This is a genomic window from Clostridium sp. AM33-3 (assembly GCF_003480315.1).
Lineage (GTDB): Bacteria > Bacillota > Clostridia > Lachnospirales > Lachnospiraceae > Brotaphodocola.
Genome location: NZ_QUIV01000006.1, coordinates 71639 through 129309 on the forward strand (window position 1 = coordinate 71639; position 57671 = coordinate 129309).

Annotated in this window: 63 protein-coding genes (1 of these 63 cut by a window edge); 7 read left to right on the plus strand and 56 right to left on the minus strand. The window is 47.2% G+C overall.

Features of this window, described 5'->3' with window-relative positions:
- The 5 genes from DW819_RS15905 to DW819_RS05110 form a co-directional block, all read right to left on the minus strand.
- Positions 1 to 210, minus strand: a 210-nt coding sequence (locus DW819_RS15905) for an aldolase/citrate lyase family protein (RefSeq protein ID WP_243025599.1), incomplete at its 3' end; no start/stop codon positions are given.
- On the minus strand, positions 207 to 509 hold the full coding sequence (gene citD / locus DW819_RS05095; RefSeq protein WP_118732371.1) for a citrate lyase acyl carrier protein: 303 nt from the start codon (positions 507 to 509) through the stop codon (positions 207 to 209). The genes DW819_RS15905 and citD, both read right to left, overlap by 4 nt.
- Before the next feature lie 13 nt (positions 510 to 522).
- Positions 523 to 1938, minus strand: a complete 1416-nt coding sequence (locus tag DW819_RS05100; protein WP_118732372.1) for an MmgE/PrpD family protein — start codon at positions 1936 to 1938, stop codon at positions 523 to 525.
- Positions 1939 to 1953: 15 nt separating this feature from the next.
- Complete coding sequence (locus DW819_RS05105) at positions 1954 to 4221, minus strand: hydratase (protein ID WP_118732373.1); 2268 nt, start codon at positions 4219 to 4221, stop codon at positions 1954 to 1956.
- 47 nt (positions 4222 to 4268) lie between these two features.
- The gene (locus tag DW819_RS05110; protein WP_118732374.1) at positions 4269 to 5393 is read right to left on the minus strand and encodes a PrpF domain-containing protein; all 1125 of its coding nucleotides are present in this window, start codon (positions 5391 to 5393) and stop codon (positions 4269 to 4271) included.
- A gap of 238 nt (positions 5394 to 5631) precedes the next feature.
- Here DW819_RS05110 and DW819_RS05115 point away from each other — a divergent pair, with 238 nt between their 5' ends.
- On the plus strand, positions 5632 to 6297 hold the full coding sequence (locus DW819_RS05115) for a hypothetical protein (RefSeq protein ID WP_182432569.1): 666 nt from the start codon (positions 5632 to 5634) through the stop codon (positions 6295 to 6297).
- Positions 6298 to 6420: 123 nt separating this feature from the next.
- Here the strand turns inward: DW819_RS05115 and DW819_RS05120 are convergent, their stop codons facing one another.
- The 4 genes from DW819_RS05120 to DW819_RS05135 form a co-directional block, all read right to left on the minus strand.
- On the minus strand, positions 6421 to 8343 hold the full coding sequence (locus DW819_RS05120; protein WP_118732424.1) for a fructose-specific PTS transporter subunit EIIC: 1923 nt from the start codon (positions 8341 to 8343) through the stop codon (positions 6421 to 6423).
- A 3-nt stretch (positions 8344 to 8346) separates the two neighbouring features.
- Positions 8347 to 9267, minus strand: coding sequence for a 1-phosphofructokinase (gene pfkB, locus DW819_RS05125; RefSeq protein WP_118732376.1), 921 nt, complete (start codon positions 9265 to 9267; stop codon positions 8347 to 8349).
- A 186-nt stretch (positions 9268 to 9453) separates the two neighbouring features.
- The gene (locus tag DW819_RS05130) at positions 9454 to 10326 is read right to left on the minus strand and encodes a MurR/RpiR family transcriptional regulator (RefSeq protein ID WP_118532289.1); all 873 of its coding nucleotides are present in this window, start codon (positions 10324 to 10326) and stop codon (positions 9454 to 9456) included.
- Between the two features lie 149 nt (positions 10327 to 10475).
- Complete coding sequence (locus DW819_RS05135; RefSeq protein ID WP_118732377.1) at positions 10476 to 11648, minus strand: isocitrate/isopropylmalate family dehydrogenase; 1173 nt, start codon at positions 11646 to 11648, stop codon at positions 10476 to 10478.
- A 215-nt stretch (positions 11649 to 11863) separates the two neighbouring features.
- On the opposite strand from DW819_RS05135, the gene DW819_RS05140 reads away from it, so the two are divergent.
- The gene (locus DW819_RS05140) at positions 11864 to 12784 is read left to right on the plus strand and encodes a LysR family transcriptional regulator (protein ID WP_182432570.1); all 921 of its coding nucleotides are present in this window, start codon (positions 11864 to 11866) and stop codon (positions 12782 to 12784) included.
- A gap of 87 nt (positions 12785 to 12871) precedes the next feature.
- Here DW819_RS05140 and DW819_RS05145 read toward each other — a convergent pair whose 3' ends face one another.
- The 35 genes from DW819_RS05145 to DW819_RS05305 all read right to left on the minus strand — a co-directional run bounded on the left by DW819_RS05145 (position 12872) and on the right by DW819_RS05305 (position 42407).
- The gene (locus tag DW819_RS05145) at positions 12872 to 13117 is read right to left on the minus strand and encodes a LysR family transcriptional regulator (RefSeq protein ID WP_118719619.1); all 246 of its coding nucleotides are present in this window, start codon (positions 13115 to 13117) and stop codon (positions 12872 to 12874) included.
- A 50-nt stretch (positions 13118 to 13167) separates the two neighbouring features.
- Positions 13168 to 14658, minus strand: coding sequence for a C69 family dipeptidase (locus tag DW819_RS05150; protein ID WP_118732379.1), 1491 nt, complete (start codon positions 14656 to 14658; stop codon positions 13168 to 13170).
- A gap of 117 nt (positions 14659 to 14775) precedes the next feature.
- The gene (locus DW819_RS05155; protein WP_118732380.1) at positions 14776 to 15690 is read right to left on the minus strand and encodes an alpha/beta hydrolase; all 915 of its coding nucleotides are present in this window, start codon (positions 15688 to 15690) and stop codon (positions 14776 to 14778) included.
- A 48-nt stretch (positions 15691 to 15738) separates the two neighbouring features.
- Positions 15739 to 17058 carry a 2-hydroxycarboxylate transporter family protein gene (locus tag DW819_RS05160; RefSeq protein ID WP_118732381.1) on the minus strand — a complete coding sequence of 440 codons (1320 nt, stop codon included), beginning with the start codon at positions 17056 to 17058 and terminating at the stop codon, positions 15739 to 15741.
- A gap of 82 nt (positions 17059 to 17140) precedes the next feature.
- Positions 17141 to 19096, minus strand: a complete 1956-nt coding sequence (locus DW819_RS05165) for an aconitate hydratase (protein ID WP_118732382.1) — start codon at positions 19094 to 19096, stop codon at positions 17141 to 17143.
- Between the two features lie 112 nt (positions 19097 to 19208).
- Positions 19209 to 20147, minus strand: coding sequence for a LysR family transcriptional regulator (locus tag DW819_RS05170; protein WP_118732383.1), 939 nt, complete (start codon positions 20145 to 20147; stop codon positions 19209 to 19211).
- A 187-nt stretch (positions 20148 to 20334) separates the two neighbouring features.
- On the minus strand, positions 20335 to 22617 hold the full coding sequence (locus DW819_RS05175; RefSeq protein WP_118732384.1) for a hydratase: 2283 nt from the start codon (positions 22615 to 22617) through the stop codon (positions 20335 to 20337).
- Between the two features lie 251 nt (positions 22618 to 22868).
- Positions 22869 to 23825: a patatin family protein gene (locus DW819_RS05180; RefSeq protein WP_279220940.1), complete on the minus strand. Its 957-nt coding sequence runs from the start codon at positions 23823 to 23825 to the stop codon at positions 22869 to 22871.
- A complete protein-coding gene (locus tag DW819_RS05185; protein ID WP_118732385.1) occupies positions 23822 to 24541 on the minus strand; it encodes a YkgJ family cysteine cluster protein in 720 nt (239 codons plus the stop codon). Before DW819_RS05185 ends, DW819_RS05180 begins: the two co-directional genes overlap by 4 nt.
- A 124-nt stretch (positions 24542 to 24665) precedes the next feature.
- The gene (locus DW819_RS05190; RefSeq protein WP_118732386.1) at positions 24666 to 25526 is read right to left on the minus strand and encodes a PfkB family carbohydrate kinase; all 861 of its coding nucleotides are present in this window, start codon (positions 25524 to 25526) and stop codon (positions 24666 to 24668) included.
- The gene (locus tag DW819_RS05195; RefSeq protein WP_118732387.1) at positions 25527 to 25994 is read right to left on the minus strand and encodes a low molecular weight protein-tyrosine-phosphatase; all 468 of its coding nucleotides are present in this window, start codon (positions 25992 to 25994) and stop codon (positions 25527 to 25529) included.
- Between the two features lie 206 nt (positions 25995 to 26200).
- A complete protein-coding gene (locus tag DW819_RS05200) occupies positions 26201 to 27004 on the minus strand; it encodes a site-specific integrase (RefSeq protein ID WP_347560165.1) in 804 nt (267 codons plus the stop codon).
- Positions 26997 to 27425 (minus strand): integrase DNA-binding domain-containing protein, encoded by a 429-nt coding sequence (locus tag DW819_RS16115; protein ID WP_347560166.1) that lies wholly within the window; start codon positions 27423 to 27425, stop codon positions 26997 to 26999. The genes DW819_RS05200 and DW819_RS16115 overlap by 8 nt, the downstream gene beginning before the upstream one ends.
- A 78-nt stretch (positions 27426 to 27503) precedes the next feature.
- Positions 27504 to 27719: an excisionase gene (locus tag DW819_RS05205; RefSeq protein ID WP_118732388.1), complete on the minus strand. Its 216-nt coding sequence runs from the start codon at positions 27717 to 27719 to the stop codon at positions 27504 to 27506.
- A gap of 61 nt (positions 27720 to 27780) precedes the next feature.
- Positions 27781 to 28197, minus strand: a complete 417-nt coding sequence (locus DW819_RS05210) for a hypothetical protein (RefSeq protein ID WP_118732389.1) — start codon at positions 28195 to 28197, stop codon at positions 27781 to 27783.
- A 310-nt stretch (positions 28198 to 28507) separates the two neighbouring features.
- Positions 28508 to 28669 (minus strand): hypothetical protein, encoded by a 162-nt coding sequence (locus tag DW819_RS15590; RefSeq protein WP_182432571.1) that lies wholly within the window; start codon positions 28667 to 28669, stop codon positions 28508 to 28510.
- Positions 28670 to 28687: 18 nt separating this feature from the next.
- Entirely contained in the window at positions 28688 to 29095 is a 408-nt protein-coding gene (locus DW819_RS05215; RefSeq protein ID WP_118732390.1) for a HEPN domain-containing protein, read from the minus strand.
- Positions 29088 to 29423: a nucleotidyltransferase domain-containing protein gene (locus DW819_RS05220; protein ID WP_118732391.1), complete on the minus strand. Its 336-nt coding sequence runs from the start codon at positions 29421 to 29423 to the stop codon at positions 29088 to 29090. The genes DW819_RS05215 and DW819_RS05220 overlap by 8 nt, the downstream gene beginning before the upstream one ends.
- Before the next feature lie 80 nt (positions 29424 to 29503).
- Positions 29504 to 29755 carry a helix-turn-helix transcriptional regulator gene (locus DW819_RS05225; protein WP_118732392.1) on the minus strand — a complete coding sequence of 84 codons (252 nt, stop codon included), beginning with the start codon at positions 29753 to 29755 and terminating at the stop codon, positions 29504 to 29506.
- Between the two features lie 654 nt (positions 29756 to 30409).
- A complete protein-coding gene (locus tag DW819_RS05235) occupies positions 30410 to 30592 on the minus strand; it encodes a hypothetical protein (RefSeq protein ID WP_347560167.1) in 183 nt (60 codons plus the stop codon).
- A 527-nt stretch (positions 30593 to 31119) separates the two neighbouring features.
- Positions 31120 to 33177: a DNA methyltransferase gene (locus DW819_RS05240; RefSeq protein WP_118732394.1), complete on the minus strand. Its 2058-nt coding sequence runs from the start codon at positions 33175 to 33177 to the stop codon at positions 31120 to 31122.
- Positions 33153 to 34070 (minus strand): hypothetical protein, encoded by a 918-nt coding sequence (locus DW819_RS05245; protein WP_118732395.1) that lies wholly within the window; start codon positions 34068 to 34070, stop codon positions 33153 to 33155. Before DW819_RS05245 ends, DW819_RS05240 begins: the two co-directional genes overlap by 25 nt.
- 17 nt (positions 34071 to 34087) lie before the next feature.
- Positions 34088 to 34276 (minus strand): ribbon-helix-helix protein, CopG family, encoded by a 189-nt coding sequence (locus tag DW819_RS05250; protein ID WP_118732396.1) that lies wholly within the window; start codon positions 34274 to 34276, stop codon positions 34088 to 34090.
- A gap of 65 nt (positions 34277 to 34341) precedes the next feature.
- A complete protein-coding gene (locus tag DW819_RS05255; protein WP_118732397.1) occupies positions 34342 to 34644 on the minus strand; it encodes a molecular chaperone in 303 nt (100 codons plus the stop codon).
- 107 nt (positions 34645 to 34751) lie between these two features.
- On the minus strand, positions 34752 to 35051 hold the full coding sequence (locus tag DW819_RS05260; protein ID WP_118732398.1) for a hypothetical protein: 300 nt from the start codon (positions 35049 to 35051) through the stop codon (positions 34752 to 34754).
- A 13-nt stretch (positions 35052 to 35064) separates the two neighbouring features.
- On the minus strand, positions 35065 to 36255 hold the full coding sequence (locus tag DW819_RS05265; protein ID WP_347560170.1) for a DUF4368 domain-containing protein: 1191 nt from the start codon (positions 36253 to 36255) through the stop codon (positions 35065 to 35067).
- Complete coding sequence (locus DW819_RS05270) at positions 36144 to 36467, minus strand: PcfB family protein (RefSeq protein ID WP_347560168.1); 324 nt, start codon at positions 36465 to 36467, stop codon at positions 36144 to 36146. The genes DW819_RS05265 and DW819_RS05270 overlap by 112 nt, the downstream gene beginning before the upstream one ends.
- A gap of 53 nt (positions 36468 to 36520) precedes the next feature.
- On the minus strand, positions 36521 to 37429 hold the full coding sequence (locus tag DW819_RS05275; protein WP_243025601.1) for a DUF6017 domain-containing protein: 909 nt from the start codon (positions 37427 to 37429) through the stop codon (positions 36521 to 36523).
- A 47-nt stretch (positions 37430 to 37476) separates the two neighbouring features.
- The gene (locus DW819_RS05280) at positions 37477 to 38253 is read right to left on the minus strand and encodes an AAA family ATPase (protein ID WP_117440218.1); all 777 of its coding nucleotides are present in this window, start codon (positions 38251 to 38253) and stop codon (positions 37477 to 37479) included.
- A 15-nt stretch (positions 38254 to 38268) separates the two neighbouring features.
- Positions 38269 to 38433, minus strand: a complete 165-nt coding sequence (locus tag DW819_RS15600; protein ID WP_004612805.1) for a hypothetical protein — start codon at positions 38431 to 38433, stop codon at positions 38269 to 38271.
- Positions 38420 to 38887, minus strand: a complete 468-nt coding sequence (locus tag DW819_RS05285; RefSeq protein WP_096241087.1) for a DUF6075 family protein — start codon at positions 38885 to 38887, stop codon at positions 38420 to 38422. Before DW819_RS05285 ends, DW819_RS15600 begins: the two co-directional genes overlap by 14 nt.
- Before the next feature lie 285 nt (positions 38888 to 39172).
- Positions 39173 to 40849, minus strand: coding sequence for a recombinase family protein (locus tag DW819_RS05290; RefSeq protein ID WP_118732399.1), 1677 nt, complete (start codon positions 40847 to 40849; stop codon positions 39173 to 39175).
- Between the two features lie 55 nt (positions 40850 to 40904).
- Complete coding sequence (locus DW819_RS15605; protein WP_002576183.1) at positions 40905 to 41066, minus strand: hypothetical protein; 162 nt, start codon at positions 41064 to 41066, stop codon at positions 40905 to 40907.
- A gap of 79 nt (positions 41067 to 41145) precedes the next feature.
- Positions 41146 to 41496 (minus strand): type II toxin-antitoxin system PemK/MazF family toxin, encoded by a 351-nt coding sequence (locus DW819_RS05295; protein ID WP_002576184.1) that lies wholly within the window; start codon positions 41494 to 41496, stop codon positions 41146 to 41148.
- Between the two features lie 485 nt (positions 41497 to 41981).
- Positions 41982 to 42407 carry a sigma factor-like helix-turn-helix DNA-binding protein gene (locus DW819_RS05305; RefSeq protein ID WP_025491709.1) on the minus strand — a complete coding sequence of 142 codons (426 nt, stop codon included), beginning with the start codon at positions 42405 to 42407 and terminating at the stop codon, positions 41982 to 41984.
- A gap of 490 nt (positions 42408 to 42897) precedes the next feature.
- On the opposite strand from DW819_RS05305, the gene DW819_RS05310 reads away from it, so the two are divergent.
- Entirely contained in the window at positions 42898 to 43266 is a 369-nt protein-coding gene (locus DW819_RS05310) for a helix-turn-helix transcriptional regulator (RefSeq protein ID WP_002576186.1), read from the plus strand.
- An 87-nt stretch (positions 43267 to 43353) separates the two neighbouring features.
- Here the strand turns inward: DW819_RS05310 and DW819_RS05315 are convergent, their stop codons facing one another.
- The 8 genes from DW819_RS05315 to DW819_RS05350 all read right to left on the minus strand — a co-directional run bounded on the left by DW819_RS05315 (position 43354) and on the right by DW819_RS05350 (position 51872).
- The gene (locus DW819_RS05315; protein ID WP_347560169.1) at positions 43354 to 44316 is read right to left on the minus strand and encodes an AraC family transcriptional regulator; all 963 of its coding nucleotides are present in this window, start codon (positions 44314 to 44316) and stop codon (positions 43354 to 43356) included.
- A gap of 212 nt (positions 44317 to 44528) precedes the next feature.
- Positions 44529 to 44672: a FeoB-associated Cys-rich membrane protein gene (locus DW819_RS05320; RefSeq protein ID WP_118732400.1), complete on the minus strand. Its 144-nt coding sequence runs from the start codon at positions 44670 to 44672 to the stop codon at positions 44529 to 44531.
- 140 nt (positions 44673 to 44812) lie between these two features.
- Entirely contained in the window at positions 44813 to 46852 is a 2040-nt protein-coding gene (gene feoB, locus DW819_RS05325) for a ferrous iron transport protein B (RefSeq protein ID WP_118732401.1), read from the minus strand.
- Between the two features lie 6 nt (positions 46853 to 46858).
- Positions 46859 to 47074: a FeoA domain-containing protein gene (locus tag DW819_RS05330; protein ID WP_002576189.1), complete on the minus strand. Its 216-nt coding sequence runs from the start codon at positions 47072 to 47074 to the stop codon at positions 46859 to 46861.
- A 13-nt stretch (positions 47075 to 47087) separates the two neighbouring features.
- A complete protein-coding gene (locus tag DW819_RS05335) occupies positions 47088 to 48461 on the minus strand; it encodes an MATE family efflux transporter (protein WP_025580749.1) in 1374 nt (457 codons plus the stop codon).
- Positions 48462 to 48668: 207 nt separating this feature from the next.
- On the minus strand, positions 48669 to 48932 hold the full coding sequence (locus DW819_RS05340; protein WP_044912385.1) for a metal-sensing transcriptional repressor: 264 nt from the start codon (positions 48930 to 48932) through the stop codon (positions 48669 to 48671).
- A gap of 10 nt (positions 48933 to 48942) precedes the next feature.
- The gene (locus tag DW819_RS05345; protein ID WP_243025603.1) at positions 48943 to 51522 is read right to left on the minus strand and encodes a heavy metal translocating P-type ATPase; all 2580 of its coding nucleotides are present in this window, start codon (positions 51520 to 51522) and stop codon (positions 48943 to 48945) included.
- Between the two features lie 59 nt (positions 51523 to 51581).
- Complete coding sequence (locus DW819_RS05350; RefSeq protein ID WP_117472533.1) at positions 51582 to 51872, minus strand: hypothetical protein; 291 nt, start codon at positions 51870 to 51872, stop codon at positions 51582 to 51584.
- Between the two features lie 41 nt (positions 51873 to 51913).
- Here DW819_RS05350 and DW819_RS05355 point away from each other — a divergent pair, with 41 nt between their 5' ends.
- Complete coding sequence (locus DW819_RS05355) at positions 51914 to 52132, plus strand: cation transporter (protein WP_118732402.1); 219 nt, start codon at positions 51914 to 51916, stop codon at positions 52130 to 52132.
- Positions 52133 to 52233: 101 nt separating this feature from the next.
- A complete protein-coding gene (locus DW819_RS05360; protein WP_118732403.1) occupies positions 52234 to 54114 on the plus strand; it encodes a heavy metal translocating P-type ATPase in 1881 nt (626 codons plus the stop codon).
- 47 nt (positions 54115 to 54161) lie between these two features.
- Here DW819_RS05360 and DW819_RS05365 read toward each other — a convergent pair whose 3' ends face one another.
- Positions 54162 to 54527 carry a metalloregulator ArsR/SmtB family transcription factor gene (locus DW819_RS05365; RefSeq protein ID WP_002576194.1) on the minus strand — a complete coding sequence of 122 codons (366 nt, stop codon included), beginning with the start codon at positions 54525 to 54527 and terminating at the stop codon, positions 54162 to 54164.
- Positions 54528 to 54610: 83 nt separating this feature from the next.
- On the opposite strand from DW819_RS05365, the gene DW819_RS05370 reads away from it, so the two are divergent.
- Positions 54611 to 54928: a metalloregulator ArsR/SmtB family transcription factor gene (locus tag DW819_RS05370; protein WP_002576195.1), complete on the plus strand. Its 318-nt coding sequence runs from the start codon at positions 54611 to 54613 to the stop codon at positions 54926 to 54928.
- A gap of 46 nt (positions 54929 to 54974) precedes the next feature.
- Here DW819_RS05370 and DW819_RS05375 read toward each other — a convergent pair whose 3' ends face one another.
- A complete protein-coding gene (locus tag DW819_RS05375) occupies positions 54975 to 55493 on the minus strand; it encodes a nitroreductase family protein (RefSeq protein ID WP_002576196.1) in 519 nt (172 codons plus the stop codon).
- A gap of 150 nt (positions 55494 to 55643) precedes the next feature.
- Between DW819_RS05375 and DW819_RS05380 the strand changes: the two genes are divergently transcribed.
- Positions 55644 to 56000: a helix-turn-helix domain-containing protein gene (locus DW819_RS05380; RefSeq protein ID WP_009003386.1), complete on the plus strand. Its 357-nt coding sequence runs from the start codon at positions 55644 to 55646 to the stop codon at positions 55998 to 56000.
- A 53-nt stretch (positions 56001 to 56053) separates the two neighbouring features.
- Here the strand turns inward: DW819_RS05380 and DW819_RS05385 are convergent, their stop codons facing one another.
- Positions 56054 to 56605, minus strand: a complete 552-nt coding sequence (locus tag DW819_RS05385) for a coproporphyrinogen III oxidase (RefSeq protein ID WP_243025605.1) — start codon at positions 56603 to 56605, stop codon at positions 56054 to 56056.
- A gap of 284 nt (positions 56606 to 56889) precedes the next feature.
- Positions 56890 to 57671: the end of an ABC transporter permease gene (locus DW819_RS05390; protein ID WP_118732405.1), read on the minus strand. 1780 nt of this gene lie beyond the right edge of the window; the window shows 782 of its 2562 coding nt (coding positions 1781–2562); the start codon falls outside the window, past its right edge; the stop codon is at positions 56890 to 56892.

Consider the following 57671-nt stretch of genomic DNA (forward strand, 5'->3'; position numbering starts at 1 on the left):
TACACGCTCAACTCCGCGGTAATCGATCTCCTGCAGTGCATGATATAAGGAATATCTTGCTGCATCTTTCTGGTTCTCTGCTACTGCGTCCTCCAGATCCAACATGATGGAATCCGGCTTGTAGATGTACGGATCTTTGATCAAGCCCGGCTTCTGGCAGTTTAAAAACATCATGGAACGTCTCAGTCTTTTCTTATTTGGATGGCTCATGATTGAATTGCACCTCCCCATGGAAGATTTTCCGTAATATCGTTGGAGCGGTATACGGCACACTCAACGCGTGCCTTTAAGGTGCAGTCCAATGCTCCTTTGTCTATCACTGTTACCTTTGCATCGGTTACTTCCAGACGGTTTAAGGTTTCCAGAACCGTTGCCTTGATCTGCTTTCCAAACTGATGAATCACACTGCTCTCGATGGAAAGCTCTACCGTGCCATTTCCAGGCTCTACAGTAACCTGGGCATCACTGGACTCCAGGGTTCCTGCCATGGCAGCTTTCTTCACTAACATGCTTTTTTCCTCCTTATATCACCGGAAGCCTTTCGCTCCCCGCAAGATTTAAAATTTTCTCTATGGTCTCCTGCTCACGTCCCGGACATACCACCGACAGAAATTCTTCTGCCTTGTTTCTGGCCTGCGCTCTGCTTAACGGACGTGCCACACTTCCTGACGGATCCTCCACCTCTGTCTCATAGCAGGTGCCGTCCTGCATGGTCAGTTTCATAAAACAGCCCCAATGTTTCGGGTACTGTTCCGTAAAACGGTCTGACGGCTGCACGATAACTTTTGCCAGCAGATCCTGAACGGCTTTCTTCTCCACGACTTCCGGTTCAAATTGTCCCATTGCCACGGTTCCGTAAAGAAATGCTGCTGCCACGGAATATGGCGTGGAAAATTTTGCATCCAGAATCGTCTTTGGATGCAAACAGCCATCGCTGACCGCACACTGTTTATAGCCCACCAGATAAGTATCGATCTCGACTTTCTGAACCTGTTCTGCCAGAATCTCAGCTTCGCCTTCCGTACGGATTGTAAGACCCATGCGCGCTTCCATCTGCCTGCGGATGTCGAGAACCGCATCGATCGCGCAGTGGGCACTCCTGCAGCATGGATAAGGCTTCATATCCATATTTAAGATCTCATAAACTTCCCCCAGTCCCTGGCTGAGTTTCGAAGCATCCCCGCCGTCCGACATGGCATATAAGAGTCCGCCATCCTTCGCGTCAAAAATATGCTCCGGTCCGCTCATGCCTGCCTTTGCCAGAAAGGCGGCTTCGATTCCGTCTGCCGCAGCTCTCGCCGGATGCAGGATCTTGCAGTTACTTCCATCTCCCAGGAAGGCCCAGACACCACTCGACTGGGTTCCCGCCATGCCAAGCGCTGACACGATCTGGTCCACGCTCAGATCCAGAAGCTTCGCGCAGGCAGCAGCGCAGCCAAACACGCCGCAGGTTGCCGTGGCATGCCAGCCCCGGTTCCGATGCGCAGACACACCAAATGCCATGCCTACCCGGTTCACAGTCTCATAGCCGCAGATCACTGCCAGAAGGAACTCTTTCCCACTTTTTTCTAGATACTCCGCACAGGACCAGGCGGCCGGGATCAGGCTTGCGCTGCCGTGGGTCTTAGATGCCGTATGGACATCGTCCAGCTCCAGAGTGTGCGCCAGCATGGCATTTAACATCGCGGCGGTTGCCAGCGGATATTTCCGGCTATCGCCCCAGACAGAAACAAAATTGCCACCAGGCATTTCCACCGGACAGCCGCTTACCGCGCCCAGTGCCTGTTTCGCTGCTGCCACCAGCGGATCTTTCGCCGCCCCGGCTGCCACACTGACCAGATCAAGCACGCGGAGCGCGGCAGTTTCCCGCACGCGCTCCGGCAACTGGTCCCATGTGATGTCATGAATAAATTGTGCTAATTTCCGCAGATCCGACATACACACGCCCCATTTCTATTCTGCTTTGTAAGAGTTGATCAGGCTGCCTGCCAGAAGTACTTTCTTCTCTGCCTCTGTTACACCGTTTAACTCCAGCTCCATGGTACGGGTGCTTCCGTCTTTTCCGATGATGGTTGCCTCAAACCTGGTTACACCATCTTCTACCGCCTTGCGGATGCCCGGCAGGTATACATACTCGCCAACCTCCAGATTGATGTTGTCATCCGGGTAGGTGAACGGCAGCATGCCCCAGTTTACACAGTTACTGCGGTAACGCTTGGTTGCATACTCGATGCAGATGTTTGCCAGACCACCCAATACCTTCTGGCAGCTTGCTGCGTACTCACGCGCAGAGCCATCGCCCGGACGCTTTGCATACAGAACAGAACCGATTCCAGTGGTCTTCATGAGTTCTTCCGTTGGTGCGTTGACGCCAACTGCCTTTAAAACTTCGTAAACTTCCGCAGTCTTTGCTGCATCGCCTGCCACACGGGCTTTCTCATAGACCTGAACGGCTTTTGCCTTGCCGACGTACTCCGGGTCTTTCCGGATCAGGGTGAACTCAGAGATCTTGTACGGATTGGAACGGTAGGATGCCGTCTCACCGGACGGGATCAGCTCATCGGTGGTGGTTACTTCATCGCGGATCACACTTGCCACCTGAAGGAGCAGGTTGTCAGTCAGGGCAGACATCTGCGGCCAGTCTTTGATGGACGGACCATAAACGATCTCGGTTTCCGGCTGTGCCTTGCCATAACCGTTATAAACGATGTTATCGTAAATGTTGCTGTTAAACTCGTAAGCCGGAACTGTGAACTCAACCGGGCAGCTCTCAGCAGAGGTTAAGTAGCCGCCGTTGAATGCGGTTGCCGCGATGGACTTGGAATCCATCAGCGCTACCGATGCGATCTGGCCGTTTGCCGGGCTTGAGCCTTCGCGGTTCGGGAAGTTTCTGGTGCTGTGACGGATACAGAAATCGTTGTTGCCAGGAGCATCGGAAGCACCGAAGCACGGTCCGCAGAATGCGGTCTTCACGCGTGCACCATAGTTCATTAAGTCATTCAGCACACCGATCTTGTTTAACTCATACATGATCGGCTGGGATGCCGGGTAGATGTTTAACGGGAAAGTTCCAAGGCCGTGATTTAACTTCTTCGCGATCTGATCTACTGCATAAATGTTCTCAAAGGAGCCTGCAGCACAGCCTGCGATGGCAGCCTGGTCTACCTTAATCTTGCCGTTATGGATCTTGGAGCGCAGATCTAAGTGGATGTCCTTGTTATTCTCAAAGACGCGCTCTGCCTCTTTCTCTACCATACCAAGGTATTTCTCCGGATCTGCGATCACATCTGCTAACGGGTAGGCATTACTCGGATGGAACGGCAGTGCGATCATCGGAACGATGGTATCCAGATTGATTTCTACGATGCCGTCATACAGAGCTGCGTCACCCTGCTGCATACGCTTAAAGTCATTCGGACGCTTGTGGATCTCGAAGTACTCTTTGACCTTGTCATCGGTTGCCCATACAGAGGAAAGGCAGGCAGACTCGGTAGTCATGGTATCAATGCCGTTACGGAAATCCATGGACAGACTGCCAACGCCAGGTCCGATGAATTCCAGGACCTTATTCTTTACAAAATTGTTCTTAAATACCTTACCAATGATGCTCAATGCCACATCCATCGGTCCTACCCACGGCTTCGGCGCTCCGGTCATAAACACACCAATAACCTCCGGGTAGTCGATCTCATAATATTTTCCGAGCATTGCCTTTGCCAGCTCCGGGCCGCCCTCACCGATGGATACGGAACCCTGGGTACCGTAACGGGTATGGGAATCGGATACGATAGACATATCACCGGATTTGACGATCATCTCGCGCATGTACTGGTGAATGACTGCCTCATGCGGCGGAACGAAGATGCCACCGGACTTCTTGCAGGCAGACTCTGCGTATTTATGTACATCGGTATTGATGGTTCCGCCTACCGCGCACAGGCAGTTATGGCAGTTGGTGAAGACACACGGCATCGGGAATTCTTTGAGTCCGCTTGCGTATGCCGTCTGTAAGATACCAACGTAAGTGTTATCGTAAACACCCATGGAATCAAATTTGATTTCCAGATGCTCCATGTTATCAGAGTGATTGTGCTTTTCCAGAACCTGATAGGTCAGGGTCTGTTTCTTGCCCTCTTCGGCAGAAAGCTTTGCAGCCTCCTCCGCGGTTGCGATATGATCGTTATTTACGATATACTGTTTTCCTTCATGTAAGGTTACCATGTGAATATTCTCCTTTCATTTTCCAAACGAATGCAGACTAGCATCAATCAGTCTCTGACATAAACCCAGCCGTCCATAATCCGTCTTGCGGTACGGGTCACACCGCCCTTGATGACACGCTCGCCGTCCATCTTGACGTCAACTTCCGTCACGCCGCTGGAATGACCGATCTTAATGATATCCTGATCCGATGCCGGTTTCGCGATCTCGTTAACAATGGTTCCCGGGATTCTTGCTGCTGCCCCGGTTCCGACTGCAACGGTCATCGGATAAGCTTTGTGCAGGGATCCTACAGAAATGGCCCGGCAGCAGATATCCATGGACTCTGCTTTTACTTCGTTTTTGTCCATGTCGGTGTAATCCTGCGGCTCGGAAATGATGGAAACCTTTGGTGCGGAGGTGGACTTGGTTCTTGCGTCCTCCCAGTTCTCTACAAAGCCACATTTCTGTGCAGCGATGCAGCGGATTCGCTCAATGTGCTCCATCACATCTTTATTCTGGTTTAATTCCACCAGCTCGGTTCCCTTGATTCCCAGATCTTTTGCCCGGATAAATACCATCGGGTTAGAGCAGTCCAGTACGGTCACTTCAATCTCGCCATATCCCGGAACATCGAAGATATCACGCTTGTTTCCGGTCGGGAACAGCTTTCCGGTCTTGGAACCAGCCGGGTCTTCAAAGTACATATCGATGCGGGATCCGGTTCCCGGAACCCCCTTGATGACCTCATCGCCGTGTACCATGGCATGTCCGTCTTCTACCCGCACATGCTCCTCGATGATCTTGTTGGTGTTGGTGTTTAATACTCTTACTACGGTAATCGGCTCCACGGCCTTAACCAGTCCTTCATCAATGGCAAACGGTCCGACTGCAGAAGAGATATTGCCGCAGTTTGCGCTTCCATCTACACGCGGAATCACGATATCAACCTGTTTGAAGGTGTAGTTGACATCCACATCCTCCCGGTCAGACGGAGAAATGATGGCAATCTTACTGGTTGAGGAAACCGTTCCTCCCATACCATCGATCTGCTTGACATCCGGTGTTCCCATCACCTTCAGAAAGATTTCGTCCCAGAGGTTTTTATCCTCCGGAAGATCCTTTTCATGGAAGAATACTGCCTTGCTTGTGCCGCCGCGCATATACACGCAGGGATATTTTTTCATATACATAACCGACAACTCCTTTCAGATTTCCTACCTGTTTTTTGTTATCTTTACTATACGTTATCCATATCATAAAGTAAAATGGTCTATTTTTATCGTTATCAATAACCATTTGGAATGTTTCTATAATATCCAATTCTAATTTGGGAAATGATTTCTATCGGTGAAAAAACTTGACCCTGGAACAATTCCAGGGTTTATAATAGAAACAAAAAAGATGTTACATAAATGGAGGATTTCAGAAATGAGAAAGAATCATAAGATAAAAGCAGCACTCTTTGCAGGACTTGCAGGAACCATGCTGTTTGGAAGCTACATGACCGCCTATGCAGCCGGAGTGACCAAAGCTAACGGAAAGCTTTACTACTACCAGGCAGACGGTTCTCTGGGTACTGGTCTGATTCATGATACTGCTTCCGACAAATACTACTATGCCCTCTCCGACGGCAGCCTGGTTACCGGCTGGCTTCACCTGGATCAGGATTACTACTATATGAATGATGACGGTGCACTCTGGACCGGCTGGAGAACCATAAGCGGTTCCCGCTACTATTTCTATCCGGAATCCGGAAAATGTGCGTTAAACGTTGCCATGGAAATCGGCGGCAGCTGGTACTTATTCGGAACCGACGGCAAGATGCAAACCGGTTTCCAGAATGTCAACGGAAACACCTACTACTTTGATCCGTCTACCGGTGTCATGTACGCAGGAACCACCCGCACCATCAACGGTATTTCCTACACCTTCAATGCAAACGGAACCTGTACCACCCATGTGGATACCGCAAACTCCTTCACCATTGGCGATGAGGCAAATAATCAGAACAAAAAACCAAACAGCCAGACCACGCAGGAAACCAGAACCGAAGGCGGTTCCCGTGTTGTAACTGCCGGTTCCAGCAGATATTAGTTTCCGATAGCAAAAAAGAGCCTGACCATTTCTCCCCTGGGCCAGGCTCTTCTCTTTCTTTTGTTCTGTTTTTTTATCTGCAAATACTCCCTATATTTCCAGACCAGGAGGCTTCCTGCTCTCCTATGACGCCGCGTCCTTCTTTAAAAATCCCAGGATCACACAACCCACTGCGGAACCGACAGCCACAGCCGCCAGATACATAAGCGGATTGCCGATTGTCGGCAGGACAAACATGCCGCCGTGCGGTGCCCTGAGCGTACATCCGAATGCCATGGACAGACCTCCTGCCACTGCTGCTCCGATCGCACAGGACGGAATCACACGAAGCGGATCCTGAGCTGCGAACGGAATGGCACCCTCTGTAATGAAGGAAAGTCCCATCACGTAGTTTACAATGCCGGACTGGCGTTCTTTCTCGGTAAATTTTTTCTTAAAAAAGGTGGTACACAGGGCAATGGCGATCGGAGGAACCATACCGCCTGCCATAACAGAGGCCATCACCTCAAAGTTGCCCTCTGCCAGCTGTGCCGTTCCAAATACATAGGCTGCCTTGTTGAACGGACCACCCATATCGATGGACATCATGCCGCCGAGCAGCATTCCGAGCAGAATACGGCTGGTACCACCCATTCCGTTTAAGAAGGCAGTAAGCGCATCATTGATCATGCCCATATATGGGTTGATAAAGGTGGTCACCACTGCTGCCAGGAAAATACCGATAACCGGATACAGAAGGACCGGCTTAATGCCCTCTAAGGATTTCGGCAGCTTCGAGAACAGCTTTCTTAAACCGAGCACCAGATAACCGCCTGCAAAGCCTGCAAACAATGCTCCTAAAAATCCGGCGTTCACATCGCCGCCTGCCGGGTTTGCGAATGTGCATCCCATCTTCGCGATCAGGCCAGCCACCAGGCCGACTGCAAGGCCAGGACGGTCTGCGATGCTCATGGCAATGAAACCGGCAAGGATCGGAAGCATCATACCGAAGGCCTGCTCACCGATGGTCTTTAAGTATGCTGCAAGCGGTGTATTCTTACCAAAGTTGGAAGGATCAATCGAATAATCATCAAGCAGGAAGGCCAGCGCGATCAGGATTCCGCCGCCGATCACGAACGGAAGCATATGAGATACGCCATTCATCAGGTGCTTATAAATCGTACGTCCGATGCTGTCCTTTCCCTCATCAGAAGTGCTGCTTTCGCTGCCATCCTCCTGATGGTGGTAAACCGGAACACTTCCGCTTACCGCGCGTTTGATCAGCTCCTCTGCCTTATGAATGCCATCTGCGACCGGGACCTGGATCACAGATTTTCCGTTGAAACGCGCCATGCCGACATTCTTGTCCGCGGCCACGATGATAGCCTCAGCAGAGTCGATCTCGGCCTTTGTCAGCACGTTCTGGGCACCACCGGATCCGTCAGTCTCCACCTTAATGGAAACTCCAAGCTTCTTTGCCATATTTTCCAGGCTCTCTGCAGCCATATAGGTGTGGGCAATGCCGGTCGGACAGGCGGTAACTGCCAGAACACGATAACCTGCAGCTTTCTTTTTTTCTTCGTTTTCTTTCTTTTCCTCTGCACCAAATTTTGCGGTCTCCGCATCATCAATCACCTTTAAAAAGGCCTCCTTGGATTCCGCCTTTAACAGTCCTTCCATGAAGTCCGGATTCATCAGCAGTGTGGAAAGTCTGGAAAGTGCTTCCAAATGCACATCCGCGCCCTCCGCCGGTGCCGCGATCATAAACAGGATATTTGCCAAAGAACCGTCAAACGCCTCATAATCAACACCTGCCGGCACCACCATAGCTGCCAGTCCAGGCTCCTTTACTGCCTCCACCTTGGCATGCGGAATTGCAATGCCGCCGCCAATGCCGGTACTGCCAAGTGCTTCTCTTGCAAGGATTCCTTCCTTATATCCGGCCTTGTCCTTCAGCCGTCCTCCGGCCGCCATGAGATCTACCAGCTTGTCAATTGCTTCTTCTTTTGTGGATACAGATACATTCAGTCCAATACTTTCCTGCTTCAGCAATTCTGTAATTCGCATCATTTACTCCCTCTGTTTTTTATTCAGCTGCGTGAACAGTTCCATGATTTTTTCCCGGCTGCCGATTCCATGCGAAAAGGCAGTCGCTCCTCCGCTTGCCGTGCCAAGCTTTAAGGCATAACCATAATCTCCTGTTTTCAGGTATCCTGCCAGAAAACCGGCTACCATGGAATCCCCTGCTCCTACGGAATTTACTACAGTTCCGTGGCAGACACCCTCTCTGTAAACAGCTCCGTCTTCTGTCAGGAGCACTGCCCCGTCCCCGGCCATTGACACCAGAACATTGCGGGCGCCTGATGCCTGCAGCTCTTTTGCACCTGCCAGGACATCTTCATTTGTGGAGAGTGTTCTGCCAAGCATTGCCTCAAGCTCATGGTTATTCGGCTTGATCAGAAACGGATGAAGCGGAAGCACCTCCATCAGAAGCGCTTTCTCCGCATCCACCACGATCTGAATACCGCGGCCCTGGAGACGTTCCATGATCTCCTTATAAATACTGCTGCGGATACTGGACGGGATGCTTCCGGAAAGCACCAGAATATCTCCGGCTTTCAGCTCGTTCAGCTGTTCGAACAAAAGCTCCACATTTGTTCCGGTGATGTCCGGCCCCATGCCGTTGATCTCGGTCTCCTCATCTGATTTCATCTTCACGTTGATGCGTGACAGACCATCCTTTACGCGGATAAAGTCAGAATGAAAACCGGCTTTCTGACATCGCCTCACAATCTCCTCTCCGGTAAATCCGGCTACAAACCCAAGAGCTGTACTCTCATAGCCCAGGTTTGCAAGCAGCGCTGAAACATTAATGCCCTTTCCTCCGCAGACCATGGTTTCTTCCTTTGTCCGGTTGATCTGGCCCGGTGTAAAATGATCCACAGCGATCACATAGTCCAGAGCCGGATTAAAGGTTACTGTGTAAATCATATGTCATCTCTCCTTAGTTTTAAGAAAATATATTTCTTATCGTTGAATCAATCATAATATGATTTTTTATTTTCGTCAATAGTGTTTTTCGTGAAACTTATTTTCGTGCCGATTTTCAGCATTTAACACAAAAAGATGGTCTCCATATACAGGAATACCATCTTTCTTTTGTGTAATATATCTATGCTATTCTTTCCGTTTTTCCATCTGTTTATCCGCAGAAATTGCTTTTTCATGCCGGCGCACATGACCGGCTGCCGTCGGCATGCCTGCCATCAGGAGAAGATACAAAATTTCCATGACTGCCGTAGCCGCAACACGGGAAAACCAGAACTCCTCGGTAAAGAGCTTTTCCCGGGTGGCCGTGATGATGCGGTAGTCTGCCATCTGTGCCAGCGGAGACTCCGGGTTGTTGGTGATCAGAATGACCGCAGCACCATTTTCTTTCGCGCCTTGCGCAAGAATCTGCAGACGGTTGGAGGTACCAGAGTTGGAAATGATAAGCACCACATCCTCCGGCCCCAGATTAAACGCATAAGCCGTCTGTGCTTCCCAGATTGTTTCTGCTACTGCCGTAATTCCAAGCTGACTGAATTTGAACGCTCCGTCCAGCGCCACCGGGAGCGTGTTACCCACCGCTGCCAGCTGTACAAGCCGTGCATGCTCCAGCTTTTGTAAAATTGCTTCCAGATTGTCTGTGTCCATCATCCGGACTGTTTCGGTCAGTTCCGCCACCTTATTCGCCAGAATGTTCTTTAACGACTGGTCCAGATCATGACGGTCAATCTCATTGGTGACCTCCTGTTCCCGGTGTGCCTCCTCCAGAAGTTCCCGGGTCAGTGCCAGTTTCAGATCCTGGAATCCCTTAAACCCACAGCGGCGGCAGAACCGGGACACCGTAGCGTCGCTGGTCTGGCTGGCCCTGGCCAGCTCTCCCACCGTCATTCCGGCTGCCTCTGCCTTATGCTCGATCAGAAAATCCGCAATCTTCTTCTCTGCCTCAAAAAAGCTGTCATAAGCCGAACAGATCACAGAGGTTGCATTTCGTGCTTCATTCATTCCATCCACTTCCAATTTCATGTAAATTTGTTTCTTATCTAATACTATAGCACAGGCCGTAGAAAAAAGGAACGAAAAATAACGCAGAAAGCCTGCCGAAAAAAATCGGCAGGCTTTCTTAAGAAGGGATATGAACACGAAGACTCGAATTATTTGATCTTATCGATGGTCTCTAACAGGTAATCGGTAAACTCTGCTGCGCTTGCGCCGTCCACGTCAGTGGTAACGACTTTCTTGCGCTCGGTGATGGTGCAGATATCCAGAGCCTTCTCCAGGATTTCCTTGCGGTCAGCGTAGCCGATGTGAGCCATCAGCATGCCTGCAGCGCGGATCAGGGAACACGGATCTGCGTAATCGCCTCTGCCATGGTTGATCAGGAACGGAGCGGTTCCATGGATTGCCTCAAACATCGCATACTTGTTGCCCAGGTTGGAGGAGGAAGCGGTTCCCAGACCTCCCTGATGCTCTGCAGCTACATCGGTTACGATATCGCCATACAGGTTCGGCAGAACTACAACCTCAATTCCCTTGTTGAACTCCGGATCCAGCATCTTTGCACACATTGCATCAACCAGACGCTCCTGGATCTCGATTTCCGGATATTCCTCACCAACCTTGCGGACAGCCTTGATAAAGTTGCCGTCAGCCAGCTTTACAATGTTCGCCTTGGTTACGATGGTCACGTTCTTCTTGCCGTTCTTTCTTGCAAATTCGAAGGCAGCTCTTGCGATACGCTCACTTCCCTGTTTGGTCTGTACCTTAAAGTCAACCGCCAGGTCATCATTGACCTGAATGCCCTTGTTGCCCCAGATGTACTCACCCTCAATGTTCTCACGGAAGAAGGTCCAGTCAATGTTCTTGTCCGGGATCTTGATCGGACGGACTGCTGCGAACAGCTCCAGGCCACGGCGCAGCAGGCTGTTTGCGGATACCAGGTTCGGCCACGGCTCGCCGGCACGCGGGGTAACCATAGGTCCTTTGATGATGACGTTGCATTTTTTGATCTCTTCGAATACATCATTCGGAAGGCTCTGCAGCTTTGCGGCACGGTTCTCAATGGTCATGCCCTCAATCTCGCGGATCTCAATACGACCGCTTGCGATTTCCGGTGCCAGCAGATCATTTAATACGCGAAGTGCCTGCTTCATGATGATCGGGCCAATGCCATCGCCCGGGAGCACGCCAATCACGATCTTCTTGAGCTTATCAAAGTCAGTCACCTCGTTATCTGCTTTCATACGCTCGATGCGCTCAAACTCGGACTGGATCAGCTCCCCGAATTTTTCCTGTGCAGCTTTTACGTTCTCTACATTCTTCTCCATGATTTTCCCTCCATGAATGCTCGTTGTTTGTTATGGTTTTATCTTAACATGGAGTTATTCATAGGTAAAATACATAAATCAGCATATCTCATATAGGAATTTTGCATGATGTGTGGTAAACTAAACTATAGAAATATACAAACTATAGCATGACCATACACTGCTGTCGCACCATATGCCAGCCATATCATCCCAGAATATCCGGAGGTTTCTCCATGACACAAAACGAACTGCTCTATATGCTTACCATTGCAGAACACGGAACTATCACAAGGGCTGCACAGGAGCTCTTTATCTCCCAGCCATCTCTCAGCGAATCTTTAAACAAAGTCGAGCAGGAATTTGACACCCGGATCTTTTCGCGTACCCAGGAATGCCTGGTTCCTACTGCATTCGGAGAGCATTATTTGAAAACTGCAAGAAATATCCTGGACCGATACAGGAAGCTGGAAACCGATCTGGACGAATACCGCCAGCTGCGTAAGGGAAGCCTGACTTTTGGCATTCCCTTCAATCTTGGCGCCTATCTTCTGCCTAGGATCCTTCCTGCTTTCCAGCAGATTTATCCGGACATTACCGTACAGTTTAAAGAAAACAACTCCACGGAACTGGACAAACTGATGCTGTCCGGAAAACTCGATTTTTCTGTCATGCACTACGAAACACCCAATGAAGCCATCCACTATGATCTGTTAGCCGAAGATGACTTCTATCTGGTCATGCCGCTTACGCTTGCCCATAAATACCAATTTCCAGACTACCGCACTTTAAGCATCTACAATCTGAAAGCGTTGGAACAAGAACCTTTCCTCATGGTAGCAAGCAGACAAAAGCTGCGGCAGGTGGCAGACTCGATTCTGTCCCAACTCTCCATCAAACCCAATATCCGCTATACCACAAAAAATATGGAAACAGCCAAACGCCTGGCTGCTGCCGGTATGGGGATCACCTTTCTCCCGCATTCTTATTTGAATCTTTTTTCCGGTGTTGAAAACCTCGCCTGCTATCCACTGGATCCGTCATTAAACGCATCCTGGAAGCTGGTCATCGGCTACCCGGACGGACGCTCGCTTTCCCGGTGTGCAAAAGAATTTATCCGTTTTCTAAAAGAAAAAATCCAGCCAGACGAAGTGTAATACTTCGCCGGTTGGATTTTTTTTACAGATATCGGCTTTTCAATCATTTGATGAACTGTTGCCACCATCTATTTTTGCTATATCATCCTATTTTTCTTTTAACTCATCATACATGGAAAGAATCTCTCCCGCCGCCTGAAGGTAGAGTTCTCCCTCCTGCGTCGGCCGCAGGCCCTCTGGAGTCCGCTTAAAAAGGATAATATCCATATCTTCCTCCACACGGTGCACCGCACGACTTAAGGAAGAAGGATTCTTCCGAAGCAGAACCGCTGCTTTTTGGATACTTCCTGCCTCCGCGATGCATTTCATATAGCGAAGTTCTTTCTCATTCATAGACTTTTCCCCAATTCGATCCTGCACTCCAAACAAGATTTCTTTGCACACTAGTTATCCGATCTGGAAAAAGCATTCTTCATCTGACTGCTCAATTCAAACAGAACCTTATCTAGGGTGTCTGCCGTCTTTTTCTTTAACATCTGTGCGATCTCCCGGTTTGCATCTTCCCGCAGGATCCGGCGTTCTTGTGCATCCTCAGTCTGCTCCATCAGCGCATCGTACTTATGCAGAATTGCATACGCATCCGACTGAACCGCCAGCTGGTAACGCTCCACATGGACAATGGATGTTCCGTAGGAGGCATCAGTCATGGCAGCAATGAGACGGCTGTTCCAGTAGAAATTATCGGTAGAAACCTCTTTTGTGGTATTGGAAAGATACTCCGGAGTTCCGGAAACACGTGCATAAAACGGCACCAGTACATTGAATGCGTTTGAGGCAAAGGCCAGCCACTGGATTACAGCCGCATCCTCCGGCTGATCTGGGCGCATCTGGATCACAGCCACAAAGTCATTTCGATTAATGCCAACCGCACGGTATTTGCCACGCTCCGAAAGATCTCCGCTATGGACATACGGATCATACCGTGTGCCCTGATAATGGGTGGAAAGCACGTATTTAACATCCTCCACGGTCAGCTTTTTCTCCGGCACCAGGCTCCACGGGATATCATCGGATTCCGGTCCGTACTTTGCATCTGCTCCATCCCAGGAGAAGGTATGCGGATTTAAGCAACGCTCGATATACCAGGCACGGGGCGTATTGTATACATGATCTGAATCGGTGTGGCTTCCGAATGCATCCCGCGGGCAGAACACACTCTCCTCATCCAGGCGCAGATCCAGATGATTCTTCTCGATAAACTCTCTTAAATCTGCAGAGCAAAGGTGCTCTCTCTGTTCGCCAAACGCATCCTCCAGATTAAATTCATCCATACCAAACTGATTCGGCATCACCACATACCGATCATCCGGAACTTTCTTTGCGATCCAGTGATGCCCTCCGATCGTCTCCAGCCACCAGATCTCATCCTGATCCTGGAATGCAATGCCATTCTTCTCATAGGTTCCGTAGGTCTCCAGAAGGCTTCCCAGGCGAAGCACACCTTCCCTTGCACTGTTGATGTAAGGAAGCACCAGATATACAATATCTTCCTCACCGATGCCGCCCGGCACTTCCTCTTTCCCGTCCTCCGCAGGCTGGTATTCCACCAGAGGATCTGCGCCAAGTACCCGGGGATTGGAGGTAATTGTCTCGGTGGCCGTCATAGCCACGTTCTTCTCATTCACGCCGCTGGCCGCCCAGATCCCCTTTCCGGCTACCGCATTCGGCACTGCCGTAAACTGGTACGGATGCTCCGGAAGTTCCACTTCCACATGGGACAGCACAGAACGGTATGTCCGCTTCTGCTCCTCTGGGTGGATCACCACAAATTTCTTCGGGGTGAAATGACCGGAACCGGAATCATCGTTTCGGGCGATCATGGTGGATCCGTCATAAGATGCATGTTTTCCTACAAGAATCGTTGTACAAGCCATGTTTGTATCCTCCTGATGTCAATTTTTCTATGTAACAATCTTACCGCAGGATACAGAAAAAAACAATGAAAAGACCCGGATAAATCATTTCTGACTTACCAGGGTCCATCGTTAAATTTAATTTTCTGATTTCATTGCAGCAAGCGCATGTAAAATCATGGATTCCGCCTGCTCATATTCCCCTTTTCTCTGCACCGTAAATCCGTGATTGCTGTGGAAAAATCTTCTTGCATAAACCGGAACTCCTTCCTTTAAAAGGCGTCCCGCAAATACCTCTGTTTCATCACAGAACACATCATTGTCACAATAGATTAAAACTGTAGGAGGCATTTTCTGAATCTGCGCATCCGTTGCAAATGCAGGGCTGCAGTATACCTCATGGGCATCTTCTGGATTCACATACATCTTATTATAAAAATCAGACTTCCATGCCGGAATGCGTGGGTTACTGTCCCCATTACGCTTTTCGATTGCAGGAGTTGCCATATCCAGACCAGGATAATCCAGAATCTGTAAAGACGGAACGAATGCTCCTTTGTCAATCGCCATCAAAACACTAGCAAGCGTCAGGTTTCCACCGGCACTGTGTCCTCCCATAGCAATCCAATTCCGGTCAATATGCAGTTCTTCTGCATGTTCCGCAAAATACTGAAGCACCTCATAACATGCATAAACCTGACCAGGATAACGCATCGCTGGAGACGGAATATAATCAATGTCTGCTATGATACATCCGCTTCTGCTTCCAAAGTTTCTGCAGAACACGATATCCTGATCTCTCCGTCCTTTGATAAACCCACCGCCGTGGACATTAATAAACAGCGCACTTTTCTTTGTTTCCGGCTGATCCTGATACATATGTACCAGAGTCTTTCCGACCGAAGTTTCAATTTCCATATTCCATTCTTTTCTTACATGAAACTGGTTCAATGCTTCCTGACCGAGCGTTTTCCCCGCACCAGAATTGATGATTTCTTCCGCCAGCTTCTGTTCTTCCGGCGATACGTTTAATTCTTTCCAAATCCGACTCATTGTTACCCTCCACCTTTCTGCAACTCCAATACCTGATTTTCTTCTGTTTTACAGGAAGAATGAGAAGAAAAATGATGCAATGATCAGCACGATTCCACCGCCTACACGGCTAGAAAGCTGTGCGTAGCTGATCAGATCCAGTCTGTGTGCTGCACCGAGTACTGCGATATCGCCTGATCCACCGCGGTTTGCCATGCAAAGACCGGCTGTAACTGCTGCATCAATCGGATAAAATCCAACCAGTTTGCCAACCAGGGCACTGCCAAGGATGGCTCCTAATACGATTACAAATGCAATCAGCAGATTGGCCGGACTGCAGGCAGATGCCAGCTCTGCCAGGTCAAAATCCACACCCATGCTAACCATGCACATCAGACCAACAACCGATACCATAAAGCCCTGCATATTTTTGGCAGCTACACGAATATTCGCCGGTACAATGCCAAGTGCTGCTAAAATTACTACAAAAATAATGCTGTACGCAAATGTATGGATCTGTGCACCAAGAACGGTCGGAAGAAGCACCTTACTGAATAAACGGCCAACCGCATAAATCGTACCACATAAAAGCAATGCCCCTGTATAATCGTTCAGTGTAACCTTAATTTTTACATCTTCCTTAATCAGTTTACTGTCTACCGGCATAATGTTCGTTCCATCTCCGGTTAAGGACGGTTTCATCTGTCCCAGACGGTTTAACAATGCTCCCGCGATAATACAGAATAAGTTTGCAATTGTTAAAATAATGATAGCAAAAGAATAATAGTTTGCCGCTGGCTCACCACTGATCTGCTCATAAATCTGGGAGAGCGGAACCGCACCCGCGCCATTGCCTCCGCCCATGATTGGGAGAACATACTTAATCACCATATCGATTGGTTTTACGCCAAACACAAGACCAATCGCACTGCCCAGCACTGCTGCACCAGCCAGACCACCTAAAATTGTTGGAATGTATCCACCGAAGCTGCGGAGCAGGACCTTTCTGTCAAGAGAAAGGATTGAACCCATGATCAGGGAAATAATAAACACGCTTAAAATATTTACATCCCCTTGAACCATATTACCGATCAGTTCTACATAACCATCCGGAATCAGATTCAGCTGTTTCAATACAGCCGTGCCAAAGAATACCATCAGCAGTCCACCGCCGATATACGTATTCCAGATTGGAAGAATCTTACCAAATTTATTCAGGATAATGGCCAGAGCCGTTGTTACGGCAATAAAGGCCATCGCATCATACCCAAGTGTATCCGTAAATGCTACCGCAAGAACAACTGCTGTACAGATCAGATACAGCCACCACGGAAGACCGCCCAATTCTTTTAATTCCTCTGCCAAGCTTTTTTTCTTTTCCTCGCCCATGTTTCTTCTCCTTTGATTTTTATTCTGTCCGTTTCCAATGCACGTGCATCGACCCGGTCATTTTCTGTTAACGACAGAAGTTTTATTCTCTTCCCAACTGCTTCTTCAGATATCGCAGCTGTCCGCCGCAGGAAATCACCTCCAGCTCACTGTCAGAAAGTTCCAGACGCGCCTTGAATGTCACACCCTTTGTATTGTCGCGCACTTCCACCTCTTTCGTCTGCATCTGCTCTAACAGTCCGTTGATTTCCAGTTCGTCCCCCTGCTCGATCTTGTCGTAATCTGCCGGATCCTCAAAGATCATCGGGATAATGCCGTGATTGATCAGATTGCCCTTGTGGATACGCGCAATGCTCTTTGCGATCACGGCGCGCACGCCCAGGTACATCGGGTTGATGGCTGCGTGTTCGCGGGAAGATCCCTGACCATAGTTCTCGCCGCCGATGATGATGCTCTGTCCCATCTCTTTTGCCCTTGCCGCAAACTCCGGATCGTAGCGGTGATAACAGTACTGGCTCATAAGCGGAATATTAGAGCGCATGCTGGAGAACTCGGCGCTGGCCGGGATAATATCATCGGTTGTGATGTTGTCCACCGTCTTTAAGCTGACCGGAACGCACAGATGCTCGGCCGGCTGCTCCGGAACCGGAAGGAATTTGATGTTCGGTCCTTTTACCACTTCAACTTTCTTTGCCTCTTCCTCCGGAAGCGGTTTGATGATCATGGAATCATCGACCGGATAGACTTCCGGCTCATGAATCTCTGCCAGTTTTGCGACATCTTCGCCCAGAATATCTTCTGCGGTTGCAAAGGTTCCAAGAATGGCAGTTGCTGCCGCACTCTCCGGACTTACCAGATAAATCTCCGCAGTCGGGTTACCGGCGCGTCCCTTGAAGTTCCGGTTGGAGGTTCGCACAGCCACGCCCTTGGTAGCCGGTGACTGGCCGATTGCACAGCACGGGCCGCAGGCGGTCTCCAGAATCCGCACACCGGCATCGATCAGCATCTCCAGATATCCGTCACGCAGCAGCTGCTTATAAACCTGTTTGGAAGAAACCGCGCAGGTGCAGCTCACATCCTCATTGACATGTCTGCCCTGTAATACCAGCGCAACTTTCGCGATATCGGAATAACTTGCATTCGTACAGCTTCCGATGAATACCTGCTGTACTTTTTTCTTCTCCGCATCCTTTAACGGCATCACATTATCTGGCTGATGCGGGCAAGCGATCAGCGGTTCCAGCTCATCCAGGTTGAGCTCCATCTCGCCATCGTATTCGGCATCTGCATCCGGAATCATCTCCACATACTGGTCTTCCCGGCCCTGTGCCCTCATAAATTTGCGCACCTGCTCATCTGCCGGGAAAATGGAAGTGGTCGCGCCCATCTCCGCGCCCATGTTCGTGATGGTCGCACGCTCTGCAACCTCCAAACCTGCAGCACCCTCTCCTACATACTCAAATACTTTTCCAAGGCCGCCCTTGATGCCAACCCGGCGAAGCATCTCCAAGATAATCTCCTTGGCGTTGCAGCCCGGTTTTAAGTGGCCTTTTAAATTAACCTTGATGATCTGCGGCATTTTCAGACGCATCGGAACACCGGTCATTGCCGTTGCCACGTCCATACCACCCACGCCGATGCACAGCATGCCGATGGAACCACCGTGCGGTGTGTGGCTGTCACCACCCATGCTCAGCTTGCCCGGAACACCAAATCTCGCTACATGTACCGCATGGCAGATTCCGTTGCCCGGTCTGGAAACATGCACACCATAACGCTTTGCCACAGACTGCAGATAAATGTGGTCATCCGGCGTCTTGTTATCCAGATATAACAGGTTGTGGTCCAGATAGCTCACGCTGGTCTCCACCTGCGTCCGGTCCAGACCAATGGCCTCAAACGCCAGATACGTCATCACCGCATTGATGTCATGTGTCAAAGTCTGATCCACCTTTACATAGATCTCATCGCCCGGATTCATGGCAGACGGCTTTGCCAGATGACTCTCCAGGATTTTTCTTGTCAGATTCTTTCCCATGAAAAAAGTACCCTCCTTAAATGACTCTGGTTACTGTTCATACAACCGCAAACAGTAACTGATTCTCAACTTCTGAGTTCATTATAAGTGGGTACTGATTATAAGTAAAATTTCATTTTGCAAATGAAGTCCATAACTTTTTCTTATGAGCCTGCATGGTTTCTTTCGCAATATCCAAAAGTGCCTGTTCCACTTCTCCGATATAGCAGCCTTCCCGGTACAATGCCATGACCGGCCACTGAACCGGCGTAACGGAAAGATGATAAACATCCGCCTCCATGCCACCTTCCATCAGTTCCAGCGTAATCTCCGGAATGATTGCCACGCCAAGCCCCTGGGCTGCCAGACGGTAGGACAACATATTGCTGTGCGATTCAAAGAAAATGTTTGGCTTCACTTCCGCATTGGCATACAAAACATCTACGCTCGAACGCAGTGCATGTCCTTTTTTCAAGGTAATAAGCGGCAGTTTTGCTGCTTCTTTCCAGTTAATGATCTTTTTTCCCCGGTCCAGAAAACAGGATTCGTTCAAATATTCTTTTGCGGCAACCAGCACCAGCTCTTCCTGCGAAACTTCTACCTGAACAATATCTTTTAACGGGGTCCAATACGGCAAAAACACAAAATCCACATTGCCCGCTTTCAAGTCCGCAATCAGCTGGTTTCCAGGACCCGTAGAAACTTCTACATCAATGCCTGGATAGCGGTCCTTTAACGGTTTTAAAAGAAGCGGCAGCATGTACACGATCCGCTCACTCGGAAACCCGATCCGCAGACGCCCTGTCATATGATGGGTGATGTCCCTAAGTTCCCGGTTCATCTCTTCCATCTGCCCCAGGATTGCTTTGGCACGTTTTACATACTGTTCTCCCGCGTAAGTCAGTTTCAGCGGATTTGCAGACCGGTCAAACAGCTTCACGCCAAGGTCTTCCTCTACTTTACTGACATAATTGCTGAGCGCCGGCTGACTGATGAAAAGCTCCGCAGCGGCTTTTGTAAAACTTCCAGACTCCGCCACCTGGCGGACATAGGTAAATTGTTTTAATTCCATCGTTTCCTCCAACTACAAAACGGAGCTGCCTGTCCAGACAGCCCCATTTTGTTCTTACACTTACATAAGGAGTTTTATAGTAGCAGATAAGCCGTAAAACGGTGGGAATCTTATCTGTTTCTATCGTTTCATTCTTTCAGTCTATTGTTTCTTCCGCCATCTGTATCAGATGAGGAATCCTTGCTGATTATTTGTTTCTGTTAAAGTTGATGAGACAGCCTGCCCTTACGATCTTGCGCTCGTTCTCTGTCATCGGCTGGATGTAAAGATGAATTTCCTCTGCCTTGCCATCTTTGATGACATAAGCCGGAATGTCTGCCAGATCACCTTCTAATGCAGTGCGCACATTCGGAACATAGATGTAATCGTCTACCTCGAACATGGTCGGCTCACCCTTTAAGTGGAACGGAAGCATACCCCAGTTCATGCAGTTGGAACGATAACGCTTGGTTGCGTATTCCTGGGTGATGTTTGCAAGAGCGCCCAGGACTCTCTGGCAGGATGCTGCCTGCTCACGCGCAGAACCGTCACCCGGCTTATTTGCGTAGATAGTGGAACCAATCTCAACGTCCTCAGCTTTGACAGCTTCCTGGCCCGGAATGGTGTTAACCACCTTGATCACCTCTGCGATCTCAGCGTTTACCTTGCCTGCAAGACGTTCGTTCTCCATAGCCTGAACTGCCTTCGCACGGCCAACATACTCCGGATCACGTCTGGACAGGGTAAACTCAGCCAGTCCTAACGGATTAGAGCGGAAGGAAGAAGTCTCACCGGACGGAATCAGCTCATCGGTGGTGGTTACTTCGTCCAGGATCTTGGAGGAAACCTTTAAAAGGATATTCTCAGAAAGTGCCTCCATCTCTGGCCAGTCTTTGATGTTCGGACCAAAGCGCAGCTCAGAATCTTCCTCTGCCTTGTTGTAACCGTTGTATACTCTTGCCTTGTAAGCGCGATCCTCGTAATTGTACTCCGGAATATCGCCCCAGCAGTCCATAGTCTCTGCTGAAGTCAGCTTACCGCCATTTGCTGCGGTTGCAGCGATGGAGCGTGCATCCATAAGAGCCACTGCGGACATCTGTCCGTTACCCGGCTTGGAACCTTCGCGATTCGGAAAGTTTCTGGTGGTATGACGGATGGAAAGTGCATTGTTTGCCGGAGTATCGCCAGCGCCGAAGCACGGTCCGCAGAAGGCTGAACGGATGATCGCACCTGCATCCATCAAGTCTGCTAACAGACCCTTGCGGTCCAGATCGGTGTAAACCGGCTGGGAAGACGGATATACGGACAGGTAGAACTCGCCATCTCCGATATTTTTGCCCTTTAATGCATGGGCAGCCTCTACCACGTTGGTGTAGTTGCCGCCTGCACAGCCTGCGATGATACCCTGCTGTACCTGAAGTTTACCATCTTTGGTAATTTTGTCAAGTAAAGTAAAGTGTGCTCTTCCCTCTGCAATCTGGTCAGCTGCCTTCTCGGTCTCGCGCAGAATGTCTTCAAGATTCTCATACAGGTAATCAATCTCAAAAGCATTAGACGGATGGAACGGCAGTGCAATCATCGGCTTGATGGTGCTTAAGTCGATCTCTACGCAGCCATCGTAGTAAGCAACTGCTTCCGGATTCAGCTCCTTAAACTCATCCCCGCGGTGATGTTTCTCCAGGAATGCCTTGGTATCATCATCGGTTCTCCAGATAGAGGACAGGCAGGTGGTCTCGGTGGTCATAACATCCACACCGTTACGGTAGTCAGTTGTCATAGAAGAAACGCCAGGTCCTACGAACTCCATTACTTTGTTCTTTACATAGCCATTTTTGTAAACAGCGCCGCAGATGGCGAGTGCGATATCGTGCGGTCCTACGAACGGCTGTGGTTTCCCGGTTAAGTAGATTGCGATCACGCCCGGATAAGCAACATCGTAAGTCTGCTTCAACAGCTGCTTGGACAGCTCACCGCCGCCCTCACCGATGGCCATGGTACCCAGTGCACCGTAACGGGTATGGGAGTCAGAGCCCAGGATCATCTTGCCGCCGCCTGCAAAGCACTCGCGCATGTACTGATGACATACTGCTACGTGCGGCGGAACGAAAAGGCCGCCATACTTCTTTGCCGCAGAAAGGCCAAAATAGTGATCGTCGTCATTGATGGTTCCGCCAACTGCACATAAAGAGTTATGGCAGCAGGTTAAAACGTAAGGAAGCGGGAACTTTTCCATTCCTGATGCCCGGGCGGTCTGGATAATACCAACAAAGGTAATATCGTGAGAAACCATTGCATCAAATTTAATCTGAAGCTTATCCATGGTATCGGACTGATTGTGCGCTTTCATGATGCCATAAGCAATGGTACCTTTCTTAGCCTCCTCTTTTGCAACCGCTTTTCCGGTCATCTGCTCAACCTTTGCAGCCTCTGCCTCCGGAACCAGGGTCTCACCGTTTACGAGATAAACTCCGCCATCGTGTAACTTAACCATACGAACTCTCCTCCTGTGACTGTGTGGTTTATTGTGTCAAAGCCTTTTGATTCCGAATCCATTCTGATTCGTTTCCGGCTTTATTTCCTTTGATGGCTTAATTATGCATCTTTTTTCAGTATTTGTAAAATACTATATATAATATAAAAGTCATAGGTATTTCCTATAGTCTTGATTGGCCTGATTGCAGGTTTTCTGTTATCTGAATGCCTGGCCTGTACTTCTGGTCTGTCAATCCAGTTTCGATCTGCCTAATGATTCTCCAGCCAGCGCTTTAGGTCACGCATCTTCATAAGCGCATCCCGCCTTCCGATGTCATACACCTGCTGCAGTTTCTCCGGGCTACGCTCCAGCCGCCCGATCTTAAGCGGCTCATCCGGACGCAGCACAAAAATCTCACCCATTTTCTCCAGCTCTTCAATCTGCCGCAAACTCTCATTATAGCGCTCATGCCTGTGAGACAGCGCCTCCACAAAGGCCGGATACTTCCGATAGCGGATTTTCGCCATAGCCAGCTGCTCCGGTTCCTTCTGGTATCCCTTCGGCCGGGTCAGGATCACCACATTCTTTGTGAATCCCATCTCCCTGAACTTCATGAGAGGAATGCTGTCCGTGCAGCCGCCATCCAACAGCTTCATCCCTTCTGTCTTCACCAGTCTGGAAACGTATGGAAGGGAGGCCGATGCCCGGATCACATCAATCTGATTTTTCATATCTGTAATGCGGATATACTCCGGCTTTCCAGTCTCCACATTGCTGCAGACTGCATAAAACTCCGTTTTAGAACGGTTGAAGGCATCGTAATCGTAAAGATCAAGCTTCTCCGGCAGATCATGATAGCAGAACTGCACCTCCGCAATATCTCCGGTCCGGACCAGATTCCGCATACTGATAAACCGGTTATCTCGGATATATTTCTTATAATAACGAATGTTCCGGCCTCTTTGCCCAGACACAAAACTGGAACCATGGATAGCTCCGGCCGAAACTCCGATCACTCCATCAAAGGAAAGTCCCTGATCCAGAAAGACATCCAGAATACCGTCGGTATACATCCCACGCATTCCGCCGCCTTCTAATATCAGGCCGGTTTTTACGGTGTTTTCAGTATTGTCTGCACCATTGATGCTGCTTGTGCCGTTGATGCTGCCTGTGTCATTCATGCTGCCTGTGCCGTTGATGCTGCCTGTGTCATTGATGTTGCTCATAGATTCTCACTCCATTCTTTTGCCGCGGCTATGCGGGCCTCGTACTGGCTGTAGAAGTCCCGGCTGGTGTCATAGGGAAGCAGATAAAACCGCTGTAAAATATACATGCTGACGGATTTTGCGAGATCAGGAGCTGGCGTCTCGTTTGCACCATCCGCGCTTGCTTTTGCCGCAGTTTCTCCATCCAGCTCTGCTCCGATACGAATCCGCAGCTGTTTCAGGAATGCATGCCAGTCCGCAATATAGGCATCATACCGCTCCATATCCGGTGTGTCCATCCACTTGCGGATCTTCACCTTGCTGCGATTTGGTTTTTCGCATTCATGAATCTGCAGAATGTACCGGAATCCATCTTCCTCATAATACCGCCCCAAAGGAAACAGCCTGCAGATCCCTGGACGATACGGATGAATACTGCATCGCCCTGCGTCATTCAAAAAGGTACACTGTTCCGAATCACCCGCCAGTTTCAGATTTGGCAGGATGATCCCGTCCACCACATTCAGTTCCAGATGCCCCGCTAAAAGCTGCTGCAGCGAAACACCTAAACCACCCGTCAGCCGCCAGACATCGTAGGGATCCAGCACAATCGTGTTTCCCATTCCTCGGCAACAGGACGAACAGCCCGCACAGTCATTGCAGCCCAGCTTCGCCATATCATTCAACCCATATAATCTGCCGTCTGAAATCTCCTCCAGACTTACATTTCTAAGCACTCCAAGTTTCCTCCCGATTTTGTTTTTCTGCTGCCAATGCTTTCCATTGACTCATTTCATAATTTCCGGTCTGCCGCGCCACAGTTTCACAAAGCAGATTCCGCTCCTGCTATATCCTGTGCCGCTAATTGTTCTCATCCAGTAATTCCCAATAACGCTCAACCAGAATTCCTTTGTATTCATCCAAATGGCTCTGATTATCCCGTATCAGCACAGTCAGGACACGCACCGCTTCCCGCACCGCTTCCTCCAGACTCTCACCGTCTAATAGTTTTCCAGTCATGACTGTAGAAAAAATATCCCCGCTTCCGGCAACCCGGACAGGAAGAAAGGTAAACGGCACACGGAAATACTGTCCGCTTTTGTGGTCATACCCGCAAACCAGATGTTCATCCATTTCAGAATCATGCGCGCTGGTAATGACCACCGATTTCCCGGATAACTTGTGCAGCCCGTCAACCAGTTCCCGCAGTTCTGCCGCTGAGGCCCGTTCCCTGCCCGGGCAGATTCCCGTCAGAAAGCCAGCCTCGGTCATATTCGGAACCATCACATCCGAGTAGCTGACCAGCTTTCTCATGGCCGCAACCCGCTCCATGCCGATTCCGTTATAAAGCTTTCCGCCATCTGCCATGATCGGATCTACCATGACCAGACAGCCATTGTCCACGCTCTGTGTCTCACTCCTCCTCGGCTTCCTGCTGCGAATATAATCTCCGATCAGTTCCACCTGCTCCTCCGAAAGTACAAATCCAGTACAGATGCAGTCCGGCTCAAAGCCAAGCTCATCCCACACTTTTATGGTATCCCGCATGTAGTCCGTCATGTCCTGAATCCGGAACTTTCCGAAATCCAGCGTATTGGAAACCACCGCAGTGGGAACCTGATAAGGAAAATGTCCCATACGCGAAAACAGCGGCACCATGGCGGCCAGAGCTACCTTACCATAACCTGGAAGGTCGTTAAAAAGAACAATCCGTTTTCCCATTTAAATATTTTCCTCTCTGCGGATCTTTTCAAGAAGCCCGCTGCATCCAGCCATAACATCAGCAAACGTTGCATCAAAATCCCCCGTATACCAAGGATCTGCCACATCACGCCCACTGCCTGCAAATGTCAACAGTTTAAAAATCTTCTGTTCTTTATCCGCCCCGCCTGCAATCCTGGTCATGTTCCGGATATTTGCCGTATCCATACCGATGAGATAATCATAATACCGGTAATCCTCCGCCATCATCTGGCGCGCATGATGCGGGATCAGCGGAATATGCTCCCGACGCAGCTTATCCACAGTGCCGTAATGCGGCGGATTACCGATTTCCTCACGGCTGGTTGCCGCGGAATTGATTTCAAATTGGGATGCCAGGCCAGCCTGAGTGGCCAGGTAGGTGAACACACTCTCGGCCATTGTGGAACGGCAGATATTGCCATGACAGACAAACAAAACTCTAATCATATACTCTAAACTCCTTGAAAATGTTTGATTTTCCTTGTATTTATGCGATTCTTCATGGATATGACCGCTTGCACTGACATAACTGAATCTGTCTTATCTCGGTATATTTCGGCATATCTCAGTGTAATTTTTCCTTCAATCGGTGTAAATTCAGGTGTAAAACAGGTTCATTTTTTCAATTTACACCTTTGCCATAAATCCTTTATTTAAGCCTCTTTCTGCTCCTTTTTTGCATTTATAGACACAATTTTATTGACTTCTTTCTGAGCATCTTCCAATTTCAAATGGGTGTAAGTATTAAGAGTTACACCAATATCGGAATGTCCCATAAGATATTGCAGTGTTTTAGGATTCATGCCAGATTTAGCCATGTTGGAACAATAAGTATGTCTGCAAACGTGCAGAGTGATTTTGGGAATCTGCACCTTATAGGTTCTGTTGTACTTATCAACTGCGTGCTGAAAATACTTTTCCCAGTGCATCGCTACCATAGGTTTTCTGTCTTTATCAAAAAACAGGAATCCAGAATAGCCATCAATAACAGGTTCAATTTTCGGTGGATTTCTTTTTTCCAAAATCCGCTTAAAGCAATCATATACATCATCTGATAACGGAAGCACTCTTGTTCCTGCATTTGTTTTGGTTTCCTCAATATAAACCTTAGTTCCTGTTTTCTGGAGCTGATGATTAATGCTGACTGTGTGATTTTTCAGATCAATATCTCTAACCGTAAGTCCCGTAAATTCTGAAATTCTCATTCCTGTCTTAAACAGAATATACATCCCATCATAATATCTATTATAGTGTGGATCTAATTTAATGAAATTCAGGAACGTTCTTTCTTCCTTCCTTGAGATGGCTTCACGAGTTACGGCATCATTCACCACGACTGTTGCAAGCTGAAATTCAAACGGATTCTTTCTGAGAATGTCATCATCCACAGCCATTTGGAATGCAGGTCTTAAAACACCACGAATAGAATGAATTGCTGAATAGCTTTTCTTAATCAATCTGCTGTAATTTGATCAGCCATTCTTTTGCATCAGATAATCTTACCTTATCAATACGCTTATTGCCGAAAGGCTCTCTTTTAAGTAAATTGATAACTGTAGTATATCCGTTCTTGGTTGTCAAACGAACTCCTGTTTTCTGATTCGTGTATTTGATAACTAATTGAAGTACCGTTAAACCTCCGCCCTCTGGGATAATCATATCTTCCAAATCTCTTTTGATCTGCTTTATCTTTTCCCGTAAAGGCTCAAAATCCCTCTTTCCTGCCGGAAGTGCATCTGTGGCAACCAACCGCCAACTATATTCGTATTTTTCTTTCCCATTTGCATCAACATACTTGTATCTATATCTGCCATCTTGTAATTGGCTCTCTCCATCTCGAAGAATACGATTTTTGCTATCTCTTCGTTTTTCGCTCATGTAACTCTCCTTCCTACGGAGAGCCTTAATTTATGGCACACTAACACGCTTTAGTTTACCACAAGTAAGGCTCAAAATCTATATAACATTCATGTTCTCATCAATGTACTGTTCAAACAAAACACGCTTAATTTGTATCCGATTACCATTCATCAGCACAAATTTTTCGTCTACGTGCGTTTCCGCAAAATCTTTCAATTTCTTATATCCAATACCGAAATATTTAGACGCTTCGGTCAAAGTTAAAGTATATTTACCCCACCATGGGAGTTCCTGTTTATTTGTTTCTGTCAAATTGCTTCCTCCCCATAAATCAAATAAGAGCCACCACGCCGAAGCGTGGCAGCTCAATCAGTTAATTGTTGCTATTCAGTTCTTTATAGTGTACAAAGCTCCATGTAATACATACGCTATCATATGCAACATTTTCAAATTCAAATCCAGTATATAATTGTTCATAATATCCTATTGCGTTTGGTTTACGGCCATATACTTCTTCATAAATTATCCCCGTTTCCACAATATCATAAATTTTTTGTTTTTTTAGTGCCGCATTATACAAATCCATATTCATACGGCATGTTTTCATTGTAAGTTCTCCATCTTTTGTATAATGCACTTCACCCTGAAAAATTATACTCTTTGAATGATCTTCGGATAAAAAGATTTCAAACTTTTTACCTGACATATCGTTCAAATAAAAGTTATTTATATCCTTCCCCGCTTCTACGAGGGTAATTTTCATTTCACCTAAACCAACTAAATTATTCATAGACCTTTTACTCCTTATGCTGTTTATGCTCCATTAGCATCATGTTGTTTAACCTCCTTGTTTATCGTTCTATATTTAATATGCCGAAACTATGTTCGATTTCTCCACGGTTTATGAAATATTTTTATTTCTGGCAACTTCTAAAATAAAAATGATACTTTTTGATACTCTTGGGTGGCAACTGGCAGCAGGACATACAAGAAATTATCTGAAAACATCTTACTGCAGAACGGCTATTGTGCTAAAAAGGCAAACAAAAAGCACCAACAGATTTTACTCTGCTGATGCTCTTTCTTCCTTATATAGTATTCTATTTTAATCTGCGCTCAAACGCCATTGCTGCATCTACCGTCTTTCCGGCTTTTGCATCATCACAACCACTTCGCAATTTAGAATGAATTTCCTCTGTAGTCATTAGATCGGCATTAATAGCATCCGGCACATTCTTCTGAAATTCTTCCAGGTTGTCCATCAAATCACCTCTATTGTCCTATTCTAACGGCACATCTTTTTCTTTCAGATACTTTGTGATTTCCTCAATAGTGGCCTGAGCGGTATTATACTGTTCTTCTGCTTGTGTTTTAGATGCGATATAGAAATCATCATAGTCACTCTTCTCACGCAACTGTTTCAGCATTCCCAATCGTCTACCCAGTTCACGAGGAAAGATTTCTTGTGCTACATACTCCTTGTTGAAATATCCCATAACATCCTTATGCCGTTTGAAATCTACGGTTCCCAGTGCCAGAACCGCCTTAATTGCATAAAACGCTGCATAATAGGAACGATTGATAGAATCCTTAAACAATCCCTCTGTAAAGCAATGCTGCGCAACTCTTAGGCTGTCTTTGGCTTCCTGTAGACGATAACGGCTCAAATCAATCTGTCTGTTATCCATTAACCACAATGCCCTCCCTTTTCACGTTGTCATAGAACGGCAATGCGCCAAGCCAATAATTGAACTGGCCCTCGTTTTTAATCACCACGCTGATATCTACACCGTAATCCATCTGAAAATCAAAGGCTAATCCGTAAATATCTGATTCCACCTGTTCAATTTCTGTATCCGTGAGGGTGGTCAACACCATAATATCTATGTCAGAACTGGCATTATAATCCCCTCTGGCATAGGAACCGTATAAGATAACCTGTTTTAAACTGCTGCCGAGAATCCTTTTTACTCCTCTGGCAAATTCCATAATAATATCATGTGTTGCGGTTGGCATAATTTCACCTCGATTCTGATATAGTGCGCACAGAAATACTACTTTGGTATTTTTCTGCGTGAGACAATGAAACACAACTTTTATTCTTCCGGCAGCTGATTTTCCTCAATGACAAACTTCTCACCATCTGTAATTTTTGCTGTTTTATCTATAAATGCCAATTCCATATTAAATAAGCTTGCAATACGGCTTAATTCATCTGGGGAGAATGTGTTCCTCTGCATCTTATTACTGAAATTCTGCTTACTGATTCCTAAATGCTCTGCTATTTCAAGCTGTGTCATTTTTCTATCTTTGGAAATGACCTTGATTGTATCTTTTAACGCCAGCATCGTTTCCTCACTTTCCCTATATTGTCAAGAATATATTATCGAAACTATATCACTTGACAATCATAGTATACCAACATTTCCCCGCTGATTCAATCAGCACCGATAGAAAAAATCTACCGATGCCGTCATATCACGCTTTCTGTAATTTCCGCAAGGCCATACTAGCAATCTTCCAGGAGAACCGATTCGAAAACTTTTTGCTCATCTGATACATAAAAATATCTGACACACGCTGCATGAAGCTATCTGGCAAAATATTACCCTTTAGCTGATTGCACGCTTTACAAGCAATCTGTAAATTACTCACATCATTCACGCCGCCCATACCCTTGGAATAATATGATCTATCGTTGCGTCATGATATGTAATCTTTCTACCACATAACTGACAACGGCAATTTGCTTGATGGTATAAAGCTTCTCCATATTTCTTCTTTAAACTGCTAGTCTTTGTATTCCTACTCTTATTATCCGTACTCTTACGCAACATAACTGGTTTCGGTGGACGGTAATCAAATTTCTTTTTTCCTTCACGAATAAGTTTCAACTCTTCCGGCGGCATACGTTTCCAACATACTCTCTCTGTTTCCGTGTTATATACAAAGAACCCCTCTGTTTTTCCAGGTGCTTGATTCATTATTAAAATGAATTTTATTCAGCACTGTTTCATGAAATGGTTCACAGCACCGGATCCCTGATAGCAGTCCCAGTAGACGTTTTGCTTCGCACGCTCCTGATCGATGTGATCACTGTTGGCGATATCGAAGCGGCGGTCATTGTGCTTCGGATTGTAAGTCCCATGCTTGCCGGACCTGCCATTATGCCTTGTCATCTTCATAGGCAATTTCTCCTTTCTTGAAATTCATGTGTGGCCACTGCCTCTTAAAACCCCGGAAAACGGATCTAATGTCGGCAGGTAATAATCCAGTATTAAGTGTCGGTTCCCAACATTTAACTGGGCGGGGCCTTGCCCTCGACCTGCGCCGGATGTTTCACCCCGGCACCACGATAAGAGACTGCCGCCTCTTAACTCTGCCAAAGGGAACCGCGTTCCCCTTGACCCCTTGCCCCGGCAGTTCTGAATCTCGCCGTATGCCCGGCGGCTCGTTTCAGTCCTTCCGGCTTTTTGCGGAACCGTTCACTGGACGGTCCCACAAAAAAAGCCGCTGAGTGTTTCGCTACCATCCGCAAATGAGCGGTAGGAGCGAAGCTCAACGGCTTCCTCATCTGACTCAGCCAGGGCGACGGCCTTGGCTTTCGTCATATCCGGTTTTCACCAGGATCGCCGCGCGAACAATCCTGCTCAATGGGCAAACCAAAAGCGACCAACTTTCTCGGTTGATCGCCTTTGTTTCGCTTAACGGCCTACTCTTCCAAAGTGTTTACAATCTGTTCAATAATCTCCTTTGTGATTTCTTGTGCACCTGCTTCAGATAACTGCTTTAGTGCAATCCCATATTTGAATATCATCATGTCGCCCCGAGAGAAATGAAGATTGCTACTCCGAATACGAGATAGCCCTTCTTGATAGTACTCTTGTGAACCCACTGGCAGTTTTAATTGTTCATATGTGGCACTCTTTCTACAGACGAAAACAAGATCATAGTTGATTGGCTCTTTTGCCGCCATGATAGCAACGGATACTGCCATTTCAGCCTTTATAGGAACAACCTGAGTAATCGTAAATCCAGCATCTTTTATTGCATTACAGACTGCCACCCATCCTTCTGTGCGTGAATGATGATAAGTAAAAATCAACAATCCATCGGATTTCAAAACTCTATGACTCTCTTTAAATACACTGGTCAACTTGTCTGAAAACTTATCTGGATCATTGTCCTGTACTTCTCCTTTAACTCTGGTCGTGTCCATGTTCTGTGGATCAATCTCGGGAACGAGTCTCTTCAACCAAACATAAAAGAAATCGGCTAATTCAGAATAGTTTACATTATCAAAAAACGGAGGATCGGTGACCACAAGATCCACACTCTTGTCAGGAATGGCTGTATGTGCAGAGTCTTTACAAAGAATAGCCGCCTTACCTTCCGACAATTCGTGCTCATCGGTGACCACAAGTGCTTGATCTCTACACCCATTCAAATATACCTTTTCGGACTTTTTTACCCCTGTAGCTCTTAGCTCAAATGGATTCTCCTTATAATCTATCATTCTGAGAATCCTTGTTTCAAAAAGGGTCGAAAAAGATCCGGAAGAGGCTTTACACCCCCAAGGGTTCGCCTCTAAAGGCATGAGCTCATTTTTTAAAATGTGATTATAAAACAATGGACGGACCGCCCCGGTCCCTTCTCCCTTAAATGAGCAAAACATATTGTTAAACTCGAGAGTTCCGCTCATAAGTACAGCAAATAGACGTCTCAATTTTGGATCTTCTATCTTGCTAATAGCATCGGATAGCATTCCAAAAGCTAAAAGTTGTCTTGAGTTGAACATATCCTTCCATTGTCTGTATTGATAGTTGAGGATCTGATTTGTGTTAATGCCAGCATAGATATATTCGGTAGGAATGAGTCTTTCGAATTCAGATAGAGCATCCGAAGCCTCTTCGTATAACCGCAGATCATATTCATCTATGCTAAGGTAATGCTTACGTCCGGAATGATCTAAGACCATCTTGGCATACATTTTTTCTTTCGGAAGCACGCCTTTTCGACGCATATAATCGACAATGCGCTCCCTCTTACCGCAAACAGGGCATACATAATCGATCCCTCGAATGTTTCCTCGTTGGGGATCATAGTGTTCACGACATTTCTCACAAACGGCATCCGTATCGTTATACAAGACCTTGTTGATATGTCCACAATGGGGGCAAACAGACTGAGCTTCTGGCTTTTTTGCAGCATAAGCATTCTTGGAGAAGATGCTACTCTTAATCAAAGGTATCTCATTACCACAATCATCACAAGTAACTGTCTTGACCCAAAAGTAATATAGAACGTCTACAGTTTTTCCTTCGTAGGTCGCTTTGTAGAATCTTTTGATTTTATCGGAACAGCAACTTTCTAATTGTCTAAAAGTTTCTTCGACATCCGCGCGATTATAAGTGTCTGAAGCAGCTCGCACAAGGGTAGCCGCAACAGGGTTTATGTCAGAACCAATTGCAGTGGCCCCCAGTTTGATTGCTTCATGAATAGTAGTTCCGCTACCCATGAACGGATCAAATACAACTTTCCCTTTGTACGAAGTGTTCCCATAAAACCTTTCAAAGAAGTTAGATGTTGGATTCTCAACTCCGCCGATAATCAATCCTCTAAAAACACTACCGAGTCTTCGAGCCCACCACTTATGAATATAGGAAGCCGGTCTATTTACTTCTTTTCGCCAAGATTCCTGTTCGGCAATTATGCTTAACTCGTCAAATGGAAAATCTGCCTCGATCAGTCGTTGGTCTTTTTTTGGCATAACGCATTTAACTCCTTGTAATACTTAAGCAGTCTGAACTTTCCTCTACCTTGAGTTTCGCTGACCCTGTTTCTGGGTGTCGGGAAAGGTTCCTGCACATCAATAACAACATGGCCATCAGGCAAATCACGGTCATCCAAGTATGTGAAAAACACATGATCTGCACCTTGGATATCTTTACGGATAAAGCGCCAAGAAAGCCTTATTCCTCCAAATTTCTCTCCGAGGTCAACACCACTTATCAAGCTAATCTTGTGGTCCAATAAATCTGATCCCAGGGGATTGGAGAAGATAAGCATCGGTCTGTTTCTATTTGCCCCATCTCCATACGTCCCTATATTGATGCCTTTTTCTCTTGAACCTGTGATCTGCATATAGAGATCAAAGTCATCATTTAAGATACTTCCGTCGCACAAGGTCATGGCGCTCACAAAATACTGACCGCTATTATCCTGCTCTAAACATGCAAACAGGTAATAACCTTTTACTTCCATTGGCTTATCTTCAGATGAATAGATTCGAATCTTTCCACAAGGAGGGGTCGAATTATAGTCCATCCCTGTCGGCCTTGCAACAGCCCCATTCGTCCCTCTTTCTAGTTTTTTCACTTCGATGCCAATAATAGCATCTGGATTATTGAACGCATTTTCAAAATAAATATCACCTGCATCAGTGTATACAGCCATATCTGGACTGATTAACGGTCCCGAAGATCGCTGACAACGTACGCCCAGATCCTTAAGCTTTTCATCCAAAGAAGCGGCGATGTATTCGTCAAAAGGATCATCCTGAGTATTCCGTTTTTCACGCAGATCAAATTTTCTTGGACTTCCCGCCTTATCAAAGAACATATCCCTTAATACGATAAAGACTTGTGCCGCAAGGTTTTTCATAACAAAACTCCTTCGCTTTATTTTTTATCCAACTCTTTGAGTTTTCTTTGCTTTTCAGCATAATCGTCAAGATAGGCGGTCAAAGCTCTTTCAACTGCGACCGTCTTAGTCTGACCCGCATCTTTACATAAAGATTCCAACTTTTCGTAGATGGGAGTCTCTATGCAAACATTCAAATATGTTCCGTTTTTCTTTTGTCTGGCCATGTTCAGCCCTCCTATGCTGAATAAATCAACTCACAGCCATAGGATACCACAATCAGCTACTGTTTTCAATTATTCCCAACCGAATCATCTGTGTGAAAGCCATTCTTTTTTGCATAATTGCTGGCCGCTATTCTTCTGGCCTTGCTATACGGCGCAGTAAGCCTGATGGACAATCTCGCCTTGTCTACCACATAGCTCTGACATCCAATCTTTTTGTCTTCAGACTCCAATCGGCAGACCGCTGGGTACTTCTTTGCGAAGTCAGCCAGTCGGCGCTTAAGTCCGGCATTGAAGGTATAGACGTTGTAGGTGGCATCACCTTCACTGGTCAGGATGATCGTTTCTTTTTCATACTTCGTAAGCCTCATGCTTTCATTCTCCTTCCATTTCCCCAAAAAGTAAGCCGCCCCTGTGTTCATAAGGACGGCTTTGGCATAAAGTATCAGCGATACTTTTTCGTATTCAGTTTTACGGTTCAAGATCTGATAAAATCATGTAATATGGCGCTTGCCACAGTGATAGCAGACACGATCCAGTCCCCCATGACCGGAACCATGAAGATCACAAACCCGGTTGCAATCATCTTGAACGCTTCCAGGCCGGAGGCCAGTCCGAAGGCCAGACTGGCTACCCCGGTCAGAGCGAAGATAAATGCCAGGATTCCCAGAATCACCCTGGATATACTGTTCAGAAAGATCCCGGCCCACTGGATCAGCGTCAGCATGGCAACAACAGGGAAAAGCAGGATCTTAGCGATTATCTTCAGTATTATCATTCCTGACACCCACTTATATAGCCACCGGGAAAGTGGCCTTCTTGCCATCATACACCTCACCCTTCCGAACAATGGTAGGCTGTCCTTCCGGAGAATCCGCCACCACCAGATAAACACCGTTGTTCTGGTCTTCCTGCTGGATCTCTTCCTTCATAGCTTCGATCTTGGCTTTCTTCTCGGCTTTGACCCTCGCCTCATAGGCTTTCTGCCATCCGCTTTCCTTTCGCCGCAGATAGGCGGCATGGGCCTTCTCCTTCTTTTTACGCTCGATCTCTATAGCTTCAAGTTCTTCAGCCGTCGGCTCTTTCACGAAATCCGGCGGGAGATATCTGCCGATGAAATTGAAGTAGATCTCGATCTCCTGTGAGCAGTTGATAGATCCCTTCACATCGCGTTCATGGACAAGGATCTTGTCGATAAGTTCCAGAAGCATCTGGTTCGTAAGGTCCTCAAAGTTCGCGTACTTGTCGATCAGGGTGATGAACCGCTCGGCATTGTGGGCATTCTTGTTGTATTCCTGAACCGACTGCTCACAGACCCGGACTTCCTCGGCCAGTTTCTTGCGCTCGGCTTCATAGGACGCGGACAGGAACATATAGCGTTCATCCGGGAGCTTGCCAAGTATATTGTCCTCATAGATGCGGCAGATCAGCTTTTCCAGTTCATCCAAACGGCGGTTATCGGCCTCTATGGTCTGCTTCTTTTTTACGATATCGGCAGAGCTTTTCTTGTCCTGCGCCTCGATGACGGTTTTGGTAAACGCTTCACGATCGATCTTGGAATACTCGGCTATCGCCTTAAGCAGGTCCTTTATCAGGATCAGCACGTTTTCCTCTGAAACCCTGTGCTGTGTCGGGCAGAGTGTCCCGACCGGGACTTTGGAGTAGGCGGAGCAGGTGTACTGGGCCTCACGCTTACCGTTGTTGACCCTGTGGACGTACATCTTCGCACCGCAGTCAGCGCAGTACATCAGCCCTGTCAGCAAGTGGACTTCACCCCATCCGTCGGGATATCGCCTGACATTACTGCGGATCTTCTGAACCAGATCGAATGTGAGCTGATCGATGATCGGCTCTTGAGTATTCTCAAAGATCACCCAGTTGTCCTGAGAAACATAATGGCTCTTCTTATCCTTGAAATGCTTCGCGGTCTTAAAGTTGACCGTGTGTCCCAGATATTCCGGCTTTCTGAGAATACCACATATTTCGGTGGGTCTGTTGTCTTGTCTTTCTTGACGGCAAAATCAACATTATATTTACGAGCTACCCGCTCAAAGGATTTGATATTGCCGTCCGTCACTTCGATAGACGAAACTCCCACGCCTTCACCAACCAGCTTTTTCACAGAAGTTTTACCATGCGTTTTCTGTGCTTTCTGCCTGCGGTGGTTCAGATACATCCGCATTGCAACCTTCAAGACGTTGGCATCCAGTTTAGCGGTCTTAATTACAAGAGCGATTGTTTTCTGCGTTACTTCCTCTTAACTTCTGCCTGATAATAACTGTTTATCGTTGCCGGGGCATTATACAGGGCGGTCAGAAGATACGCTTTAATATTCCCAACCTTGGTCGTATTCCGGTTCAGACAGAACAGCACATATTCGATATGCGAATAATTCAGTTTCATAAACCTGCTTTTTACCAAAGCAACTGGTTTTTCTACTCCTGCAATGCGAATCATACTGTCCTCCGGCATCATCATAACTTCAACTATCAGTTCTACCAGTTCATCTACATCTTCCTTTGCATGATATTGATAATCAATGTTTTCATGGATCACTTCACGATATGCTCTCATCTCCTCCATCACATCTTTTTTCTTTTGGAAATTATCTGATGTGATTGGATAAGATTGATTTATCTCAGTTTCATTAATATCAGTCTTGTTAATATCAGTATTATTAGATTGTGATTTCGGGCATTCTGGATTTGTGATTTCCACTATTCCGGAATGATGATTTTCACTATTTTGGAATTGTGATTCTGGAAATTCTGGATTTGTGGTTTCCACCATTCTTGAATTGTGATTTTCACTATTCTGGAATTGTGATTCCCCATAATCCTGAATTGTGGTTTTCACTACTCCTGAATGATGATTTTCACAATTCAGAGAAATGCCTGTTTTCCCCTTGTTTTCTGCTTCTTGTTGCAAATCTACACATTCCTCATGTCTTTTCTGTTTCGATTGCAAATCTGCAATTTTTTTATGATCTTCCTGCTCAGATTGCAGATCTGCACAATTACCTGTCGGCTTTTGATCTGGAACCTCTCTGATCATAAAATTTTTCACATAAATAACATTCGGTTTTCCCAGTCCCAGACGTTTCTTCTCTATCAATCCAATCCCATTACTGCTGTCCAGCTCTTTTACCAGTTTCACTGCCTTTTGAGTTCCGCAGTTCATCAAGCTGAATATCTTTTTTCGGTCTACGCATGTTTCAACACCTCCTGAACCAGTTCCAGATAGCTGTCTGCCCCCTTGCTTTTTCCATCATAGGCAAAGATACTTACACCCTCCGATGCTGTTTCTGCAAGGCTTTCTGTTCTCGGAATCGTCTGCTCAAAAATCTTAATGTCACTTCCGTATGTAGTTTTGATTGCCTGTTTGTTTCTCTTGGCATTATTGTAACGGCAATTATCCATTGTGAATAAAATGCCTTCTATCTGTAAATCTGGATTAAATCTCTGATGGATTCCTTTTACCACTTTCAGTAATTCCATAAGTCCATCCGCCGCATAATATTGTGGCTGTACCGGTATCAGAACACTGTCCGCTGCACTTAATGCATTGATTGTCAGCATCCCCAATGATGGCATACAGTCAATCAGAATATAATCATATTCATCCTTCAGCAGTTCCAGATACTCTTTCAGTACTTTTTCCCTATCCTCAACAGTAAATAAGGACATATCCATTCCGGCAAGCAATTTATTGGACGGAATCAGATCCATCCCTTCTTCATGGTGCAAGACTGCTTCCTTTGGATCAAACTCCAGTCCCATGATGATATTTTCCATCATACTCTTTAAAGTCACTTTGAGATTTTTGGGAAATCCCAGTCCCATTGTCAGATGTCCCTGCGGATCTGCATCTACCAGCACTACTTTTTTCCCATTCTTTGTCAGTCCGGCTCCCAGATTGATGGTTGTCGTTGTTTTGGCTACTCCGCCCTTCTGATTTGCAATAGCAATTACTTTACACATATACTTTCCTCCGATTTACTGTTTTTCTTCTACTTCTACATAAACACGAAAATATTTACTTGTTCCTTTATTTGCATAAGCATCAGATACTTCCAGGACATCCAATTCTTTATGCTTTTCCAAAATACGACGAAACCATTGAATATCCTTTAAAGTACCCTGTAATCTAATTTTCAGCATACATATCCTCCCAGTCTTTGTAAAAACAATACTCTGGATAACGGATTTTAATGGCTTCCCAAAAATACCGGGCATATCCGCAGCAAAACAGATCTTCTACGGTATAATACTGACACTCTTTTAACTGATCTTCCTCTGCCTCATAATCTCCGACACTTGGTGTTCCATTACAGTAAAGGTTAAATGCCATACGGACAATCCGTAAACTTCCACTAGTCTGCCATCCTTCCAGCAGGCATTCCGTTTTTACACATCCAGTTTTAAAATTATAGATTTTATTCACATTATTTCTTGTGTCTCTGTCGATACCCAGGCAATAAACCAAAGCCCGATGGTAGACATCCTGATATCTGCATTTTTTCAGATATTCCTCATAAAATTTTTCGTGTTCCCTGCTCTTGAAAGTAATTGTGCGAGAATTGCTATTCTCTGCTCTTAACGCTGTGTTTGTCATTTTCATTTTCCTCCTGAATTTTTAATATTTTGGTATAAAAAGACACTCCATTTCTGGAATGCCCCATAAAAAATAGGGACACCCGCTTTTAACAAGTATCCCTATAATCTATCAAATATCTGATAGTCCACTATTCACTTTCATATTCAGGATTTTTTGTGTTCCCCGTACCGAGGTCTAAGGCAACCACAACGGTGACTCTCTGCACAAGCAACTTTTCCTTGTGATTTTCACCGATTTTGTTGAAACTGAAAAACTCTACAAAGTGCGTAAATTCAAGGATTTCTAGATATCTTTCCTTTGTAGTCCCACCACAGTTTCAACGGTATTCCCTTTGTCCCACAAAAGTTCCGTAACTTCCCCGCCATCCTTGAACACCGGAAAATTCAGGCCAATCCGCTTTAGCGGATATTCAGACTCGTCATTCCTGTAAATTTCAATTTCCTTAATCAAGGCTGTGACCACATTTCTCTTTTCTTCGTCATTTATTATATTATAAACGCAATCGAAATTCACCATGATTTTGTAAATATTCTCAAGAGTAATTGCCTGCTGCTTAATTGCATCTCGCCGAAGTCTGGCATCTTCGATTTTTTCCTCCAGCTCAACAATGACATCATATAGGGAATCTAACCGCAAGGTCATATCATGGAGCTTTCGTTCCCGGTATTTTGCATCAGCAGGGAGACTGTCAATTTCCCGTTCCAATCTTGTTTTATTCAGATCAACTTCCTTCAGCTTTGCCTGATAGCCCTCCAGTTCTTTATCCACTGCTTTCGTGTCAATCTGAACGCCAATCCGTTTTTTAATGGCTTGGGCATATTCCTCATTCCTTACGATCTCACGAATTGCCTCAATGACCATCGGTTCAATATCAGTCTTTTTCAGCATTGCCTTATATTCACAATGCTTACCCCTGACCATCCTATTCCGACTACATACATAATAGTAAATTTCTTTGTAAGTGCCATCTTTATTTGTCCATGCGTGTTTATTCGTATACATGGGACTTCCACAAACCGGGCATTTCAGCAGACCGGATAACAAATGAACTCGATCCCGTCCAATTTTTGACGGTTGCTTTACTCCGGTTCTAAGACGCTTGGCATGAGCCTTTTCCCATACCTCCTCACTAACGATTCCTTTATGCTGTCCCTCTGTCAGAATGTAATCGTCATTTCTTTTCATCTGGTAATCGTTTTTTGTGCCTTTGACTTTTTCCTTCGTTCTCCGTCCATAAGCAATTTTACCGCAATAAACCGGGTTATCCAATATCAGTTTAATAAAATGTCCTGTCCAATCCTCTAATGTGCCATTCTGCCTCGGAATTTTCCGTATACCTTGTAAGTTCAACTGATTCGCAATACCACCCAAACCGATTTCCGATGAAGTATATAATTCAAAAATCTTCCGTATTGCCACAGCCTCTGTTTCTTCAATCATCAGCTTGTTATCTTCCAGTGTATATCCGTAGGGAGCAAAGCCACCATTCCATCCACCCTGCCGTGCCTTTTCGCGCCGCCCGTTCATCGTCTGCTCGATAATATTCTCACGCTCAATCTCAGCCACAGCAGATAGTACAGAAATCAAAAGTTTTCCGCTTGTCTGAGAGGAATCAATCCCTTCTTCTATGCAAATCAGATTTACACCATAAGATTGAACCAACTCCAAAGAGTTAAGTATATCTGCTGCATTACGACCAAACCGTGACAGCTTATACACTAAAATATAGTCAATGTCCAAGCCATCCTCAATATCTCTGAGCATTTTTTGAAAGGCAGGCCGTCCCTCAATGGATTTACCGGATTTACCGGCATCTTCATAAGTATCAACAACGATCATTTCCTCACGATCCGCAAATCGTGTCAGCATATTTTTTTGACCTTCCAGGCTGTATCCGTCCACTTGCATCTCTGTGCTGACCCTCGGATACAAAACACAGCGTTTTCCATATCGGTTCATAATTCATACCTCCAAAATTTACTTTTGGAAAATATCCTATGTAAAGCTGCGATTCTCACGCAGCTCCGTCAACCTCGCCCAGCACTCTCATACCATATTTCTCGATGATATGTGCCAGCGAAGTGATAAACGCTTCAAATTTTTGTTCCGCCAGACGTTCTTCTGACCGGATTTCATCTGAAGGAATCAATGCGCTTTTATTCTGGATATTCTCCATTCAGAATCACCTCCGCAATTCCTAACGAAATTATAACTCTACTTGCACGGCCTGAAAATGATACGGCCTTTCGGCACTTTTATGTAATCCCCAGACTGCACAAGAGCGTCTTGTTTATGTTTTCCATGTCATCCTTGTTTAGATGACCAATATAGTTTTTTAACCTCGACTTGTCGATTGTTCTGATCTGTTCCAGCATAACAACAGATGGTTTCACCAAACCGCATCTGTCATTTAAGTGGTAATGCGTGGGGAACTTTCTGCTTTTTTTGCTTACACTGGTAATTGCTGCAATAATAATCGTAGGACTGAAACAATTTCCCACATTATTTTGAAGAATGAGTACGGGACGAGAGCCACTTTGTTCAGAGCCGATACCAGGGCTTAAATCAGCCGAATATATGTCACCTCGATGGAATTTTTCAAACATCACTCTCGCCTCCTTAATATCTTAATACTTAAACAGCCGCACCAGTCTGAAAGAAATCTTCGGATAAAAACCTGGTGCGGCTACTGTTATTCTGTTCGGATTACTCGTCATATTTGCCACGCCCCCTGACGATGGGAACACAACAGGTCTCCGCTGGCGCGGCTGTCATAACTCCGCAGCATCGTTCGTATCGTGTGCCACAGGGTTCCCCCCAAGTCTTTGGCGGGCCGTGAGGAAGTATCTTTAAGCCCCCATGCAGTCATCGCGCCGGATCTGCCACAATCCGTTTTATGAAATCGTAGATCGCTCCGAAGCAGTTCTTTCATCACCTCCCTGACTGCTCCATCTTCGCGGCGTTTCACATTCGCTCGTACATGAGTTATGTACCTGTTGTGCTGTCTATTCAGTTTTCAAAGATCTTGAGGTCACGAGGATAGCGTGTCCTTCTAATAACCGTGAGGCTTTGAGCCTTTCTTTCAGGGGCGTTACAGACGATTTTTAAGGAAAGTCTCCATGTTCCGAAGGCCGCGCTGGATAGATTCGCTGACCGATGCAACGCTGACTCCTTCGCTCTTGGCAATCGCTGATTCTGTCAGTCCTAGGAAGTAGTAAGCATAGATGCGCTTGGCCTGCTTGTCCGGCAGAGCGGCAATCGCAGCGTGAAGCTGCTCCATCGTCACTTTGCGCTCATACAGCTCACAAGGGGTCATGGAAACGAAAAGGGCATCATACTCAATTCCGTCTCCGCGATCCAGAGAATAATGCGCCTTGTGGTAATATGTACGGCGGCGGTATGCGGCCTCCAGGCGGTCATGCTCTTTCATAACAGCGGCTACTTCATCAGGAACCTCAATAATGTAATCGGTCTTATAAAAATCGGGATACTGCTCCCGCAGATTGATCTTGGTCATAATTTCCTCCATTTCAGTTGTTAGGGACAAAGGGCAACCGAAATGGCTATGGCGGAGAGCGACACCGTGGATGTTCGGGAAAATTCCCGTAAAATCGACAAAGAAAAACGTCAGACGGCCTTAATAGCTGTCTGACGCATTTTGTATGATATGTTGTACGATTGTGCGGATTATTTACGCTTGATTGCGCGTGTCCGTGTGTATAATTTCTCTTTGGTAGGTCATTGATTTTTTTAGGTAATCACCTACCTGAAAACCATAATTCTGCTGAAATAAATAACCGCCCATCGTAGACTCCTCAAACGGCAGTCACGGGCGGTAATGGAAATATGCCCTGCCGTGAAAGGCCGTTTTTTTTATTGGCCTCCCGTCAGGGCTTTTATGTATATTTTATCTTTCAAAAGTGCATGATAAACACATATCAATACGCGTGATTGGGTGATGGTAACTTCCTCTTACGCACGATAGAATGTAATAGAGGTGAGCAATCATGCCGGAAGATGTATTTGTATATTTGGGACAGTGCCTCAGAGATGCAAGAGAAGAATGTGGACTGACCCAACAGGAGCTTGCGGATCAAACCGGCAGAGGGCTTCGTCATCTCCAGGACATTGAAAAGGGCAGGAAAAATCCGTCTTACGATGTACTGGCATCCTTTATCAAGCGATTAGGCATTTCTGCTAATGAGCTGTTTTATCCTGACGCTTCGGAACAGGAAAAGCAAGTACAGCATTTCATGGGAAAGTTTCTGGCCTGTACCGAGGATGAGCGGCAGATTATCTTGAAAACACTGGATTGTATGGCGGAGCAGTTTATCAGCCGACGTTACAAATCCTCCGATCCGCAAAATTATGAATAAAACCAGCAGGGCAAAATGCAATTTTGCAATTTGTTTCTGTTGGTTTTATTTTGCCTCCGGCAGTAGACGTAAATTTTCCCAGCCCCATCAATCGCCGCTATTTTGTTTCCGGTATTCAGCCGGTGCAATCTTCATGACATCTCGAAATGCTGTTGCAAATTTACTCTGATTCTCATATCCAACCTGGCTGGCAATTTCTGCTATGGTTGCCTGCGTCTGACGAAGCAGAGCAGCGGCCTGTTTCATGCGGTACACTTTCATATAGGTTCCAATGGGCTGTCCATAAACTCCCTTGAACGTATCCTTTAAGGTTGCCGTATTGATAAGATACTCTTTGGAAAGTTCCTCAATCGTTGGCCGTTCCTGCAAGTTGGAGATAAGCCGCTTGTGAATGTCCCGTACAATCTCCACCTGGGGAGAAGTATATAACTCTCGCTGCTTTTCTTTATTTACATCCACCATACACAAGAATAAGAGAAGCTCCTGCACCTTCAGCATGAAGTATGGCTTTTGCAGGCGATCCGGTACGGAATACAGTTCAGAAAAGATATGCTCAATCTCATCCTTGGCCCGCATGACAAAGCATGAGCCATCGGCACAAAATTTGTTTTTGAAATCTGCAATACCAATACCGCTCTCGGCGAGGATTCCAGGCGGATTTTGAGAAACCAGCTCCAGATCAAGCACTACTGAGATTCCGCGATAATGTCTCAAAGGAAAGGCCATTTCAGAAGCACAGTTATCCATTGTATGAATGGAAAGATCCCCTTCTCCGAGGTACAGGCAGGAACCGCTTTGCAATACGCTCCCTTCACGCCCTTCCCGGCAATGATTGATCTCCAGCACATTCTTATCAATGGTTCCGTCCCAATAACAACTCGTTGCTTCAAAATCATTGTAAATAAGCTGGATACCGGGATAAACCTGATAGACTGTCATAAGCCCCAGGCCATCCTCACAGTCCATTTTATAGACGGTGCAATATCCGTCATTATCTTTTGGAATAATCGCAGATAACCCCGTAGCATTGGTGATAGGGTTTTTGTTCATAGTATTCATTCCGTTATCTCGTATTTGTTCTTCCAGGATTCTCCTGGCGTCTTTTATTATATAGTTTTTTCTCATTTTATACCGCTCCAATCGGCAGGATGTGCAATCCAATCAGAAAGCAAATTCTATTATAGTGCAGCCCTGCCGAATGTGCAAATATACGAAAAAGCCGATGCCCTCCAAAACGGAAAACATCGGCTATATGCGGGATTTTATTGGCTGCAATATTCCTTTCCTACACAACCGGAACAACTGCCGCTACAACAAGAACCATTTTTGCGGTTCTTATGGATTTTTCGCACAGCCCATATTGCATAGAACACAATCCCGATAAGGATTATACCAGTAACAAGCATCTAAAACTCCTTTCTGACTGGAAACTCACAACTTATTAGCTTTGGGTCTCCGATCCTCTTTTCAAAATCCAAAGTCCAAATGCGACCACTGATAAAATGGCCGCTGAACGAAGCACTTTTCCAAACGTCATATTCATACCTCACAGCAAAAGTCCAACACGATAAACCACAAAAGTAACAGCCCATGCCACAACCAACTGGAACAGGGCCGAGAACAGCATCCACCTTGTACTGCCGGATTCCTTGCGAATTGTAGCCAGGGCCGCTGCACAGGGAACGTAAAGCAGGCAGAAAATCATCAGGCAAAACGCATTGAGCTGTCCAAAACCGGCTGCACCTAGGATGCCGACCAATGTATCCATTCCCGCGCCGGAGTTGATATTGGGAATCCCAAACAGAACGGCACAACTGGACACCACAACCTCTTTTGCAGAGATGCCAGCAATCAGAGCAACCGCTATCTGCCAGAATCCCAGTCCAATCGGTGCAAAGATCGGTACAAGCCAATGGCCCAGGATAGACCCGAAGCTGTCTGCCATTTCCGTAGTATAGCCATGCGGCCCAAAGTTCAGGATCACCCACATAAGGATAGATGCTACAAAGATGGTAGTACCTGCTTTGGTAAGGTAGTCCTTTACCTTTTCCCATACATAGATTGCCACAGTTCTGGCGCTGGGGGCCTTATATTCCGGCAGCTCAATCAGCAGATAATTTTCCGATTTTCTCCGGTCAATCAAATGGATGATCGCCGCTACCAGGATAGCGACCACCAGGCCGATCAGATACATGGAATAGGCCACGAGCATGGCGCGTTCCTGAAAGAACATCTCGGCAAACAAGATGTAGATTGGCAGACGGGCGCTGCAACTCATAAAGGGCGTAATCAACATGACCTTAAAACGGTCACGCCGGTTTTCCAAAGACCGTGAAGCCATGATTGCCGGAACAGTGCAGCCAAATCCCAAAATCATGGGGATAAATGCCCGTCCGGAAAGTCCCAGCTTGCTCATAATCCCTTCCATGACATACGCAACACGGGCCATATATCCGCTGTCCTCCAGAAAAGCCAATGCCAGAAACAGAATGAAAATGTTCGGCAGGAAAGTCAGGATACCGCCCACACCGGCGATGATGCCGTCTACCAGCAGGGAGCGCAGCACTTCATTGACCCCGACAGCAATCAGTCCATCGCTTATCAATGCCGACAGGCTCTCAATTCCTAATTCCAGGAATCCTTTCAGCCAATCGCCAATGGTAAAGGTCAGGAAGAACACCGCCGCCATGACAACGAGGAAAATCGGGATGCTCCAAAACTTATGCGTCAATACACGGTCTGCCTTTTCCGTCAAAGCGTCTTGACGATCCTTATTGACCAGAACCTCCCTGATGATTTCCTCAATAAAATCATACTTCTCATTGATAATGTCGGATTCATAGTTCCGGTCGATCACATCCGGCATATTGACCGGATAACGTGCAGAGATTTCCTTATCCTGCTCCAGCAGCTTAATGGCGTGCCAGCGGTAATTGGACAGGTTCGGATATTTCCGCTTCAGCTCTGCCATGATAAGATCAATCTTGTCCTCAATAGCATCACTGTAAACCATTGCGTGTTCTGAATGGTGGTCGTGCCGGTGTTTTGGAGTATATTTATGATGATGAATCAGACACTCCGGATCTTTACAGTCTTTATGGTGCGCGGCTGCATGAAGCAGCACATCCAGTCCTGTCCGTTTTCTGGCTGAAACTGGAATGACCGGGATGCCCAGCATTTCCGGCAGTCTGTGTGTGTCAATCTCCATGCCGCGCTTTTCCACAATGTCCATCATGTTCAGCGCCAGCACAACCGGCTTGCCCAGCTCCAAAAGCTGCAAAGTTAAGTATAGGTTTCGCTCCAGAGCGGAAGCGTCCGCAACATCAATAATCACATCGACTTCATCGCTTAGTATAAACTGTCTGGATACCTGTTCTTCCATTGTGTAGGAGGTCAGGCTGTAAGTGCCAGGAAGATCGACCAGTCGAATATTCAGATCATGGTCTTTAATGGCACCCTCTACTTTCTCAACGGTTACACCTGGCCAGTTTGCCACTTTCAGATTTGCACCGGTGTAAGCATTGAAAAGTGTTGTCTTTCCGCAGTTCGGATTTCCGATGAAGCCGATAGTCAAATTTTCTCTCATCGGAATTTACCCCACTAAAATATTCTTTGTGATATTGCGCCCAAGTGCAAAGCGTGTTCCCCTGACTTTCACAATCAGGACACCCCGACTTTTGCTGTTCAGAACAGCGATAGAGGTTCCACGGGTCATCCCAAGGGCCTCCAAACGCTTTTCTATATTGACAGGCAGATCAATATCCTCAACTTTATATTCATTTCCTATTTTTCCATCGCAAAGATACATGAACGCTCCCTCCTCACCGATTTACGGAAGAAGTCTCCGGCAGCTTGCCAAACTCATAAAGCATCATAGAAACGGTAATAACCACCAGAATTGCATCTGTCAGAGCAATCGCCAGCCATACGCCACGAATACCCATGCCGCCGATCATCGGAAGAACCACGCAGAGAGGAATAAACAGAATGATCTGGCGGAACAGCACCAGCCAAGTTGCCTTTTTCGCCTTGCCCAAAGACTGGAACAGGGTTACGGCAATCATAAAGCTGCCTTGCAGGACATAAGTGCTGAACATGATACGGAAGTTGGTTGCACCCGATGCCGCGATACCCGGCGTTGTCAGGAACATGGATAAAATCTTCTCTGGAAACAGCTCGGCAGGAATATAGAACACCAGCGACAGCAGCGTTGCAGCAGTAATAAAAACCCTGGTCAGCGTCTTTACCCGGTCATAGTCCTTTGCACCATAGTTTGTACCGGCGGCAGGCTGGAATCCCTGACTGATCCCCCACAGAGGAACGAAAGAGAAATTCCAGAAGCGGAGCGCCGCACCTAAAAGAAGCTGTGAAGTTTCCCCGCCATAGTTCGATGCCACACGATAGATCACTGTCTGCTGTACCAAGGTCAGAATCTGCATCAACAGAGCAGATACCCCGACAGAAAGAACCTGGGGAAGCAGTTCTCCGTCAATGCGGATGCGCCCAATCTTCACATGAGGACTTTTTTTCTTGAAATACCACAGCGTAATTGCAGCCTGGACAAACTGGGAGAAAATCGTTGCATAAGCAGCCGCCTCAATGCCCATACCGTAGGGATTCAGGATACTGATAAAAATAGGGTCAAGAATGATATTCAAAATAGCGCCGCTGGCAATAATCGTCATTGCCTTTTTAAGCTGGCCTTCTCCGCGAATGACCATGTTTGCACTTTGAAAAAAGTTTACAAACAAGGAACCGGCAAAGATAATCCGTAGATATTTTTCCGCATAATTCAAAATGTTGTCGCTGGCTCCGGTCAGGGACAAAAGCTGGCGGGTGAACACCATGCCTACCACTGTATAGATAACGGACAGCAGAAGAACCATAGCAACCAGGTTGCCCATGATCTTCTTAATTGTGTTTTCATCCTTCTTGCCGATAGCGCGGGACAGTACCGATGCAGAACCCACGCCCAGCATGGCCGCTGAACCGGCATTGATAAGCGTCAAGGGATAGGATACCGATATGGCTCCCATCTGCACGTCACCGACCATCTGGCCGACAAAGATGGAATCCATCATGTTATAAAGCCCAACGACCACCATGCCAAGAACCGCAGGGATGCTAAGTTCAATCATCAGCGGCCAGGGGCTTTTTGTTAAGAGCTTTGTTCTTGTGTCAAGTGCCTGTTTCATCACTCTATTCCTCCTGGTCTATTTTAATTTCGAGGTATCCAGCAAAGCGCGCCAGTGACGTGCCTTGCTGGATTAGCCATATCTAACTAACCACTTAAAGTATATAAAATCCGGGCTTCTTTGTACGCTCCCAACCGCAGGATTTACAATCCAATCTGAAACGAATTTAGGAGCGGAAAGGACATAAGGCCCTTCCCGCTCCCGTTGTTACTGTATCATTTTTTCCAGTAATTTCAGGGCTTCTTCCAGTTTTGGATTTACAGCGTCCGTTTGCAGGGCATCCCGGACGCAGCTTCGTATATGGGCTTGCAAAATCTGCTGATTGGCGCTTTTTAATAACGCCTGCGTAGCAAGAAGCTGATTGGAAATATCCACGCAATAGCGATTTTCCTCAACCATTTGCAGGATACCGTCTAACTGTCCTCTGGCGATTTTTAGCTTGTGAACAATATCGCCTTTCTTGGCCTTCATAAACGGCCCGTTACTGGATACTGACGAGCTGATAGCCAGCGTCCTCGATAGCAGCTTTCAGCACAGCATCCGGCACATCCTGGTCAAGCTGCACCTGGGCCGACTTACTCTCCAGGGAAACATCCACATCCTTGATGCCCTGGATGTCCCGCAGCGCCTTATCAACGTGTTTTACACACATTCCGCAAACCATTCCCTCGATGTTCAATACTTTTTCCATGTGAATTGCTCCTTTTCGTTCTTGTTTAATCGTTGTTTGTTCATACATAGGGACTGAATCCCGTTCTGTATTGGCCTGATGCTTCGCCTTGAACCACCGCAGACGCAGGGCATTGGACACCACGAATACCGAACTGAAACTCATAGCAAAAGCGCCGATCATGGGGTTCAGCTTCCATGCAAAGGGAAGATAGAATACGCCTGCCGCCACCGGAATACCGATGATGTTGTAGATAAACGCCCAGAACAGATTTTGCTTGATGTTGCGGATAACCGCCTTACTAAGCTGGATTGCCGTGGACACATCCAGCAGATCGCTTTTCATCAAAACAATGTCCGCTGACTCAATCGCCACATCCGTTCCGGCCCCGATAGCGATACCAACATCCGCTCTGGCAAGGGCCGGAGCATCGTTGATACCGTCACCGACCATCGCCACCTTCTTACCGACGCTCTGCAAACGACGGATTTCCTTCTCCTTGTCCTGGGGGAATACCTCTGCCACAACACGATCCACGCCGACCTGACGCCGAATCGCTTCTGCGGTCTTTGCATTGTCGCCGGTCAGCATGACCACCTCAATGCCCATGCCGGTCAATTCCGCTATGGCCTGCTTGCTGGTGGGCTTAACTACATCCGCCACGGCAATGACACCAATAAGCTGACCGCCACGGGCAAAGAACAGAGGTGTTTTCCCGTCAACCGCCATTTCCTCGCCCAACTGAAGGAGTGCGCCGCCATTGATGCCATTTGCCGCCATCAGTCGGCGGTTTCCGGCAAGGCACGTTTCGTTTCCGATCTGACCCACAAGGCCCTGACCGGGAATCTGCTTGAAATCATCCACCGGGAGGAAGGAAAGTTGTGCTTTTTCGGCCTCTGCCACAATCGCGTCCGCCAGCGGATGCTCGGACAGCTTTTCCAGCGAAGCAGCGATTTGCAGCATCTCCTTTTGTGGAACACCCTCTTTGCAGAGCATATTTGTCACCACGGGCGTACCCTGGGTAATCGTGCCGGTCTTATCCAGCACAACCGTATCAATGTTATGGGCCGTTTCCAGGGCCTCCGCCGATTTAATCAGGATACCGTTGCTTGCGCCCTTGCCGGTTCCGACCATAATGGCCGTAGGCGTTGCAAGGCCCAGCGCACAGGGACAGGAAATGACCAGGACAGAAATGCCGATAGATAGGGCAAATTCAAAGCCATATCCCAACAGCAGCCAGACAATGACTGCAATCAGCGCGATGCTGATAACCACCGGAACAAACACGCCGCTGACCTTATCAGCCAGTTTCGCAATAGGGGCCTTGGAGCTGGTCGCTTCATCCACCAGACGGACGATCTGTGCCAGCGTGGTATCATCGCCCACCTTGGTGGCCTGCATCTTGAAATAGCCGGACTTACTTGTGGTCGCGCCGATCACTTTGTCCCCGATATGCTTCTCCACGGGGATGCTCTCGCCGGTCAGGGCAGATTCATCAACGGAGGAAAAGCCCTCGATGACAATACCATCCACCGGCACAGACTCACCGGCCTTGACAATCAGGGTTTCGCCCAACTGCACTTCTTCCACAGGCACCTGAAGCTCTTTTCCATCCCGCTCCACGGTAGCTGTTTTGGGAGCCAGATTCATCAGCTTTGTAATTGCATCCGAAGTCTTACCCTTTGCGCGGGCCTCCAGGGTTTTGCCCAAGGTGATAAGGGTCAGAATCATGCCTGCGGATTCAAAATACAAATCCATCATAAAGCTGTGAACCGTAGCCATATCCCCATGACCGAATCCGATACCGATTTTGTAAATGGCGTAAATGCCATAAACGATTGCGGCGCTGGAGCCTATCGCAATCAGCGAATCCATGTTAGGCGAGCCGTGGAACAGGGTCTTGAAGCCCATCCGGTAATATTTGAAGTTGATGAACACCACCGGGATCAGCAGCAGGAATTGGGTAAATGCAAAGCTGATTGCATTTTCCATCCCCAGCAAGGAGCTGGGGAGCGGCCACCCCATCATGTGACCCATAGAAATATAAAACAGTGGGATCGTAAAAAGGGCAGAAAGCAGCAGCCGCTGTTTCATCTGCTTGTATTCTACCTGCGCCGTACTGACCTCCGGTTTTGCTGCCGGTGTGGTCGTGCGGCTCTTGTTTTGTGCGGAGGCTTTGGGAATCGCGCCATAACCGGCCTTTTCAACGGCCTGGACGATTCCCGCCGTATCCAAAACGGATTCATCATAAGAAGCAACCATGCTGTTTTTTAACAGGTTGACGGACACTTCTTTGATGCCAGGTAGCTTTGCCACGCTCTTTTCCACTCTGGTAGAGCAGGCCGAGCAAGTCATACCCGTAATGTCAAATTGCTCCTTTTGCAAAATCATCCCTTCTTTCTTATAAAGATTTGTGCGAGTACCCCTCCCCCGTAGGGAACTAAATACCGTTATGAAAAGGGGCGTTTGGCATCTTGGGGGAAAGATGCTAAAGCCCCGAACATAAAGTTTACGCACAAGGTCTTTGACCGTTTTTCATTATACTTATCCTGCTTCTCCTTTGTCTGCTCCAAAGTGGAGCTTTTTTTATCCAAAGAGAAATGAGGTTTTTTGCTGGAAATCCAATCGGCAGGTTCTCCAATCCAAAGGGCAGAACCGCTCCCAAATCCATTGACTTTGAGGGTTTTCGTGAATATACTGGCAGCATGAACGATTAAACAATCTTTTAATTGTTCAGCCATATCAAGCCAACCAAATACCAAAATGAAAGGGGGCTTTCTCAATGAAAAAGACCATTAAACTGCTTGACCTGGACTGCGGCCATTGTGCTGACAAAATCCAGAACGCCGTGAAGAAGATTGATGGTGTGACCAGCGTATCCGTCAACTTCCTGGGTCAGAAGATGGTTCTGGAAGCGCCGGACGATCAGTTTGACGCTGTTCTGACCGAAGCAAAGACGCTGATTAAGCAGATCGAGCCGGACGTGACTGTTAAGGCGTAATGAAAAGCTGGACACCGGCTGCCACAAGGTAGCCGGTGTTTTTCATCAATAGACAGAAAAAGCGTGACACGCTTTATGCTGCAACGAAAGGAGAATACACTATGACACGAAAACAAAGGCACTTGCTCACACGCATTATCGTGGCGGCGGTGCTGTTTCTTGCAGGCAGCTTGCTCCATCTCCCTGAATTGGCGGAGATGGCGGTCTTTCTCGTCTGCTATGTGGTTGTCGGCTGGGATATTGTCTGGAAGGCAATCACGAACATCCTGCATGGACAGGTGTTTGACGAAAATTTCCTGATGACGATTGCCACCATCGGCGCACTCATTTTGGGCGAACATTCCGAGGGTGTCGCCGTTATGCTGTTTTACCAGGTGGGCGAATGGTTCCAGTCCTATGCGGTGTCCAAGTCCAGAAAATCTATCGCAAGCCTGATGGACATTCGCCCGGACTATGCTAACATCGAAAGGGACGGAAAACTGGTTCAGGTTGACCCGGACGAGGTTCAGATCGGAGAAACCATTGTTGTGAAACCGGGAGAGCGCATCCCGCTGGACGGTACGATTCTCAAAGGCTTCTCCACCCTGGACACTTCGGCCCTGACCGGAGAATCCATGCCCCGCGAGGTGGAGCCGGGAATGGAGGTCATCAGCGGCTGTATCAACCAGACCGGCATCCTGAACATTAAGACCACAAAAGAATTTGGGGAATCCACCGTAGCCAAAATCCTTGACCTTGTGGAAAACGCAAGCGATAAGAAGGGCCGTATTGAGAATTTCATCACACGCTTTGCCAGGTATTATACCCCGGTAGTGGTATTTGCTGCTCTGGCGCTGGCAATCCTGCCGCCGCTGATTACCCAGCAGCCATTCAGCACCTGGATTTACCGTGCCTTGACCTTCCTGGTGATTTCCTGCCCCTGTGCGCTGGTCATCTCCATTCCGCTTAGTTTCTTCGGAGGCATCGGCGGCGCGTCCAAGATCGGCGTTCTGGTAAAGGGCAGCAACTATCTGGAGGCCCTGGCAAATACCGAGGTCGTGGTCTTTGATAAGACCGGCACACTGACAAAAGGCTCCTTTGCGGTCAGCGAGATCCACCCTGTCGGCATGAAGGAAGCGCAGCTTTTGGAGCTGGCCGCATACGCTGAGGACTACTCCAACCACCCGATTTCTCTTTCTATTAAAAACGCCTATGGACAGAAAATCGACAACAGCCGAGTTTCCGATGTCCAGGAAATTGCCGGTCACGGCGTGCAGGCCGTGATTGACGGGAAAACGATTCTGGCCGGAAACACCAAGCTGATGGAGAAAGCGCATATTAAGTACACGCCATCCTCAGCTGTCGGCACCGTGGTCTATCTGGCCTGTGACGGGAAATACGCTGGATGTATCATCATTGAGGACGAGATCAAGGCCGATGCTCCAGCCGCAATCAAGCTGCTGAAATCTGCCGGTATCCGCAAAACGGTCATGCTGACCGGCGATGCAGATGCCGTTGGAAAGAAAGTCGCAGGGCAGCTTCATCTGGATCAGGTTTATACTGAACTGCTGCCCGCTGATAAGGTTGACCGCGTGGAAAGCCTGCTGAAGCAGAAAAGCGAAAAAGGTATGTTGGCCTTTGTTGGGGATGGTATCAATGACGCTCCCGTACTGGCGCGGGCCGATGTCGGTATTGCTATGGGCGGCTTGGGTTCCGATGCGGCCATTGAAGCTGCTGACGTGGTTCTTATGACGGATGAACCGTCCAAGATTGCCGCTGTTATGAAGATCGCCCGTAAGACGATCCGCATCGCAAATCAGAATATTGTGTTTGCCCTGGGCGTGAAATTCCTGGTTCTGATTTTAGGTGCGCTAGGCTATGCAAATATGTGGGCGGCGGTGTTCGCGGATGTAGGCGTTTCCATTATTGCGATTCTCAATGCCATCCGCGCCATGCGGGTCAAGCTGCCGGATATGCCAGCGGGCAGCACAAATCAGGGTTAAGCGCAATAGAAATGCGCCGCAACTTTCACACGCTGCGGCGCATTTCCTTATTGTTCAGTCGGGCATGATACTTCAAACAACGCATCTATGGCATGATGCAGGAGCTTTGCCTGCGGCGTGTCCGACAGCGAATAATAGACTTCTTTTCCGTCCCTGCGGCTTGAAATGATCCCGCTCTTTTTTAATATCCGCAGATGATGTGACACAGCAGGGGCGCTCATATCCACAGCCGCCGCAAGATTGCATACACATTCTTCACAATGGCACAGCAGCCACAGAATCCGCAGCCGGGTCGGATCGCCAAGCTGCTGAAATAAAAATGATATATCCTTAAACCCTTCCGCAGAGGGCATCTTATTTAAGACTTTTTCAATATTCTGTCCGTGGTTATGGGGTAGATTGTAATGCGGCATAAAAATCAGCTCCTTCCTGTGACTATGATACTGACATAATTCTTGTCTGTCAAACAGCTTCATTATAGATTGGAGAAAAATACATGAACGAAACAGAGAAAAAAACTTTTTCCGCTCCAAGCCCTGGCGAATTGGAACAATTAACCGAGCTTCACAAAGCGATGGGCGATTACACACGGATGCGGATACTTTGGTATCTGATGCAGAAAGATTCTTGCGTCAGCGAACTGGCACAAAAGATGGAGGTCACAGAATCGGCCATATCCCACCAGCTTCGTGCGCTTTGGATTGTCCGGTTAGTGCAATCACGCAAGGCCGGGAAAAACGTGATTTATTCCTTGCAGGACGAACATATCCGGTGGATTCTTGAAGAAACCTACGCTCATATTTCAGAAAGATAAAAACGCAGCCCCTGTGCTGTTTTGCAGGGGCTGCGCGGGTATTCAATTACAGCGTTTCGTAGGAAACCAGCTGGCTCATCGGGATGCGCTGCTTATTGAAGCGATTGGGGTCGCCGGTTCCTTCATCGGAATAGCCGACAACCAGAATGTTGACCGGCTCCAGGTTGGCCGGGAGGTCAAATTCCTTGCGCAGAACATCGGGCTTGAAGTAGCATACCCACACCGTTCCAAGGCCCAGCTCTGTGGCCTGGAGCATCATGTGGTCGGTCAGGATGGAGGCGTCAATGTCACCGGTCTGCTTCTGATCGAAAGGCCGTACCCACGCCTTATCGTGATCGGCGCAAACAATAATAGCCAGGGGCGCACCGTAGATATTGGCCGCTTTACTGATCTTCGCAAGACCTTCCTCGCTCTGAACGGCAATCAGGCGAATCGGCTGAAGGTTGGCAGCGGTCGGGGCCACATGAGCAGCCTCCAGAATCTGCTCCAGCTTCTCAGGTTCTACCTTCGTTTCCTTGTAATCGCGTACCGACATACGCTGCTTTGCAATCGTGATAAAATCCATAATATATAGTCCTTTCATTATTTTTATTTTGAGCATATCAAATCAACCATTGACCTAATTGTAGCACTAGAACACAAAACCGCAAGAATGCACTTTTTCGGAAGATACTTCCCAAAAAGATAGCACCTTGCGGGAAAGGAGAGCCATTTTATGAAATGTGAAAAAAATCAATTCAACTGCCCAGTTGAGGCAACCCTGTCTTTGATCGGCGGCAAGTATAAGCCGTTGATCCTCTGGCATCTGATTGACCATCCATTACACTATATGGAGTTACAGCGGCTGATTTCAAACGCCACGCCGAAGATGCTTTCGCAGCAGCTTCACGATCTGGAAAACAACGGCATGATTCATCGTGAAGTGATTCCAGAAAAGCCGCCCAAGACGGTATATTCTCTTACCCCATTTGGACAGAGTATTGTTCCTATTCTGGATGCAATGTGCCAGTGGGGAAACAACTATCTGGACGGCCTGGATGTTCAGCCGCCATGCTGTCAAAGTCGCAAATAAAAGGCTGGGCATAGCTGACGAAAAACGGCTATGCCCAGCTTATATTTTCTGCTCTAAATTTGTGACTGCCGGACGTAATTGCACAGCGCGCCAAAGTCAACATGGGGATTCTTACTTAAAATCTGTTGCAGGCTTTCCCCGGCCTTTTGATGCAGCTTCGGCTTTTTCAGATCGTCCAAGCGGAAGAAGATATTGAGCCGCCTGCCGACAGTAAACAAAAGCCTTTCATCCGGTGGCAGGGTCAGAAAGCGGTCAATCGTAGAGAGCATTTCCTGTTTCTCTGTTCGCAGATTTCCCCTGACCTCCAGAAGCAGATTGACGATGTGTTCATTCACATAGTAACTGTCCATCTCATGTAGCTGCTGCAAGAATAACTTTTGCTCTATAACGATTTCTTCCTCCGATTGCAGAGTAAACGAGCCATCCCTGACAAACTCGCCCAGCTTGGACTCTAGCTTAATACCCGTGGCGTGGACACGGATAAAATCAGGCTGGATGATGTTCAACGCCTTTGCTGTTTGAGCAGCATTTTCTTCAGACAGCTCCTTGCCGCCGATCCCCAGCAATATGAACTCCGACAAGATCATGTCCGCATCTTTTGCCATGCAGCCGCTTCGTACAACGGTAGCGGAACCGTTCATTGCTAAAGCGGTTGCTATTGATTACCCGAAGCAGATAGTCGGTAAACTTTGGTGGCATGATGCTCTCAATACTTACCACAACTTTTCGCTCCGGGCTGTTATGAATTTGAGTAATCAGGGAAGAAAGCACCTGCGGAGATAAGATGATAAAATCCATTTCTCCCTTGATAATTAGCGTGTACTCTTTCATTTTAGGTCCCTTTTTCATACGGCCAGTGTAACCGACACTGGCCGTATGTTAGAACACATCAATCAGTTGCCCGCAGTCTTTCCACGATACTTTGCTTCTCCAAATTCTTAAAGCAGATATAGGGAATAACGATTGCAAACGCAATCAAAATCGGCGTACAGATTACCAGCGGCAATAGTGTAAAGTGGAATGTTGCCGTCCAGTCACCGGCTACCATCATACGGACACCAACAGCTACTGCCACAGTGCCTAATACATAAGCTGCCAACAAAGTGCTTCCCGCGTAATACAAGCCCTCGTCGATCAGCATACGCCGGAGCTGCCGTTTTGTCATTCCGATGCTCTGGATCATGGCAAATTCTTTCTGGCGGGAAACAATCGCTGTTACCATCGAATTGACGAAATTCAGAATACCCACAAAAGCAATGATAAGGCTGATTGCAAAGCCCATCACAGTGTTCGCCCGTGTCTGTTCCTGATAATGCTCAATCAAAGTGGATTTCGCAGTATAATTCAGGCTCTTGTCCACGTCTTGTTGATATTGGATTAGCATTTCTTCCGCCTGCGGCTGGTATTCCTCGACTACATCAAAGAACAGCTTCCGCAGAGTGTTATCCGGATACATGGCCCGGAATGTATCGGCAGGAAGATAGAAAGAAAGGAAGTCTTGTGTGCTGCTGTTTACGCCCTCGGTAATGGTGGGAATATCCGCCACAATCGCCATAACCTCGTATTGCTGGCCGTTCAACTCTACCGTATCACCAACAGAATAAGTCGGCTGTGTTTCTTTCCCACTGTCCTCTGCACCGGTAGCCGCTTCCATCACTACATAGCCCCCGG

Bases quoted from the DNA above. Each gene is read 5' to 3' on its own strand.
- DW819_RS05155 (WP_118732380.1), bottom strand. From the start codon at position 15,690: ATGAGTCGGATTTGGAAAGAATTAAACGTATCGCCGGAAGAACAGAAG.
- DW819_RS05220 (WP_118732391.1), bottom strand. From the start codon at position 29,423: ATGCCAACCGCAACACATGATATTATTATGGAATTTGCCAGAGGAGTA.
- DW819_RS05160 (WP_118732381.1), bottom strand. From the start codon at position 17,058: ATGGGCGAGGAAAAGAAAAAAAGCTTGGCAGAGGAATTAAAAGAATTG.
- DW819_RS05210 (WP_118732389.1), bottom strand. From the start codon at position 28,197: ATGAATAATTTAGTTGGTTTAGGTGAAATGAAAATTACCCTCGTAGAA.
- DW819_RS05140 (WP_182432570.1), top strand. From the start codon at position 11,864: ATGACACAAAACGAACTGCTCTATATGCTTACCATTGCAGAACACGGA.
- DW819_RS05175 (WP_118732384.1), bottom strand. From the start codon at position 22,617: ATGGTTAAGTTACACGATGGCGGAGTTTATCTCGTAAACGGTGAGACC.
- DW819_RS05110 (WP_118732374.1), bottom strand. From the start codon at position 5,393: ATGTATATGAAAAAATATCCCTGCGTGTATATGCGCGGCGGCACAAGC.
- DW819_RS05250 (WP_118732396.1), bottom strand. From the start codon at position 34,276: ATGGCCAGACAAAAGAAAAACGGAACATATTTGAATGTTTGCATAGAG.
- DW819_RS05180 (WP_279220940.1), bottom strand. From the start codon at position 23,825: ATGAGCAACATCAATGACACAGGCAGCATCAACGGCACAGGCAGCATG.
- DW819_RS05190 (WP_118732386.1), bottom strand. From the start codon at position 25,526: ATGGGAAAACGGATTGTTCTTTTTAACGACCTTCCAGGTTATGGTAAG.
- DW819_RS05165 (WP_118732382.1), bottom strand. From the start codon at position 19,096: ATGGGAAAGAATCTGACAAGAAAAATCCTGGAGAGTCATCTGGCAAAG.
- DW819_RS05310 (WP_002576186.1), top strand. From the start codon at position 42,898: ATGCCGGAAGATGTATTTGTATATTTGGGACAGTGCCTCAGAGATGCA.
- DW819_RS05360 (WP_118732403.1), top strand. From the start codon at position 52,234: ATGACACGAAAACAAAGGCACTTGCTCACACGCATTATCGTGGCGGCG.
- DW819_RS05145 (WP_118719619.1), bottom strand. From the start codon at position 13,117: ATGAATGAGAAAGAACTTCGCTATATGAAATGCATCGCGGAGGCAGGA.
- DW819_RS05240 (WP_118732394.1), bottom strand. From the start codon at position 33,177: ATGCCAAAAAAAGACCAACGACTGATCGAGGCAGATTTTCCATTTGAC.
- DW819_RS05305 (WP_025491709.1), bottom strand. From the start codon at position 42,407: ATGACCAAGATCAATCTGCGGGAGCAGTATCCCGATTTTTATAAGACC.
- DW819_RS16115 (WP_347560166.1), bottom strand. From the start codon at position 27,425: ATGAGCGAAAAACGAAGAGATAGCAAAAATCGTATTCTTCGAGATGGA.
- DW819_RS05375 (WP_002576196.1), bottom strand. From the start codon at position 55,493: ATGGATTTTATCACGATTGCAAAGCAGCGTATGTCGGTACGCGATTAC.
- DW819_RS05350 (WP_117472533.1), bottom strand. From the start codon at position 51,872: ATGGCTGAACAATTAAAAGATTGTTTAATCGTTCATGCTGCCAGTATA.
- feoB (WP_118732401.1), bottom strand. From the start codon at position 46,852: ATGAGAGAAAATTTGACTATCGGCTTCATCGGAAATCCGAACTGCGGA.
- DW819_RS05315 (WP_347560169.1), bottom strand. From the start codon at position 44,316: ATGAACAAAAACCCTATCACCAATGCTACGGGGTTATCTGCGATTATT.
- citD (WP_118732371.1), bottom strand. From the start codon at position 509: ATGTTAGTGAAGAAAGCTGCCATGGCAGGAACCCTGGAGTCCAGTGAT.
- DW819_RS05370 (WP_002576195.1), top strand. From the start codon at position 54,611: ATGAACGAAACAGAGAAAAAAACTTTTTCCGCTCCAAGCCCTGGCGAA.
- DW819_RS05150 (WP_118732379.1), bottom strand. From the start codon at position 14,658: ATGGCTTGTACAACGATTCTTGTAGGAAAACATGCATCTTATGACGGA.
- DW819_RS05335 (WP_025580749.1), bottom strand. From the start codon at position 48,461: ATGAAACAGGCACTTGACACAAGAACAAAGCTCTTAACAAAAAGCCCC.
- DW819_RS05345 (WP_243025603.1), bottom strand. From the start codon at position 51,522: ATGATTTTGCAAAAGGAGCAATTTGACATTACGGGTATGACTTGCTCG.
- DW819_RS05320 (WP_118732400.1), bottom strand. From the start codon at position 44,672: ATGCTTGTTACTGGTATAATCCTTATCGGGATTGTGTTCTATGCAATA.
- DW819_RS05380 (WP_009003386.1), top strand. From the start codon at position 55,644: ATGAAATGTGAAAAAAATCAATTCAACTGCCCAGTTGAGGCAACCCTG.
- DW819_RS15600 (WP_004612805.1), bottom strand. From the start codon at position 38,433: ATGCTGAAAATTAGATTACAGGGTACTTTAAAGGATATTCAATGGTTT.
- DW819_RS05115 (WP_182432569.1), top strand. From the start codon at position 5,632: ATGAGAAAGAATCATAAGATAAAAGCAGCACTCTTTGCAGGACTTGCA.
- DW819_RS05330 (WP_002576189.1), bottom strand. From the start codon at position 47,074: ATGTATCTTTGCGATGGAAAAATAGGAAATGAATATAAAGTTGAGGAT.
- DW819_RS15605 (WP_002576183.1), bottom strand. From the start codon at position 41,066: ATGGAGAATATCCAGAATAAAAGCGCATTGATTCCTTCAGATGAAATC.
- DW819_RS05285 (WP_096241087.1), bottom strand. From the start codon at position 38,887: ATGACAAACACAGCGTTAAGAGCAGAGAATAGCAATTCTCGCACAATT.
- DW819_RS05120 (WP_118732424.1), bottom strand. From the start codon at position 8,343: ATGCGAATTACAGAATTGCTGAAGCAGGAAAGTATTGGACTGAATGTA.
- DW819_RS05135 (WP_118732377.1), bottom strand. From the start codon at position 11,648: ATGGAGAAGAATGTAGAGAACGTAAAAGCTGCACAGGAAAAATTCGGG.
- DW819_RS05130 (WP_118532289.1), bottom strand. From the start codon at position 10,326: ATGAATGAAGCACGAAATGCAACCTCTGTGATCTGTTCGGCTTATGAC.
- DW819_RS05225 (WP_118732392.1), bottom strand. From the start codon at position 29,755: ATGCTGGCGTTAAAAGATACAATCAAGGTCATTTCCAAAGATAGAAAA.
- DW819_RS05170 (WP_118732383.1), bottom strand. From the start codon at position 20,147: ATGGAATTAAAACAATTTACCTATGTCCGCCAGGTGGCGGAGTCTGGA.
- DW819_RS05235 (WP_347560167.1), bottom strand. From the start codon at position 30,592: ATGAAGATGACAAGGCATAATGGCAGGTCCGGCAAGCATGGGACTTAC.
- DW819_RS05100 (WP_118732372.1), bottom strand. From the start codon at position 1,938: ATGTCGGATCTGCGGAAATTAGCACAATTTATTCATGACATCACATGG.
- DW819_RS05365 (WP_002576194.1), bottom strand. From the start codon at position 54,527: ATGCCGCATTACAATCTACCCCATAACCACGGACAGAATATTGAAAAA.
- DW819_RS05105 (WP_118732373.1), bottom strand. From the start codon at position 4,221: ATGGTAACCTTACATGAAGGAAAACAGTATATCGTAAATAACGATCAT.
- DW819_RS05215 (WP_118732390.1), bottom strand. From the start codon at position 29,095: ATGGATAACAGACAGATTGATTTGAGCCGTTATCGTCTACAGGAAGCC.
- DW819_RS05340 (WP_044912385.1), bottom strand. From the start codon at position 48,932: ATGAAGGCCAAGAAAGGCGATATTGTTCACAAGCTAAAAATCGCCAGA.
- DW819_RS05195 (WP_118732387.1), bottom strand. From the start codon at position 25,994: ATGATTAGAGTTTTGTTTGTCTGTCATGGCAATATCTGCCGTTCCACA.
- DW819_RS05355 (WP_118732402.1), top strand. From the start codon at position 51,914: ATGAAAAAGACCATTAAACTGCTTGACCTGGACTGCGGCCATTGTGCT.
- DW819_RS05260 (WP_118732398.1), bottom strand. From the start codon at position 35,051: ATGATAATACTGAAGATAATCGCTAAGATCCTGCTTTTCCCTGTTGTT.
- DW819_RS05385 (WP_243025605.1), bottom strand. From the start codon at position 56,605: ATGGCAAAAGATGCGGACATGATCTTGTCGGAGTTCATATTGCTGGGG.
- pfkB (WP_118732376.1), bottom strand. From the start codon at position 9,267: ATGATTTACACAGTAACCTTTAATCCGGCTCTGGACTATGTGATCGCT.
- DW819_RS05295 (WP_002576184.1), bottom strand. From the start codon at position 41,496: ATGTTTGAAAAATTCCATCGAGGTGACATATATTCGGCTGATTTAAGC.
- DW819_RS05280 (WP_117440218.1), bottom strand. From the start codon at position 38,253: ATGTGTAAAGTAATTGCTATTGCAAATCAGAAGGGCGGAGTAGCCAAA.
- DW819_RS05255 (WP_118732397.1), bottom strand. From the start codon at position 34,644: ATGAGGCTTACGAAGTATGAAAAAGAAACGATCATCCTGACCAGTGAA.
- DW819_RS15590 (WP_182432571.1), bottom strand. From the start codon at position 28,669: ATGGACAACCTGGAAGAATTTCAGAAGAATGTGCCGGATGCTATTAAT.
- DW819_RS05290 (WP_118732399.1), bottom strand. From the start codon at position 40,849: ATGAACCGATATGGAAAACGCTGTGTTTTGTATCCGAGGGTCAGCACA.
- DW819_RS05245 (WP_118732395.1), bottom strand. From the start codon at position 34,070: ATGAAAAACCTTGCGGCACAAGTCTTTATCGTATTAAGGGATATGTTC.